We start from the raw sequence: 56,587 nt of genomic DNA, 5'->3' as shown, positions 1-56,587 counted from the left end.
ACGTTTTCGACGCGCGACACTTTGCAGGCGATTCCGGCTTACGACCACACGGCGCTGGAGCCAGTCTTCGCGGAGCTCGAAGCGTTGATCCGCGCGCTGCTTGATACGGTGATTCCATCGCGGGTGGTGCCGGTGGCGCTGGAGCGCACGCGTGGCACGGTGTGGACCGGCCTGATTCACGACGAGCGTCTGGCGGATGGCGCCGACTGGTATCTGTCGGTGCAGTCGGGCCTGGCTGCGCATGCGCTGCTCGATCAATTACCCAGACTGTGCAAGGCTGGGGCACCGGATGAAGTGGAGCAGATCGTTAATTCCGCGCTGCCTGGCATTCCATTGCGGGCGATGTCGCGGCTGCCTGCGGCGATTCCGGTGCGGCTCGAGAACCAGTATTTCGCGCTGGATGGCGCGCATCCGGCGTTCAAACGGATGATGGCCGCGCGGGCCTGTCAGTTCTATGTGCCAGTGTCGATCCCAGAGATCTCGCTGGAGCTTTATGCGGTGCTGCCGTCATGAGGGTGCATGCGAGGGGAGGGGCCGATGTGGCTGATGTCGCCATGTTGCCGGTGGCGCTGCGCGATACCGCGCTGACCGTGGCGGAACTGGTGGGCGGGATGGGGCCGAAGGGGTTTGCCGGTTTCCGCCAGCAATGTCTGACGCAGCTTGATGATTTGCATAGCCAGTTGGCGCTTGATGGTCATCCACCGGATGTGATTGAGGACGCCGCCTATGCGCAATGTGCTCTGCTCGATGAAGCAGCGCTCCGAGGCTTGCAAGGTGATGACCGTAATGCCTGGGAGCACGAACCGCTACAGGTGACGCGCTTTAGCACGCATGACGCGGGCGAGGCGCTAATTACCCGCATCGAACGACGGCTGGCCCAGCCACAGCCAGTGCTGCCGCTGCTGGCGATTTTTGGCGCGGTGCTTGATCTCGGCTTCCAGGGCCGGTTCGCGCTCGGGGGCGCGATGGAACGCGCGGCGCTGGTGCAGGCGCTCGATGCGCGTCTGGGTGCGGTGGAGGTGCGTATGGAGGCGACTCGTCTGGGGACGCGCGAGAGCGGCCTGGAGGCACGGCGGGCGAGGGATCTTTCGCCGGTGGTGTGGGTGGTGGGAGCGTGTATCACGGCGGCGCTGACATATCTCGCGCTTGATCGCTGGCTGGCCGTGTCGGCCGCGCAACTCGCTGGCGCATGAGGACGCATGTGATGACGGGTTATCCCTCGCGCGCGCTGACCGCCTGGGCCGCGCTCCTCGCTCTGCTCTGGCTGGCGCTCTGGTCACCGTGGTCCCGTGGCTGGACGTGGGCCGGTGCGGCACTCGTGCTGCTCGTTGCCGGTACGGCTATTGCATGGCAAACACGCCGACTGCAGCGACAGCAACACATGGCGAGGCCCGTGCTGCGCGCGGTCGAAAGTGCGCTGGCGGCGCTGCCAGCAGGCCTGCGGCATCACACGCCACTGGTGCTGGCCAGCGGCGATACGCGCACGCTGACAGCACTGTTTGGTACCGCTCCAGTGCGCATCACCGACGCCGCGATCTGGGTGGCCTGCGATGACGCGACACAACTGCCGTCACTAGCTGATGCGTTGATGCGCTGGCGCGAGGGTCAGGGGCCCGATGCGGTGATGGTGTTGAACGCGGCTGACCAGACCGATGCGTTGATGACGTGGCAGGCTGGGTCTGGGCTCTGGCGTCGCGCGCTTAGCGACACGCGCCGGGCGCTGGGTTATCCATTGCCAGTGGGCGTGGCGGTGTATGCCGCCGCCGTGCAGGGCATGGACCCACCCTGCCCATGGTTCGGTGTGTCGGAGAGGCAAGCGCTGCGCTTCGACACGCTGCCCACGCAGATTGCGGCGCAGGCATGGCGCGAAGCACGCACGGCGGCCCCCGAGCAGCGCACGGCACTGGCATGGCGCACCGCCCAGCTCGATGCGCTGGCCCGCTGGGCCTGCGAGGCGTTGCTGCCCGCACTGGCCGGGGCCGCGCACGGCGTGCCAGCGCTGACGGTGCAGGCGCTGGGCGTCACGCTGGTGGCCGGCGCACCAGCTGCCGGATCGCCCTGGCGTCAGGGCGTGGCACGCATCAGCGGCTTGCCAGTTGCAGCGCTGGGTGAGCCGGCCTCATACCCAGCCACCTCTGGCCTGACGCTGCCCGACGCGCTACTCCACGGAATCACCCCCCAGCCGATACGCCGGGTGATGCCGCGCGCTATCGCGCATGCATTCGCCTGCGCCGCGCTGGCCTTCTGCGCCGCGGCGGCTGCCTCGGCCTGGAACAACCTGGCGCTGCTCACCCGCGTGACACAGCGCATCACCCACTATCAAGCCATCACCTCCGCTCACGACGCCGCTCGGTTAGATGCGCTCAACGCGCTCAGACGCGAGCGCGATGAACTCGCGCGTTACGCCCGTGATGGCGTGCCACCCAGGCTGGGGCTCGGCTTTTACCGGGGCGCACCGCTTCTGCCACGGCTTGATGTGCTGATCGCCGCCTACGCCCCACCCGCTCCCCCACCAGCCACGATCGAACTGGACAGCCTGTCGCTGTTTAGCAGCGGCAGCGCCGTGCTCAATCCCGGCTCGAACCGCGTGCTGGTCAATGCACTGGACCTGATCCGCGCCCATCCTGGCAACCGGGTGCTGGTCGCGGGTCACACCGATGCTTCCGGCAGTGCACCCCGCAACCAGGCCCTCTCCGAAGCCCGGGCCAGTGCCGTGCGCAACTGGCTGGCCGAAGCCTCAGGCCTGCCACGCACCCGGTTTGCGCTCCAGGGCTATGGCGACACTCGCCCCAAAGCCACCAACGACACCGCCGCCGGACGCGCGCTGAACCGCCGCGTCGAGATCACGCTGGTACCAGACTGCCGCCAGAACAAGATGCATGGCACTCCATACGATGAACCGGATTCAACCCCGCAGGGCCAGCGCTGCTGACCCTGCTTACTTTGTTGCTCAAGGAGAAACGCAATGGCTATTCCTGCCTACATGTGGATCAAGGATGACGGCGGTGCCGACATCAAAGGCTCGGTCACCGTCCAGGGCCGGGAAGGTAGCGTCGAAGTGGTCGCACTCGATCACGGCGTCAGCATCCCGACCGACGCCAACACTGGCAAGCTCACCGGCACCCGCGTGCATAGGCCGATCATCTTCACTAAGGAAACCGACGCATCGACGCCCTATCTGTACAAGGCGGTAACCAGCGGGCAAACGCTCAAATCCATCGAGATCCGCTGGTATCGGATTGACGATGCTGGCAAGGAGAAGGAGTACTTCAACACCAAGCTCGACAACGTCAAGGTCGTCGCCGTGAAGCCGAAGATGCTCGACATCAAGAACCCCGCTTACGAAAAACACAACCACCTCGAAGACATTGAGCTGCGCTACGAGAAGATCACCTGGTCGTACAAGGACGGCAACATCATCCACGCTGACAGCTGGAACGAACGTGGGTAAGTCGCCAGACATGGCCTGCTGCCCTCACTGGTGGGGCAGGCCTCGGCTGGCGTTGCCGGTTGCCGTGCGAGGCGAGGTCCGCGCATGAGTCATGGCGGACCGGGTTTCTTTGAACAACTGACCGGTCACTTTTCTGACGGAGCCGCAGTCGATGCCTTCGACGCGGCGACGCAAACCTTCCTGTCCGTGCAGGACAACCTGCAACGCATCCTCAACAGCCGCCGTGGCGCGCTCGCGCATTTGCCGGATTACGGTCTCGAAGACCTGTCGGAGATTTACCGGCATCTGCCTGCTTCGGCACACAAGCTGCGGCAAGCGATGGAGGCGACGCTGCTGAAGTACGAGCCGCGCTTGAAAGCCGTGGAAGTGGTGATCGAAGCGCCGGAGCCTGGCGTGCTGCTGAGCTTCACGATGCGCTGCGAGCTGCACCGGACCGGACTGGTGCGCTTCGGCACGCATTTTCTGCCAGATGGACAGGTACGTCTGGCGTTGCAGATGGCGGGACGGGACAGGGATTAGTGCTTCCGGCTGGCGGGTGGGCTGGCGAGATTTTTTTGCTTGTAAAGGGAGACGTTAATGGGGCAACTGGTCAAGCACGGTGATCCGACCACCACGGGTGGCATCGTGATTGCGTTGACGGCGACGATGTTTGAGGAATCACGACGGCTGGCACTGCATGGTGATGAGGCGACCTGCGGCACCTGCAAGGGTAGCTTCAGGATTTTTGGCACCGCTGATCATATGAGTGAGAACGGACGAGCGATGGTGCAGCACGGCGACAAGGTGATGTGCCCGTGCGGCAAGAACCGGGTGCTGACCGATTCGACGATGGTTTATGGGGATGGGGGCGGCGGAAAGTAAAGCTCATACCTCATTACTTGAGATCAATCCGGGATCTACTCTAAAAACGTCTCCGCAATTGACCTCCCCCCGAAAAACCGTAGCGGCGAGAAGTAGAGATTTCTGGCAAATTTGAAGCCCTGACGGGCGGGAGGTTTGCATGAAGAAATCCAGGTACACGGAAGAACAGATCGCGTTCGCGCTGAAGCAGGCCGAACTGGGTACCCCGGTGGCAGAAGTGTGTCGGAAGATGGGTATTTCCGAAGCCACGTTCTACAACTGGAAGAAGAAGTACGGCGGCCTCGGCGTTTCGGAGTTGCGGCGCCTAAAGCAACTCGAAGAGGAGAACGCCCGACTCAAGCGCATGGTGGCCGACCTAAGCCTCGACAAGCAAATGCTTCAGGAGGTGGTGCAAAAAAAGCTGTGAAGCCAGCCCGTAAGCGCGAGCTGGCTGATTTTTTGATTCAAGCGTATCGGGTGAGCATCCGGCGTGCGACAGCACTATTGCAGCTACGCCAGGCCACGTACTTCTATGTGCCGAGCCCACGTGATGACCGTGCCGAGCGCCGGCGCATCCGGGAGATTGCCGAAACTCGGATACGTTACGGCGTAGAGCGCATTCACGTTCTGCTGCGCCGCGAAGGCTGGTTGATCAATCACAAGAAAACCTACCGAATCTACTGTGAAGAGGGGCTGAACCTGAGGCGTAAGCGGCCTCGCCGTCGTGTCGCTGCCGCACACCGTATGGAGCGCCCCGAAATCTCTACGGTGAATGCGTGCTGGAGCATGGATTTCGTGGCCGATCAGTTGTTCAACGGGCAGAAAATCCGGGCCTTAACTGTGGTCGATAACTTTAGCCGGGAGAGCTTGGCGATTACCGTCGATTACGCCTTGAAGGCTGCCGATGTGGTGGCAACGATGGGACATCTAAAAGCGCTGCGAGGTGCCCCGAAACGGATACAGGTCGATAACGGGAGCGAATTTATTTCTCATGCGCTGGATCACTGGGCGTATGAAAATGGCGTAACGTTGGACTTCTCCCGTCCTGGCAAACCCACGGACAATCCGTTCATCGAGTCATTTAACGGCAGTTTTCGGGATGAATGCCTGAACGTGCATTGGTTTCTGTCACTGGACGATGCCCGAGAAAAGATCGAAGGCTGGCGACAGGATTACAACGACTTCAGACCGCATAGTTCGCTAGGCGATTTGACTCCGGGTGAGTTCCGACTTGCCCACCTTGAAGCCGGAACTCTCTAGGCCAAAGTGCTCGGTTATCCGGGGGGAGGTCAATCTGGCGAGCTAGTTGAACCCAGACATCCACGAAGAACCAGGCGAACTGCACGCAGCTCAGCGTGACCACGGTTTTCAGGTCGTAGGTACCCGTCACGAGCATCAGGGGCAGGCGGATCAGCAGCGCCATTTTCAGTAACGACAGCATCATGGGCAATGTCATTCTTCACGGCGGACAGGTAACTGTCTGTCATCCGGCGGGGTGTCAAACCGAACGATGACGAAAGCGCCACTAAATAAAAAACCGGCCTTAAATGACCGGTTTTAAAGAGAAATCTTGGTGGAGCGGAGGAGGATCGAACTCCCGACCTTCGCATTGCGAACGCGACGCTCTCCCAGCTGAGCTACCGCCCCAAACCCAAAAACACAACCATCCCACCTCACAAATTGTCACCCCTCCCCACAAAAATACCGCACCGCACGAGCATTACTTCGCAGGTGAGCCAGCCATAACCCAGTCAACCAGCACACGTATATTGGCGTCGCTCATCGACGGATGCGCGGGCATTGGGATCGAGCCCCAAACGCCTGCGCCGCCGCGTTTGATCTTCTGCGACAGCTTCGCCGTTGCCTGGGGATCGTCTTTGTACTTGCTGGCAATCTGCTGAAACGAAGGGCCCACCAGCTTGCGGTTAACTGCGTGGCAACCCATGCAGGCATTCGCATTTGCCAGCGTCTGGCCGGGTGGCGTGGCAGCCATAGCCGCATTGCCCGCCATGACCTGAGTAACCATCGCGGCAACAGCTACTGTTGCCGTTATCAAAAGTACGTTGTGTTTCATGTAAATCACTCTCTTGCTACCTGGGCGCAGCCGCATTTCCTGGTTGTACCGGGTTTGAGTTCGTCACGGGTGCGGGTGGCTGTTGTTCGATTGATCGTGTGCTAACCGACGCTTCTGGCACGGCGTTTACGGTTACTTCGTCCGATGGGGCTGAACTGGCGTCGGTAGCGCTCGCTGATGTGGCGGTAGCTGCCGAGATGGCCGCTGCTTCTTGTGGCTTGATGTACTGGAATACCTTGACCACCTGAACCACCCCCGGCACGCGGCTCACGACATCTGCGCCGCGATTGCCTTCATCGACTGTCACGAGCCCCATCATGTATGCCGAGCCGCGCTCGCAAACAATCTTGTAGTTATTGGTCGTGATGTTTTTCTCGGCGATTAGCGCTGTTTTGATCCGTCCTTCAAGGTAGGTATCGTTCGTGCGCGACGAGAATGTGCTGGCTGGACCAGTGGTCAACTCATTAATAATCGCGTTCACGTTGTTAATCACGCGTACCAATGCCTCTGCCTTTTGCTTCGCGGCGTCATCGGGGACTTCGCCGGTCAGTAGCACGCGCCGGTTAAATACCGATACGTTGATGTGGGCGGCATCGGGCAGGTTGGTGCTTAGTGTCGACATCGCCTTGACCTGAATTTCACGGTCTTCGGTTTGTGCGCCGAGTGTGCGCCGGTCAGTGGCGACCAGTGCACTGCCGCCTGCGGCAGCGCCTGCTACCGCGAGTACGCAGCCTTGCAGGGTCATGGCTAGCCCGCTGGCAAGGCCCACCATCAAGGTGGTTCTGACAATCGTTGTCTTGAAGCGGTAGGGGCTCATCAAATGTGCTCTCCTTAAAATCAGTCGTCGCCTAGCAACATGGCATCAATCCCGTCGCACAGGCAGTGGATGGTGAGCAACTGCACTTCCTGAATTCGTGCGGTGCGCCCGGCGGGTATGCAGATCTGGATATCGGTTTCGGCCAGCAGGTGATTCACCTGCCCGCCATCTTTGCTGGTTAGTGCAATCACGGTCATTTCGCGTTCGTGTGCGGCTTCAATCGCGGCGAGTACGTTGGCTGAATTTCCTGAGGTGCTGATAGCGAGCAATACGTCTCCGGCTTGCCCTAGCGCACGAACTTGTTTCGAGAAAATCTGTTCGAACGCGTCAGCGTTTGCCGTTGCGGTAAGCATGGACGAACTGGTGGTGAGCGCTATCGCTGGTAGGCCAGGCCGTTCGCGTTCGTGGTGGCTCACCAGTTTGGCGGCAAATTGCTGCGCGCTAGTTGCTGCGCCGCCGTTGCCGCAGGTGAGTATGCGGTTGCCGTTGGCGAGTGCGGTAAACAGCGTGTCGATCGCGGCTGCGATGGGAATCGACAGGGTTTCAAGGGCTTCGAGGGTGGTGGCCGCGCTGTCGCGGAACTGTTGCTGAATGCGTTCGACTGACATCGAGTCTCTATCTGTGACGCGTGTGAACCGCTTTAAAAGCGGCATGCTGGGGTGGTGGGGGCGTTGCGTCGTCTTTCTGGCTAACGCGTGCCCGCAAGTTTAGCTTACTCATGTAGCGTTGCCGCGCGGCTTCAGGTGTCGCCGGTGTCATCCGCGCGAAACGCGTCGCGCAGCCAGTTCAGTTGCCCTGCCTCAAAGACGATCACGTCGAAGCGGCAAGCGGGGGCTTGTCCAGAAATGGATGCCAGGTAATACAGTGCCGCGCGTACCAGCCTGCGCTGTTTGTGCCGTTCGATGCTGGCTGCGGCACCGCCAAACTGGCGTCTCGTTCGTGCGCGTACTTCAACAAAAACCAGCATTCCACTGGGGTCGCGCAGGATCAGGTCGATTTCGCCACTTCGGTACACCACGTTGCGTGCCACTAGCGTCAGATGGTGGCGTTGCAAATATACGAGTGCGTGCTGCTCAAAAATACTTCCAACGCGTTTCGACCCGGGTTTTCTCAAAAAGTTGTCGGGTGGGGTGGGGGTTGTCTGACGTGGTTTGCTGGCGTTTTTCCTGGGGCCAGAGCGGGGGGCTGCTGCGTGGCACAATGGCGGCCCTGCCTTGTCTGTCTTCGTCTTCTGCTTCATGACTCCTCTTCTCGAACTTGCGTCGGGACAGCACTATCCTGCCGCGGCGCTTTATGTTGTGGCGACGCCGATTGGTAATAGCGCTGACATTACGTTGCGGGCGCTGCATGTGCTGGGTCTGGTTGACCGCGTCGCGGCCGAAGACACGCGCAACACTGGGCAACTGCTTGCCCGCTATGGCATTGCCCGGCCGCTGATGGCGCTGCATCAGCACAATGAGCAGGTGGCCGCCGCGCGCATCATCGAGCACCTGCAGGCGGGGGAGCGCATCGCTTATGTCTCTGATGCGGGTACGCCAGGCATTTCAGACCCCGGTGCGAAGCTGGTCGATGCGGTGCGTGCAGCGGGCTTGCCAGTGATTCCACTGCCAGGTGCAAGCGCGCTGGCGACGGCATTGAGCGTGGCGGGCGACTGGGTGGCGACGTTTTCGTTTCTCGGCTTTTTGCCGCCGAAAGCGAAGCAGCGTGCGACGGCGTTGCAGGCGTTAGTGACGGACCCGCGCGCGCTGGTGTTTTATGAAGCGCCGCACCGGATCGTCGAGACCGTGACCGCATTGGCTGAAGTGCTGGGTGGGGCGCGGCGTTTGTTGATCGGGCGTGAACTGACGAAATTACACGAGGCAGTACAGGTTGGCACCCTGGCCGATGGGCCAGCGTGGCTGGCTGCTGATGCTAACCGGCAACGGGGTGAGTTCGTGCTGGTAGTGGAGGGAGCGCCGCCGCCGGATGTGGTGGCGGAAAACCAGCACGATGCGTTGCTGGAGATTTTGCTCAAGGAGCTGACGGTGAGTAGCGCGGCGAAGGTGGCGGCTGCGATCACCGGGGGCTCGCGCAATGCGCTCTATACACGCGCACTGGCCCTGCAGAAAGACTAAAAAAGTGCAACGGCCTTGCTGAATGCAAACGCCCCTCTCAAAAGCGGCACATAAAGCCAGCTTTTGAGAGGGGCGTTCTTCAATTGCGCAGAACCCTATATGCGCTGCAATCCAATCAGCTAGCACCAGGCGGGCGATTCGCTATTCGCTGCCTGAGTGATGGTGATGGCTTGCCGGTCAGGCCTGGTTTATCTGCTCACCTGACGTTGACCGCGAGCGTATCGTTGCGAGCGGCTTTGGCTTCCTGGGGTGTCAAACCTTCGATCTCGACTTTGGCTGTGCCAGCCTGGCGCAGGCCTAGCACGTTGGCAGCCGCATATGAGAGATCGAGCACCCGGCCATGCGCATACGGACCACGGTCGTTGATACGCACAATCACGGTGCGCTGGGTGGCGGGATTGGTTACCCGGGCATAAGAGCCGAGCGGCAGTGTGCGATGGGCGGCGGTGAGCGCATGCATGTTGTAGCGTTCGCCACTCGCGGTGCGGCGTCCATGAAACGGCTTGCCGTACCAGGAGGCGCGGCCGGTCTGACGGAATTCGGCGGCACCAGTGCCGTCCAGTGGTTCGGCGTTAGCGAGTGATTTGTCGAGTGAGCTGGCGCTAGTTACATCGTTGTCCAGGGCACCGTTCAGACCGTTGAAGGTCGGTAACTCGTCAAACATCGAACGCATGCTAGGGCGCGCAACGTTGTTCGCGGTCATGGCGCTTGTCGTTCGGACGCTATCCAGTGTGGTCAGTGCGGTGCTGGCCGTGCTTGCTAAAGGGGGCTGGGTACAGCCAGCGAGTAAAACGAGTGCTAACAAACTCCCGAGTTGTCGGGAAAGACTGATTTTCATAAAACGTAATTGTCGTAACGAGCTGTATCACGCGAACACTGCGCGTGTCTTGCATACAGCTCGGGCGGCAATGGGCGGGCGAGTCACGCTATTGCGTAACACTGGCCACCCGGAACGGCGTTATGGCCGAAACCGCACGGTTGGTTTTCACGTCTGGTGCAACCTGTCCCAGGTAGCTGGACCAGACCCCACACGCCGCCATCGAACGAGGCAAATACGTTCTACGCTTGGCTGTTGCGAACAGCGGGCGGGAACGGCGGCGTAGGCCTCTCCAGCGGCACAGCAATCAAGCTGTTGCAGGCGCGAGGCACCTGGCTGGATGAGACGTGCGCATCGAACTGATTCGATGCTGGATTTGTTGCGAGTACTGCTGGCAACCTTACTTTTGACGGCGATGAACACCTTGTTTGAACGAAGGTGCTTCGCCCGGTGACAACGCATGGCTTCCATGCGAAGTGGACGCATTATACGCAAAACATATTTTTGACGTGGAAGGCGTTGAAAACCTTGACTAATTCTTGCTGTTGAGAGCGATCTGAGCCGCTTCAGTTCGGCGCGCGGCGACGTAGATCGATTCCATGTCCTGACACGCCCGCAAGCTGTCCGGCCAGAGGAGCAAAACCCTTATGATGAGCGCCTATGTTTATTCAGGCTCGCCCGTCATGAAAGTCACGTTGATTCCCGTCACTCCATTCCAGCAAAACAGCTCGCTGCTGGTTTGCGCCACCACTGGGCAAGGCGCAGCCGTCGATCCCGGTGGAGATCTTGATTTGATTCACGCGGAAATCGCCCGTCAGCAGGTCACACTCGAAAAAGTCCTGCTGACGCACGGCCACGTCGACCATTGCGCCGGGGCCAAAGCGCTGGCGCTGCATTACGGCGTGCCGATCGAGGGGCCGCATCCTGATGAGCGTTTCTGGCTCGACATGCTGCCGGAACAGAGCCGCCGCTTTGGCTTTCCCGCCGCACAGGCATTTGAGCCGGATCGCTGGCTGCAGGACGGCGATACGGTGCAGTTCGGCAATGAGACGCTGGAGGTTTTCCACTGCCCGGGCCATACGCCAGGGCATGTGGTGTTTTTTAGCCGGACGCACCGGCTGGCTCTGGTGGGGGATGTGCTGTTTGCGGGCTCGATTGGCCGCACGGATTTTCCGCGTGGCAATCATGCCGACTTGATCCGCTCAATCCGCGAAAAACTCTGGCCGTTAGGCGATGACGTTACGTTCGTTCCAGGTCATGGCCCGACTTCCACGTTTGGCGCTGAACGCCGCTCTAATCCGTATGTGGCCGATGGGGTGGGCGTATGAGCCAGGAAATTTACGTCAGCACGGACGTCGAAGCGGATGGCCCGATTCCCGGGCCGCATTCGATGCTGAGCTTTGCTTCCGCGGCTTATACCGGAGACAAGCAGCTAGTCAGCACCTTCTCAGCCAATCTTGAACTGCTAGAGGGGGCCGCTCCGCATCCTGTGCAGGCGGCGTGGTGGAAAACCCAGCCGGATGCCTGGGAGGCATGCCGGCGCGATCTGCAAGCCCCCGAGGCCGCATTGCTGGCTTATGTCGCATGGGTGGAAGCGTTGCCAGGCAAGCCGGTTTTCGTTGCGATGCCAGCGGGTTTCGATTTCACCTTCATGTTCTGGTACATGATGCGTTTCACCGGACGCTGTCCGTTTTCGTGGTCAGCGCTCGATATCAAAACGCTGGCGTTCGCCATGACGGGGTTGCCGTATCGCAAATGCATCAAGCCGCGGTTTCCTAAACACTGGTTCGACGATCATCCTCATACCCATGTGGCGCTCGACGATGCGATTGAGCAAGGTGCGCTCTTTTGCAACATGCTGGCGGAGCTGCGGGCCACACAAAACGCGTCGCGCCCAGAGTCAGACGCTAGCGACGCGGCAAAACCCAACGGCTAGCGCACACCGGCTGCGTCCAGGCCACCCGGGGCAGTGGTTGTGCCGCGATTCAGGTTTGATTCACTGCACTGTGATGCTGGCTATGTGCCGCTGTCGTTGCTGTTGCCCTTGCTCTCGTCCTCGTCCTCGCCCTTGCCGTCCGTTATGGCGGGTGTGGGGTTGAGCGCCCACAGCAGGCTGAGCTTGTGCGCGCCTAGCCGTTGCTTGAGCCCGGCCACATCGAGCGTGGCAAGCAGTTGTGACGGCTCGCCGGACGGTTGCCCGTCTGCCGCTTTGAGCGTGATGTCGACATCGAGGCCGGTTGTTAGATAGTGCAGCGTCACGCCAGCCAACTGTAGCTTGTGCCTTGCCAGCGTCGTGTTGATTTCCCGCACGACGCGTTCGCGCGAGGGCAAATTGACCGGCGGGCGGCTGGTCAGGTCATTTTCCGGATCAACGTGAATCAGCGCATCCAGCACGCGGTGGTGCGCCAGCACCCGTGCTCGGGCTGATTCCGCGATGTAGTGCCCTTCCGACACGGAAATCAGCGGGTCAACCAGGATATGGGCGTCGACAAGCGCGAAATCGCCCATCTTGCGTGTGCGTAGCCCATGCACGTCGCGCACGCCCGGGGTGGCGCTTAGCTGGGCGAGGACATCGGCGGTGGCGCGTTCGTCCAGTGCGCGATCTGACAGGTCCTGCAGCGCATCCCAGCCGAAGGTCCAGCCCATACGAGCCACCATAAAACCAACGATGGCCGCGGCAATGGGATCAAGCAGCCGTATCCCCGCCAGGCTGCCAATAATCCCCAGCGCGACCACTAGCGACGAGGCTGCATCTGAGCGTGCGTGCCACGCGTTGGCTATCAGCATGGCGGAACGGACGCGTTGTGCTTCGCGCAGCATGTAGCGGAAGAGCGCTTCTTTCGAGCACAAAACAAGTATTGCTACCGCCAGCGCACTCAGATGTACTGTCGGAATATTCTGTATGTCTGTCAGTCTTTCGCCTGCGCGCCATAGCATGCCAATACCGACGGTAATCAGAAGTGCGCCAAGAAATAGTGATGCCACTGTTTCATAGCGGCTATGTCCGTAATTGTGATCAGCATCAGGTTCTACATCGCTGTGACGATTTGCCGCTAGAACCACAAAATCAGAAACAAGATCAGCGAGTGAATGGACGCCATCAGCGACCAGTGCTTGAGAGTGGGCAATCAGGCCAATTGAGATTTGCAGTGTGACCAATATCGTATTCAGCACGATACTGACAAATGTGCTTTTGCGCGCCACCTGATGTTTTACCGCGAGTTGATCTGCTAGAGCGGAGGACATGAGATGTGGGCGGAGGGGTTTCAATGGATGAATTCTACCCGTGACACTACAAAATAATGGGCGAATCACTTGACTTTTTTTGTGATTCAGGTGCTCATCTAAGTGTGAAGCATTCGCATTCAGAGATCTGAAAACGGTGGTTAAAAGCACAGACGAATATATGCGGTATGGTTTTGCGGGTTATCTGCTGCTGAATATAAAAAAACCGTAGACCCTTTCGGGATCTACGGTTTTACTGCTTGCTGTCGGAAAATCGGCAGCTTATACCGGATGCAGTATTACGGCTGAATCAGATATTTGGCACGATCTTGACCTGCGATCCAGCGCGGTGGCTTGCCACGGCCTGACCATGTGCTGCCGCTAATTGGGTCACGATACTTCGGTGCCACGCCAGCACGCGGCCGGCCGACTTTGAGGCCCTTGGCACGGCCACCACCCAGTTCTGCCAGGGTAATGCCATAGTCAGCCATTTTCTGACGGATTTCGTTCAGCACATGCGCATATTCGAGCGACTTGGCTTCTTCGATCTGTTGTTCCAGTTTTTCGCGCTGGGCGAGAAGTTCTCTATAGGAGGACATAAGTTTCCCTTGGTGGTTTAGATAAATGACTGCCAGTCTGAAGCCAGCTTGCCCTTTGAAAGTGTTCATGCCTCGGAATTTGATTGCGAGATTAACACAGAATAGAAACCAGAGAAAAGACGCTAGAAGAGAATTAATCAAAAAATTTTCAGTATTTTCGCTAAATGGGACATTTCGTCACTTTCGCCGTCAGCCAGATTTTGAATTTCCATGAAAAAACGACATCGCCCAGGCTCTCTTCGCATATTTAATTATCAGATAGTGAAAATTAATTCTGATATCGGCGTGCAACATTTCATCCGATGAAAGCTTGGGCTTTGCAACATAAAGAAATGGATATTGAAGCGCTCAGGTGCTGGTGTTTTCCCTAAAGCGCTCTCGATACGACTTAATTTGCCTGTGCTTCAAGATGGCTGACGAGCGCGTTATGCAAAGCGGCGCTGTCGAGTTTCGGGCTGTCGAATATCACTCGCGTGCGTGAATTGCCGCTCACCAGATCAGCGCCATAACGATCAACGCCTAGTAAATGAAGGGTGTCTTTGCGGGCGGGATGGGCAGCAAAGAACGCAAGCAATGCGGTTTCTTCGTCAAATCCAAGGGGTTCTAGAGGATCGAGCTCTTCGCCTTTGAGCCAGCCCATCGTGCCGAAGCCGCCGATATAGCGCATTCGTTCAATGGCCAGTGACCAAAACGTGAAATCGCCTAGATCAAGGAAGCGCTGGGCCTTCGGGTGGTAGCGCAGATAGCGTTGCGCTAGTTCTGGTGAGGTTTCCTGGGCTTCAAAGGTGCCCAGTAGCGTCACGCGTTCGGCGTCGAGTACGTCACCGTCGGGCGCATGCGCGACCAGAAACCCCGCTCGCGGGTCGGCCAGCAGATTGCGCGTGTGTTCGGCCAGCTTGCTGACCAGAATCGTTGGGCGATGGTGCTGGTCCAGGGCGAAAGGCATGACCGAGGGATAGGGAAAGCCTGCCGGCTGGCGCGAATGTGTGGCCAGCGTGCCGGTAACAGTTTGATGCAGCAGATGAAGCGGTGAGTGGGCGGGAATATGCAAAGTCAGCACCTTGAGTTAAGGGTTTGAGAGTTGGAGAGCTTGGGAGCAGAAAGAAACCGCAGCATTGCATGGGTTTCACGTGAATACGTCAGCGGAGATATTAGTTGAGGTCCACCAGCTGTGCAGCGATAGCGCTGGTTAAAATCGGCGCATTTTTGCCGGTCCGGGTCTGTCCGCGTTTGTTCGCTTTCGCGCTGTGTCACGTTGTGGCCTTGCGGTGTTTCAGCGCACCACGTTTGTTGCTTGTTGCGCGCGGCCTGTCCGTGGCTTATTGCAACAGCGTGTTTTCAATTGCTTCTTCTTTTGAGGTTTCTGTGTCCGATCAGCCATCCGGTTTTGCCGTAGTGCCTGCCAGTCATCGGGATTTGTCTGCTGCGCAGCGTAATCGCGCTCACTGGGCAACGATGGCTTTGTTTTTTATCGCAGGGATGATGTATGCGTCCTGGGGGGTGCATGTGCCAACGGTGCGAGACCGTTTTCAATTGAATCCGGGGCTGCTTTCTGTGGCGTTGCTTGCGGTGGCAGTGGGGTCGATTGGCGCGATGTTTTCCAGTGGTGCATGGATCGCGCGCATGGGCACGCGCCGCGCTTGCCTTGGCGGTGGCTTGACGATGGCGTTGTGTGCTGCGTTGATCCTCGTGGTTCCGGCGTACTGGATGTTGCTGGTGGTGCTGGCGCTGTTTGGCGCGGGTATGGCGACGCTCGATGTGGCGATGAATGCCGAAGCCAGTGCCGTCGAAAACCTGTTGGGGCGGCCCGTTATGTCGGCGTTGCACGGCATGTTTAGCGTGGGTGGGATGAGCGGTGCTGCGTTGGGGGGTGTATTGCTATCGCACGGCATGGCACCTGTGCTGCATCTGGCGCTGGCGGCGGCGCTCAGTGCGCTGGTGCTGCTGCTGGCGTGTCCTGCGGTGCTGCCGCATGTGGCACCCGTGCCGCATCCTGCCGAGCGTGGCGCGCCAGCCAGCCGCTGGCGTTCATCGGCGTTATGGGCCCTGGGTGGCATTGCGTTGATTGCGCTGATCGCAGAGGGGGCGATGTATGACTGGGCGACTGTTTATATGCGTGACGTCGTGGGTGCTAGTGCTGCTGCGGCGAGTGCGGCGTATGCGGCGTTTTCGGGCGGTATGGCGGCGGCGCGTTTCGCCGGCGATGCGGTGCGGGCGCGGTTTGGCGCGCCGCAGCTGGTGCTGGTGAGCGCGTCGCTTGCCTGCGCGGGGATGATCGGCGCATTGCTGCTGCCTTATCCGGTTGCCGCGCTCACTGGTTTCACGCTGATGGGATTGGGGCTGGCGAACATGATGCCGGTGTTATTCGCCGCAGCCGCGCGGGTCGAAGGCATTCACGCGGCAGTCGGTTTGGCTCATGTGGCCGGGCTCGCGTATTTCGGTTTGTTGCTGGGGCCGGTAGTTATCGGCGCGGTGACGCAGATGACGAGTTTGCCGCTCGGGCTTTCGGTGGTCGCGTTGTGTGCTGCGCTGGTGGCCTGTGCTGGGCCGAAGGTGCTGCGGCGTTTGCGGATCTGACGATGCGGTTGGGTGCTGCTTTTATGGTGTGTTTTTCTTCAGCACGTTTTTCAGCATCGTTTTAGCTCGTTCGCCGCGCGTTACGTTACGTGGCGTTGGCATTTGGGTGATGTTCCTCGACACATCGGGGTGCGCGGGCGCTGCGGGTGCGAGTGTGGTTGGGTTGAGTCTCTTGATTCTGCTGGCTGGGGATCGTGGCTGAGGTGGTGGCTGGCGCATGGCACGGTGCTTGCAGTGAAGTTCCTGCTGAGCTAATTACGGGGAGCCGAGCCATGAATCGCCATTTCAAACAGACAACGATTGCGATGTGCATCTCGTCACTGGTCGTGTTGACCGGATGTGGCGGCACGACTGTCACCAAGCCGAAATTAACCTCGTTGCCTGCGGGCGGGGTGGTTGGCACGGGTGGCTCTGGAGCGGGTTCGGGCTCTGGGGGAGCTGGGTCGGGTGGTTCGGGTGGTTCGGGATCAGGTGGGGAGACGCCAACGCCAACGCCAACGCCAACGCCAACGCCAACGCCAACGCCAACGCCAACGCCAACGCCAACGCCAACGCCAACGCCAACGCCAACGCCAACGCCGACACCAACACCAACACCAACACCAACACCAACACCAACACCAACACCAACACCAACACCAACACCAACACCAACACCAACACCAACACCAACACCCCTATCCGCGAACCCTATCGGTGAAGTGATTCAGCGCACGGGGAATGTAGTCTCGGCCGCAGGGCAAACGCTTTCGGCCCTCGGTGGGGAAGCTGGTCTGACGCCGGTTCCCGGCATTTCCCCAATAACCACGCGCTCGCTAGGCAATGTGGTCTCGAATCTCGGGAATGGCGTCACGGCGCTGGGTGATGGGACGGCGAATGGTCTCGGTCAGCTTGGCCGCTCAAGTGATCCGCTCGGTACGACGCTTGCCAGCAGCGGGAATGTGGTCGTTAGCGCAGGGCAGGCGGTCAATAGTGCCGGGCAGCTTGTGACGAGCCTGGGCTCGGGCCCGACGGCCGTGTTGAGTCCATTGACTGCGCCACTCGGGGGAGTGGTTTCGGGGGTGGGCAATGCGGTTAGCGGGATCGGCATGCAGCTTGGTACAACGCTCTCCACTGGGCCGATCCAGCAAGTCACGCAGTCAGTGAGCGGTGTCATCACACCAATCACCACGCTGGCGGGGCAGGTGACGCAGGCGGTTGGCGATGCGACTGGGCTCGGGCGGCCAGTCGATGGCCTGCTAACGGTGGTTGGTCATGATGTGAGCGGTGTCGGTGCAAAACTGGGTGGCAGCACCAGCAACCCAGTTGGTGAGGATCTAGGCAGCGTCGTGAGCAAACTGGGCGATGCGGTGACTTCGACGGGTGGCCTGTTTTCCGCAGGCGGTGCCGTAGGTGGAAACCCGCTCGCTCCCATTACCGGAATCCTGAATCCCGGGGGCGGCGCTCCGCTGGGTGGGGCAGGAAGCGTGCTCGCTCCCGTCACAGGCACGCTGACTTCGCTGACGTCATCCCTAACCGGGACTTTGAACAATTCACCGGGGAGCGGTAGTGGCAATGGCGTGGCTGGCTTGCTGGCTCCTGTCACGGGCTTGCTGACTTCGCTGACAGGCGGGTTAGCGGGCGCAACCGGAAGTTCGGGCACGGTGCTAGCACCGGTCGCTTCAACGGTGTCGGCGGTTGGCGCTGTGGCGGGCAAGGCCGTGGGCGGTGGTAGCGGCAGCGGTGGTGGCAGTGCGGCGGGCGGGAGCGCTGGCGGTAACACGTCTAGCCCTGTAACCGGCGTGCCGGGTGTCGCGGGCGGCGCTAGCCTGCTGGCCCCTGTTACAGGCTTGCTGGGCTCTTTGACCGGCGGCTTGTTGAGCGTGCCGGGTGCGTTGCCCGGTAACCCGGGAGGTAAAAAATAAGCGGCTTAAAGCACGCTTATATATAGAGGGGCCAATTTGCATCCATCCTGGCTGCATCCTGGCCCCAACGACACAGCGGACCGTTTAGGCGGTCCGCTGTGTTTTAACGAGAGCCTGGCTTAGACATCCTGATAGCTGGTGTATTGGCTGTGAATTACGTTGGGGATGAGAAAGTTGGTGTAGGTGATGGTCACAGAGGTGTCCAGCGCCTCGACGTAATGCCACCAGCCGATTGGCACGAACAGCAACTCGCCTGGCTGAAGCGTGCACTCGATGAGCTGCGCATGGCGCATGTCTGGAAACAGGTTGTAGTCGATCGCCTTGCCGTCTACCTGCGAATAACAATGAGTCAGGTTGTACATAAACGGGGTATCGCATAACGGCACGAGCGTGACGCGCTTGCGGCCCACGATCTGCGTCATGAAGTTATTGGTCAGATCGTGATGAAACGGGGTTCGGGTGCCTGCCGGGCCAAGCCAGAAAAAACCAGTATCGGGTGATTTCGTATCGAGGTATTCGTGGATCGGTAGCGTGTCTTGCCATAGCGGTGCCAAGGCCAGCCGATTGTGCAGGGTGTTATTGGCGGTCAGATAGAAGTTGTTGGTTGGGCCGCTTTGCTCAATCAGATCGATGAACTCGTTGAGACGCATGTTCCGCTTTAGCGCCATCTGGTTTATCTCGTAGCTGGCATCGGTGTCGCGGCCAAACTGCACTTCGACATCGCTTGTGCCACATTGCGCGCGGAAATAGTCCAGGCTCCATTTTTTGCGGGCGGGCCAATCGTCGAACATCCCCGTGATGATGACGGGACGGTTCTGGTGGTAGTACTCCTCGAAGAAAACCTCGCGCGGCAATTTTTCGTGACGCATCACTGTGCCGGCGTTGGTGCGAGCGCGCTGCTGCTCCCGGTAGACAGACAGGATCCAGTCACGCTTGCGCAGCCGGTTGCGCAAACGCGTGCCGCCTTGAAAATACGGGCTAGCCAAAGCCGCTTCAATTTCACGCTGGGCTTCCTGTGCATCAAAGCCGTGCGCGACAAGCATTGCCTGAATGTTTTCAGCAGTCGCGTCAAGCAGCAGGTTTTCTGCGATCCAGCGTTGCCAGTTGTGGTCGATCGAGTGCATCACGATGATTTTCCAAAGAGGTTGTATGTAGCTGGGTTCTCACCTTGTGTCGTGATGTTGCATAAAAAATCACGCGAAGCCTTGAAGCCCGCGTGATCCGGTTTATTGCTGAATACCGTGCAGCAGCTGGCCCGGCTGGCCCTGCTTTGACCTGTAGGCCAGCCACTGCAAGGTGCTCCGGGGGCTTACATCTTGACGATGTCGAGAACCGATTTTTTGCCGCTCTTATAGTTGTAGAGCGAAATTACGCCGTGCTTCAGGTCACCCTTGGCATCGAACGTGGTGTTGCCAATCACTCCGTTGTAATCGGTGCTGGGGATCATAGCAAGGATCTTTGCTGGATCAGTCGAGTTGGCGCGTTTCATCGCATCGACGATGATGTACACCGCGTCATACGTGAACGGCGCATAGATCTGGATTGGCTGGCCAAAACGTTTCGAGTATTTCGCTTCGAAGGCTTTGCCGTCCTTCATTTTTTCCAGTGCCATGCCCGCTTGTGAGCAAACGATATTGTCGGTTGCATCACCAGCTAGATCGACTAGCTTGTCAGTACACACGCCATCGCCTGCCAGCATGCGGGCACGCAAGCCAAGCTGTTTGGCTTGCTTGGCGAACGGGCCACCGGTTGCATCCATGCCGCCGTACATGATGGCATCAGGATTTTCACCCTTGATCTTTGTCAGAATCGCGCGGAAATCGACCGCCTTGTCGTTGGTTGCGTCATGCGAGAGCACTTTCATGCCAAGCGATTTCGCGGTTTTTTCGAATTCGTTAGCCAGGCCCTGACCATAGGCTGTGGAGTCGTCGACGATGGCGACGCTCTTGAGCTTCATGGTTTTGAACGCGTAGTTCGCCAGTGCCGGGCCTTGCTGCGCATCGGTTGCGACTACGCGATACGTCGTTTTGAAACCCTGCTGCGTATACGCCGGATTGGTGGATGACGGCGAAATCTGGACGATGCCTGCATCGCTATAAATCTTGGATGCCGGGATGGAGGTGCCTGAATTCAGGTGGCCGACGACAGCGACGACTTTGTCATCAACCAGCTTTTGCGCGACCTGGGTGGCCGTGCGGGGGTCAGCGGCATCGTCTTGTGCGTCGATTTGCAGCGTGACTTTCTGACCGTCGATGACCAAGCCTTTCGCGTTAATTTCTTCAATGGCCATGCGTGCGCCATTCTCGTTATCTTTGCCCAGGTGGGCAATGCCTCCGGTGAGCGGAGCAACGTGGCCGATTTTGACAATGGTGTCGGCGAATACCGTGGTGGTCAGTGTGGCGCTCATCATTACCGCAGCGCTAATAGGCAACAGCTTTTGAATCTTGATGTTCATGTGAGTCTCCCGTTTCGGTCCCAGAAACGACGTCGCCGCCCTGTGCTATCCACATCCCGTGGACGACTACGCCGGATATATCGCTGTTGCACCTTTTCAGTACGCTAGTCAGCCTGTTTTAAACCAGTCCTAAACCGTACTTGCGGGCAAGTGTAGGGCATCAAATTAATTCGTGGGACTTTTTTGAGAAAAAGGTGAAATAGCGATAGGGGCTTATTCAGCATGGGTCTGCGGCGGGGGTTGGCAGCTTTAATAGTGTTGTTTTACGTGGCTGATATGTAATTTCCGGATTGACGGAAAGAAACTGTAATGCCAGGCGTAGCGGTTTTTATTTAATTTGTACGCCTGGAAATTAATGCGGTATTCAGCGTCTAGTGCATAAAACGGCGGGATTGAGTTTCATGGTGCCGGGTTATGCCTTGGGGTTATCGCTTGGGTTGATGCGCTAGCGCGCCTATTTCGGCGGCCACGGCGCGCCATTCTTCATCGAGCTGATGGACCAGATCTGCGGCAGACAGATTGACTGGACGTTTTTGGCCAAGGGGTGCGCCCTGGCCCGACCAGAGCGAAAGATAGTCACCGTTTCCGGCGCGGCCTGCGGCCTGGCGCAGCTCTTGGGTCAGCGCGTTTTGCACGGGATAGGGGGCGATCTGCTCAGGTTGTGCCGCGAGCTGCTGCATCAATGGGTTGCGGATGCCTCGGGCGTGACGGCCTGTGATGGCTGAGGTCACTGTTGTGTCGGTATCGGTTGCGGCGCGCACGCGGGTTTTCCATACAGGTGGAATGGCGCTTTCGGCGCAAGTGAGAAACGCCGTGCCCATTTGTGCCGCTTGGGCTCCAAGTGCCAGGGCGGCGGCGATGCCACGGCCATCCATGATGCCGCCCGCTGCCAGCACCGGCAGCCCAGTGGCATCGACCAGTTGTGGCACCAGAGCCAGCGTGCCAACCAGTGCGTGTTCGAAGGCACCGATGAAGGTGCCGCGATGGGCTCCAGCTTCGGCACCTTGCGCTGCGATGGCATCCGCTCCGGCGGCGTGCCATGCGAGCGCTTCGGCGACATGCGTGGCAGTGCCAATCACATAGCTTCCTGCTGCTTGCAGACGTGAGACATCGTTTGCCGACAGCACGCCGAAGGTAAAGCTGACGACTGGCACGCGCAGTTCAACCAGCATGTCGAGCTGAGTGCGGAAATCAGGCGCGTAGTGTTCTAGCGGATGGCCTGGCGGTAATCCGAGAGCGGCGCGTATAGGGTCGATAGCTGTCAGCGCGAGGCGCACGGTGGCGTCATCGGGTGTGTTGGGTTCGAGAATGAACAGGTTCACGCCGAACGGCCGGGTGGTGAGCGAGCGAATGGCCGTGACCTCGGCGGCGAGTTTTTCCGGAGAAAAAGGGGCGGCGGCGAGAAAGCCCAGCGCGCCCGCATTCGACACTGCCGCGACCATGGCCGGTGAGGTCGGCCCACCCGCCATCGGTGCCTGGATGACCGGTACGTTGAGCTTGAAGCGCTCGGCAAATGGCGTGGCATAACGCGGTTCGGACATGAATGACTCCTCGTTGGCATTAAAACGGGCGGGTCGCCGCGCACGCTGTGGAATAGCCGCCGAGCGTATGTTGCTGGACGCTTGCGGGATCGGCGATGCATGAGCGTCGGTGAATGCCGTCAGCGTGTCAATCGGCTCGCGCCAGGTGCATGGCCGGGGCCACGGGGTTGCTGCTATCACTGGTTAGCACGGGTTTGCTCTTAGTTCCTTGGAAGCTGTTGCGAAATTGGTTAACCCAAGGTTTGAGGCGGGTCCAGCAAATCAAGGCGCAGGCTAACGAGAGGAAAGCCTCGTGGATATGAGCGTAGCGTTCATGGTGAATCTTCAGGAGGGGAAACGAGTGAAGCTAGGTAATTGAGCGCTCGCTTGGTCAACGGGTTTTGCCGAGTCCGCTGCCATGGGGCGAGCCAATTTTTGCGAGCAAGGGTGTAATGCCACGTTTGTGCAAGCGCTGCCGATGTGGCTCGGAACTGTAGCCCCGGTCGCCCTGAGCGATTTGCGGCTTGTGCAGGGGACGGTCCCGTTTGCCCCGGATGTGCGGGATCGCATTGACGAACGCATCAAGCTGAGTGATGCCGTGGCGGTTTGCGCCGGTCAGGATAACCGCGAGCGGGATGCCTTGGACGTCGACGATGAGGTGGTGCTTGCTGCCGAGCTTGCGCCGGTCCGTGGGATTCGGGCCGGTTTTGTTCCCGCCAGCATGGCGCGAATTGATGAGCTGCCGACGATGGCACACGTCAAGTCGAGCTCGCCACGGCGGCGTAGTTCGGCCAGCAGCGTTTCGTGGATACATTGCCAGACATCAGCCTTCTGCCATGCGACGAGCCGTCGTTAGCAGGCGGTGCCTGAGCCGCAACCCATTTCCTGCGGCAGCAGGTTCCACGCAATGCCTGGGCGCAGCACGAACACGATGCCAGTCAGCACGGCTCGGTCGGGTGTCGGTTTGCAGCCTGTGTACTGGCGATTGCGTGGTTAACCAGGCCGCAGTTCAGCACTTACTACTCACCACTCACTAACGCGTGCTGGGCACTTTGAAGTACTGGTGTGGTATGGACGAGCAGGAGCATTGCGAAGACGGCGTAGTGAAGTCTGGTGAGGGGTTCGGGGAGCTGCTTATAGCCATAGTCGCGCGAGAGACGCCGGGAGCGGTTGAGCGCAGCAGTCAAAGCTGCGCTCGTTTTCCTGCTTGTGTCTGGTTCAGGGTATTTCCCTTCTTCGTACCTCGCTCTTTTCCTGCTCTAGCGCAGGATGACCCTACACCCGAATTAGTACCGATCAGAAGTAGAAATTTCCGGCTTCGGGGTTTCGTCCGTCAGGGCGCGCTGCCGCGCCCGACGGGCGAATTCGGCGGGGGTCTCCCACTGTAATGCGGAGTGGGGACGGCTCTCGTTATAGTGCTGTCGCCAAGCGGTGATTTTGCCTCGGGCGTCGTCCAGCGACAAGAACCAATGCTCGTTCAGGCATTCCTGCCGGAAGCGCCCGTTGAAGCTCTCGACCTTGGCGTTGTCGGCCGGTGTTCCCGGTCGACTGAAATCGAGTTCGACGCCGTGTTCGTAAGCCCACCGGTCCATCGCCTTCGAGATAAATTCGCTGCCGTAGTACATGCAGAATGTTAGCCATCAGGGGAAGCAGGCATTCTTCGGATTGCCCGATACCGATCACGCAACTCGTCGATCAGTGCCCGTTTGCGAGAAGGCTTCAGAGCTTTTTTGACAGGACATCCTGCAACATCGCCTTGTCCAGACTCAGATCGGCAACCAAGCGCTTGAGCTTCATGTTCTCCTCTTCCAACTGGCGCATTCTGCGAAGCTCGGATGGCCCTACACCACCGTACTTCTTCTTCCAGTTGTAGAAGGTCGCCTCGCTGATCCCCAGCTTACGGCACACCTCTTCGACCTTCGTACCCAGCTCCGCTTGCTTCAAAGCAAACGCGATCTGTGCTTCCGTGAACTTGCTCGTCTTCATGGCATGTCTTCCGTTTCAAACTGTCAAAATCATGCCGGATTTTCTATTTTTCAGCGGTACTGTTTTCTGGGGTAGGGTCACTGCTGCCGTTATCTGTTCGCGCTTCGTTGATGACTTGTGTTAGCGGCTCTTAAGCCCGCTTGTTATACGCGTTGCACCAGCCCTTGCTGGCCACCTGCTTGCTGCCAAACATCGGGCAATGGGCCCATGGATCAGAGGCTTTGCCCTGATAGAAGCTGCAATTGCCGCAGTCCTGACCAGCGGCATATTTCGCGTATTTTTTCTTGTCTACTTTGGCGGCGTCAGCCACGTAGCCGAGCGCAACAGCGGTGGGATCGGTTTCCGCGGCTTTAGCTGGGGCAGCAGGTGCCGCGAGTGCCTGGCGGGTAACGGCGAGCGTTGAGACGGCACTTAGGCTGGCGAACAAAAAGGTCCGGCGGGAAGTTTTCATGGGGGGATTCCATCGTAATTAGATGTGTTGCCGTTCTATCGACGGCGGCCCCAAATATAGCAACGCGTCTGGCTCGAAATGCGTTGTGCTTCGTATAGTGAAAATAAGGTATCCGGCACGCCGCGCGCCGGGTTTTCGCGGCTTAGCGCCCGGCTAGCGCGCATGCTCGCTGGGCGATGGCCAGCGCAGCGGTGAGCCCGGGGGATTCGATGCCGAATAAATTGACGAGCCCGCGTACCCCGTGCGCGGCGGGCCCCTGGATCACGAAATCGGCGGCTGCTTCGCCGGGGCCTGACAGTTTCGGCCGAATTCCAGCGTAGGCCGGTTGCAATGCATCGTCGGGCAAGTCGGGCCAGTAAGCACGGATCGCGCTATAGAACGACGCGGCTCGCTGTGGATCGACGTCATAGCTGATCGCATCCACCCATTCGACATCCGGGCCAAAGCGTGCCTGTCCGTTCAGATCAAGCGTCAGATGCACGCCCAGGCCAGCTTCGTTGGGCATCGGATAAATCAGGCGGCTAAATGGTGCGCGGGCTGACATGCTGAAGTAATTGCCGCGGGCCAGATACAACGGTGGCACGTGGCGTTTATCCAGCCCGCGAATCCGGCGCGCTAGTGCATTGGCCTGCAAGCCCGCGCTGTTTATGACGCAAGACGCGCCAATAGTGGCCGGGGTTTGACCGCCAAGGTGCACACGGAAGCGGCCATGATCGACTTCGATGGTATCGACTGGGGCGCGAAATACACAGGCCGCGCCGTCGCGTTCGGCATCGGCCTGAAGCGCCAGCATCAATTGATGACTATCGACAATGCCCGTCTGCGGCGAAAACACCGCATCGACGCAGGCTAGCTCGGGTTCGAGTGTCTGGGCTTCGGCGGCGCTCATGCGGATCAGGTCGAGCACGCCGTTCTCTTTGCCGCGAGCGATGATCCGTTCGAGCTGGGGCACCTGGTTGCGTGACGTGGCGACCAGCAGCTTGCCGCAACGCTGATGGGGCACGCCACGGGCTTCGCAGTAGTCGTACAGCAGTTCGCGGCCGTGAACGCATAACGCGGCTTTGAGCGAGCCGCGTGGGTAATAAAGCCCGGCGTGAATGACTTCACTGTTGCGCGAACTGGCACCTGAGCCGATGGCTTCAGCGGCTTCGAGCACGATGACTTCGCGGCCTCGCGCGGCTAGCGTGCGGGCTATGGCGAGGCCAATGACGCCTGCGCCGATCACAATGCAGTCGATCTGGTCCATGTTGTGTGACGCAGCGTCTGGTGTGGCGCTGGGTTTATCCGTGTGAGGTGAGAGGGCGCTGACGCTGACGCGGCGATTGCGGCGATTGCCGGTGGCGGAGTGGTGCAGTGTACGCCGCCTGGCGTCGTGAAGCGGCAGGCGGCGTGGCGAACAGAGGCTGGGAAGAACGCCTGATTGGGGGCACAGTTAGCCGGTCAGTCTCAGGGGCTAAATCAACCGCTCAGTTAACCGCTCAATCAACCGCTCAATCAGGGGGCGATGAGCCACCATCCATCATTCAACCTTATTCACTGCCCGTGCAGTCAACGCAGGCGGTGAGCCACTCCGCCATTTTCCTCGCCATGTGCAAAACATCCTCAAAAGCCAATAGGTTTGCGCCGTGCGCCTGAATCGAGGCGGATATCGTCAGCGCTGATGGCATCGCGGCTGGCGATGCGCGCTGCGCCAAAGCCATTGAGCAGCGCACGGCGCATCGTGCGGGGCGATGCCTGAATTAGCACGTCAAGCGCACTGTCGCCTAGCTGCTCTGGAAAGCGTGCGCCCCAGCCGTGGGCCAGACGGATTTCAGCGTAGATCGTCTGGGCGATACGGCGAGCGCCATCGCGGTCTGGTGGCGGAATTTCATACACGTTCATCCGGTTCAGAATCGGCTCGGGGATGGCCCGTGCATCGTTGGCGGTGGCAATCCAGATCACATGGCCCGCGTTGAGCGGAATTTCGGCGAACTCGTCGATAAAACTCTGTGCGGTGTCGTGTTCAAACAATGCGTACAGCGCCCCGAGCGGATCGTACTGGGCATCGCCGCCGGCCTTGTCGATTTCATCGACGGTGATGACCGGGTTGGCATAGCTGCCATGCACCAGCGCTTCGAACACTTTGCCGGGCTTGGCGTTCTTCCATTGCGAAGAGGCCCCCGACAAAACCCAGCCAGCGGTGAGCGAACTCATCGCCACGTAGTGATACGACGTGGCCAGCAGGCGCGCCAGATGCTTGGCGAAATGGGTTTTGCCGATACCTGGGTCGCCCAGCAGAAGGATCGGCATGAGTTCGAGCCGGTCTTCGGTTTCAAGGCACAGCGCGAGTTGCCGGCGCACGTCGTTGAGCGGCTCAGCAAAATTTGGCAGCGCGTCAATGAGCTCGTCAATCGACGGCATGCGGTTGGGCTTGACGCAAAAGCGCAGGTTGCCGACCTTCAGCATTTTTTCGTAGGTGGCGCGCAGTGCCTCGCTGGCACCTTCGGGCAGATCGTTGAGGGCGGTCTCGACATCTTCGAGGTTGTAAATCTGGCTGAACGATGCCACTGCGAGTTCTGGTTTGATGATGGCTGTGCTCATGGTTCACCCCGGTCATGCTGCGGCTGCTGTGGTGACGCCCGCTGGGCGTCACGCCGGTTTCAGTGTATCGGGGCCGTATGCGCATGCAAGCCAGCAGCGGCGCAGGGATGCTGCTAACACTGGTGCGGTGCGGTGCGACATGGCGTGCGGCGCAAAGCGGCTGGCGCGGGTCTCAGACGCGGCGGCTGAACCTTGGAGGGCTGGTTTGGGTCGGAAAGGCAGGGGCTTGATCGGGCGTAAGATGGGCACCATTTTCATCCGCAGGATGTTTTTTTCTTCTGGAGCTTGCTTGATGTTGATGTTGACGACGCGGTTGATGACGCAATGGACGGCGCGTATGGCCGCGGTGCTGTTGGTGTTTCCCCTGCTGGCTCAGGCGCAGGCTCGCCAGGAGCCGGTGGTGGTCGACTGGCAATTACAAGTGATGCGCGATGGCCAGCAAATTGATGCGTTTGCTGGCACCACGACGGTGGGCCAGGCGCGCACCGATACGCACCACCATGTGGTGCAGCACGCAGTGGGCTGCAAGGAGCAGCCCGGTGGTGAGATTGATCTTGTCCGCACGCTGACGGTGTCACCGGTGCAGGCGGATGCCAGCGTGGTCACGCTGGCGCTTGATACCCAGGAAACCATCGAAGAACCCGGCGCACGTCAGAGCGTCAGCGGCTGCTCGTTGCCGCCGCAGCCGCGCCGGATTGCCGCGAGCCATCCGGGGCTGAACGTCCCCGCTGGGCAGTGGGCGACATGGACCTTGATCGAACGTGATCCGGCGCTGGTGTACCGGGTGCGGGCAGGACTGGCGCAGCAACCGTGAACTCAACCCAGGACATGGACGACGCCGCATGCGAAACCCCGACGAACTGATCTTGCCCGAGCAGCATGAGCACCCGCTGCTCGTTCCCAAAGACTTCCTGGCGGTGAGCTGGAACCTGCATAAAGGCCGTACCCCATTGGGTTTTCAGGCGTGGCAGGCGATGCAGCGCTGGGTCCAGTCCACTCGCGCGGATGCGTATTTCCTGCAGGAAGCGATGGCGCGCAAGATGCCTCAGCCGCTGCTTTCAACGGGTTTTGGCGCGCCGCTGGCGGAGCCGCTGGATGATGTCTGGCATTGCCAGGCAACCGAAATCGCACGCGCGCTCGAGCTGCAAATTGCGCTGGGCCCGAATGTGTTTAAGCCGTCCTGGCGGCATGGCAACGCGATTCTGTCGCCTCATCCACTCGACCTCGGCGGCCGCTGGGACATCTCGGCACACCGTTTCGAGCGGCGCGGCCTGCTGGTGGCACATGCCACCTTTGCCGGGCATTCGGTCACGCTGCTGTGCGCGCATCTGGCGCTGACGCGCTCGGCGCGCCTGCGGCAGATGCGCTGGATCGCGCACTGGATCGAAAAAGAAGCGCCATCCGGCCCGCTTGTGCTGGCAGGAGACTTCAACGATTGGCGCAACGATTCGGTGCCCTTGTTTGCAGAACACGGTTTGCACGAAGTCGCCACGCTGCTGGGCGAGCCCGCGCGCACCTATCCGGCGTTTTCTCCCGCGCTGGCGCTCGACAAAATGTTCGTCCGCGAGATGAAGCCGATCGAGTGGATCAGGCCAGCGCAGGAAACCGCGTGGCTCTCGGATCACTTGCCGTATATGGCGCGTTTGCAGGTCGGATAACGCGGCCGGGGTTTGGCTGCTTTGGCAGCAGGGTCAATCCCATGTGGCGCGGAACCTTTCGGTATGATCGCGCCAGCGCATGGCTGGCGAGGTCCAGCCAGCGTGGCTCGGATGCTTCCGGTCACAGCGGCGAACGGGCCGACGCAGTAAAATGCGCGACTTTCCGCATGAGTTCCACTAGTTAATCCACGGTGCCTGCTGATGTTGCTGCAGCGCCTTTGCCGTGCGGCTGAGCCGTCTGGCCGCCTTTGATTCGCACTCTCCAGGAAGCCATGAGCAATCTGAATCCACAAACCGTTTTAAGCGTCCATCACTGGACTGACACGCTTTTCAGCTTCACCTGCACACGCGACACCGGGTTTCGTTTCGAAAACGGCCAGTTCACGATGGTGGGCCTCGAAGTCGAAGGCAAACCGCTGATCCGCGCATACAGCATGGCCAGCGCCAATTACGAAGAAAATCTCGAATTCCTCAGCATCAAGGTGCAAGACGGCCCGCTGACTTCGCGGCTGCAGCATCTGAAGGTGGGCGACCAGGTGTTGATCGGCAAGAAGCCGACCGGCACGCTGATGGCCGATAACCTGCTGCCAGGCAAGACGCTCTGGCTGCTATCTACCGGCACCGGGCTCGCGCCTTTCATGTCGATCATCAAAGATCCTGACGTGTACGACCGCTACGAGCGCGTGGTGCTGACCCACACATGCCGCTTCGTCGATGAGCTGGCCTACAAGGAATACATCACCGACCACCTGCCCGCGCACGAGCATCTCGGTGAGCTAATCCAGGAGAAGCTGGTGTATTACCCGACCGTCACGCGCGAAGCTTTCCAGAACCGGGGGCGGATCACCGAGCTGATTGAAACCGAAAAACTGTTCGCCGATCTTGGCGTGCCGGGCTTCTCACTCGAAAACGACCGGGTGATGCTGTGCGGCAGCCCGCATATGCTGCGCGATACGCGTGAGCTGCTGGATAACCTGGGTTTCAAGGAAGGCAGCAATCATTCGCCGGGGCATTACGTGATCGAAAAGGCGTTCGTGGGGTAAGCGGCTGAATGGCGGCGCGGCCCGGATGGTTGAGCTGGGCGCGCCACCAGCCAGAGGTGCCGTGCTGGGTTAAGCGCCGTTAACACAACCCGCACATTGAGCGATGCCCGCCGTATCCTGGCGGCGTGACAAGCCGAAAAATCAGTAACAAGTTATGGGTAGCCCTGGAAGCGTTGATTCCGGCGTTCACCCCATCGCCGGAAGGCGGTCGCAGACGCACGGTTGACGAGCGGGCTGCATTGAACAGCATCGTGTATGTCCTGCAAACCGGTATTGCCTGGGAAGAGCTGCCGCAAAAACTGGGTTTCGGTAGCGGCATGACTTGCTGGCGGCGCTTGCGGGACTGGCAGACGGCGGGCGTGTGGGCGTGTGGGGCAAGGAGGCTTCGCCGCTTGCGCGAGCATGGCCAGATTGGCTGGGAACGGGCCAGCGTGGATATGCGTGGATGCGGCCAGCGTTGCCAGCCCCCGAGGGCCCGGAAAGCGGCCCAATCCAACGGACACGGGCAAGCTCGGGACGAAACGACACCTCGTCGTAGATGCCAGAGACGCTCCCCTGGCGCTCCCGGTGACGGGTGCGAACCGGCACGATTCGATGGCGTTCGAGCGCACGGTTGATGCGATATCCGCAGTGCCGGGCCCGAGCGGCCAGCTCCGCAAACGTCCGGACAAGCTGCATGCGGACAAGGGCTACGAGACTTCGCCCGCTGCAGGCAGTACCTGAAACAGCGTGGGATCACGGTGCGCATTGCCCGGCGGGGCGTCGAGAACACAGAACGGCCGGGCCGGCAGCACTGGGTGGTTGAGCGCACGCATCCCTGGTTTGCCGGTTGCCGCAAACTGCGCATTCGCTTCGAGTGGCGTTTCGACATTCATGCTGCGTTGCTCCGCCTTGCTGAGGCCGTTATCTGTTCGCACTTCGTTGATGACTTGTGTTAGCGGCTTTAAGTGGGTTCGGTGGCTTCGATTGCTTCGGTTCGCTCCAGTATTTTTCCCCGCAAAGAATCGCTGGTCATTAACTCGTCAAAGATGTTTTCTATTTTTTCTGCGATAAAAAATCTGCTGTAAGAATCTATGTCACTGATTTGAGAAACTGCCGTTCGCATTACATCTTTTAATTCCAGAATGAGGTCGTTATTTTCGATCTGGTCTTGCGGTATGTCTTTTAATATCTGAACAGCGCAATTATTAATTAATCCCGGATCGCCATTAATAAGGCATAAAATCATCGTGAAGTAAATATCGCCGCGCGCGTCTTGTTTGAGGCGTTCGGTGCACACCTTGTCAATAAAATAAGTTATTTTTGATTTTTTCTCGGGAGTAGTGTATCGCGTAATTTTTCCGCTATTTTCTCTGGCTTCGGAAAAAATAGTTGGATCATCGTGATGGCTAAAATGCTCCGCGACCAGATCGGCCATTTGAGCTATTTTTTTGTCTTCCCAATGCTGGTCAAATTCTGTGTTATTTACCAGGCGGTTAGTTGCTTCGAGCAAAGTGAAAATCGGGCTTTGTATTTGCTTGAAATCAAGCTTGGGAGATTCCTGTTTGGTTTTTTCTGGATCAATGTTTTCAATGTCTTTCGTTAGATTTTCATAAGCAAAAGCCGTGATTTTTTTGTTTAGGTCGTAATATTTTTGATGATTAATAACGTTGGTTTTTAAATGGGAAATATCTTTTTGGATCAGTGTTTTTTTGACCAGTGGATGGGAGGCGTCAAAATTGATGTTGTCAAGCAGCGTCTCGGGCCACATGCTTTTCACTGCAACGGGAATGGCCGGTGGCGTTGTACTTGCCACCGGTGCTTCTACGGTGCTTAACGTGCTGGTGGAGGCTTCGCCAGTTTTGCCTGGGTTTTTCCCGATTGGGAGTTCGGCTGGATTTTTCTCGCTTGTGCGAATTTCTATAGCTGGATTATCTAGTTGATTGTTTTGCGTTGCAGCTGGAGCGGTTGCGGCTGGCGGTACCGTGTTTTCTTCAGGCGGTCGTTCGGTAATTGAAGTGGCTGGAACAAGGTTGATGGTGGGTTCAGTATTTTTCTCAACCAGGGCGTCAAGCGAACTTTCCTGATTTTCAGCGATGTTTTGTGGAATATCCTGGATTTTTATATTTTGATAATCATTGTCATCGAGCTGAAAAAAGAAATCGGTGTTAAGGCCATCTATAGGCACCTCAGGCACCTCAGGCACCTCAGGCACCTCAGACGGAACATCGACTTTGCAAGCTTCAGCAGAATCATTTTCAACCGGCTTTTCTTCGGCGGGCAGATTTGTGTCTGGCGAAATAATTTCTGAAATTTCAGATGAATTGTCGACAGAAGATTTTATTTCTTCAACCGCCGCAACATTGGCGCGAGGACTGAGATTTGCATATGTCACTCCCGAGGCATTCACGAAAATAACAGGAGGAAGCACATGCTTCGTGGCCTGTGCTTCTTTAGGCTGATTGATTTGTTCTGCGGATTTTAAATTTACTTGCGCAGGTGCAGTTGTGGGTCTTTGCGCTGCTGATTTGGAAGTTGATTGCGCTGAAGGTTTCGCAGCAGGAGTTTTGTTTTGTGATTTTCTATAAGGTTTCTTGATTGCCATGATCCGATTCGATTTTTTATAAATAAAAATAAAAAAAGAGCGCCTTGTTTGCCGCCCATAGTTTTCTTGAGTAACGATTCATGCTTCACGCGTTCCATGTCCGCTTGAAACCCGCGTATGAACTTCCGCACAAACCCCCACCGGAAAAAATATGAGCGTGAAATGGAACTCAAACGCGTCAAATGTCACTCATCCTTTACGCATCACCCGCGACGCGCGCGCAGGGACCGGCGCGGCGCTGTTTGTTCCGGCAAACGTCTGCGAGCGCCCCTTTAGCGGTTCGCGCGTTGCATGCCGCAAGATATTTCGCCGCGCTGGCCAGTGCCCGGTCGCACCAGCCAGCGCGCCATCCATTTGACCGCTGGATGAAAATCCAGTCACGCTGCACCGTCGCTGAGCCGCAGTTGCGTCACCGGCGAAACGGACGCGTTTCAACGCTAGAGCTACGCATGTTTCTGGTTGTATCTGCGCGTCCGGCGCGCTCTCTTTTGGCCCACCCGTCATGAGTTCAATGATGGCGATCCGTGGCAATCCAGATTCCGCTTCCCCCATCTCGTTCGTCACCCGGCGTAATCGCATGCTGTCGGCAGATGGCTTTCCCCAAAGCGTCTCCGCGGCACCTGCCGCAGCCACGGTGCCAGGCTCGCCACCGCGGCTGTCCAGCGCAAACGCAAACGCGGCGGTGCGGGAAGACGATACCCAACAGGAGCTGGCCCGCCTGAGCGCGCGCGTGCAGGAGCTGGAAGCGCAGTTGGTGCGCTCGAACGAAGCGTTGCGCAGTCATCTCGCGCGCGAGCTGCATGATGGCGTGGGTGCCGAGCTAACGGCGGCGCGTTTCGCGCTAGCGGGCATCGAAACCTGGCTGCCCGCCACGGCACCGCCGCAATGTGTCGCGGCGCTGGCGGAGGCCAACCGGGCGTTCGATTCGGTTTGTGCGGCCACCCGCGACGCGCTCACCGAACTCAACGCGCCGTTGCTGGACGATGGCATCGTGCAAGCGTTGACGCACTGGGCTCATGGCTTTGCCCGCCGCACTGGCTTGCGGGCGCATTTCACCTGCCCGCCCGATGAGCGTTTGCTGCGGCTCTCCGACGAAGCCGCGCTGGCGATTTTCCGCGTGGCGCAAGAGGCGCTGAATAACGCGGCGAAGCACGCCCGGGCGTTCAACGTCGATATCCGCATCGAAACCAGCCCGCGTCATCTGACGCTGATGATCCGCGACGATGGCATTGGCCTGCCGCCGCATGCGCTGCGTGCGCGGCGTCATGGCAGTTTTGGTCTGGCAGGCATGCGCTTGCGTTGCGAGGCGCTGGGCGGCTCGTTGCGCACGCGGCTGAGCCGTCCTGATGTCGAAATTGATGAAGCGGTGGGCGCGCAGATCCATGCGCGCTTCGCCTGGCAGGCGTTGCTGACAACCGCACCAGAGCTACGCGCGAGGGTGGCGTCATGAGCTTGACGATCTTGCTGGCTGATGACCACGCGGTGGTGCGCCAGGGCGTGCGGCAGTTGCTGCTGGACCGGGGCGTCGCCAGCGCTGTGACCGAGGCGCAAACCGGAGCGGCTGTGCTGGAGCGTGTGGCGCAGCAAAGCTTCGATGTGATCCTGCTGGATATTTCGCTGCCCGACATGAATGGCGTGGAGGTGCTCAAGCAGATTAAGCGGCTGACACCACGCGCGGCGGTGCTGATGTTTTCGATGTACCGCGAAGATCAGTACGCGGTGCGCGCGCTCAAGGCGGGTGCCGCTGGTTATCTGTCGAAAACCGCCGATGCCAGCGAAATGATCGGCGCGATTCATCAAGTGGCGGCGGGGCGTAAATACGTTAGCCCCGCGATGGCTGAAGTGCTGGCCAACTACGTATCGTTCGACGGCGAGCCATTGCCGCACGAAAAACTCTCCGACCGCGAATACCAGACGCTCTGCATGCTGGCCTCGGGCAAGCGTCTGACGGACGTCGCGCTGGCGCTTTCGTTATCGGTGAAGACGGTCAGCGTGTACCGCACCCGTCTTCTCGAAAAAATGAATCTGCGCAATAACGCTGAACTGACGTTCTACGTCATCAGCAACCGTCTCGTCGATTTGAATCCGGCGATGGCAGGCTAGTTTTTATCTTCTTTGGCCGTGCTGCCCGCGTGTTGAGTGCGCGGACGGGCGCGTTATGTTTGCGCCAGGCCAGCCTTTCCACATCCGCTAGAATCCGGAACCTTCCGCCATCTGGCGCGCCTGGCGCGTGCCTTCAGGAGCCTTGTCCCATGTCCCTCTTTCGCAAGAAAAATGTCGAGCACATGATCGCCGGAGCGAACCGCACCGGCCTCAGAAAAACGCTCGGTGCGCTGGATCTGACGCTCCTTGGCGTTGGCGCCATTATTGGCACGGGGATTTTCGTGCTGACCGGCACCGGTGCAGTCCAGGCGGGCCCTGCCTTGACCATTTCGTTTCTGATTGCGGCCATTGCCTGCGGTTTCGCCGCGCTTGCCTACGCTGAATTTGCCTCGACCATCCCGGTCGCGGGCTCGATCTACACCTATTCATACGCGACGCTTGGCGAACTGGCGGCGTGGGTCATCGGCTGGGATTTGATGCTCGAATACGGGCTGGCGACGTCGGCGGTCTCGGTGGGCTGGTCCGGCTATCTGCAATCGCTGCTAGCGGGCTTTGGCGTCTCGCTGCCGACCATGCTGACCGCCGCGCCTGGTGCGCTGCCGGGCCACCAGACGTTGTTTAATCTGCCTGCTTTCCTGGTGATGATGGCGGTCACCGCGTTGTTGTCCGTGGGGGTGCGTGAATCGACCCGGATCAACAATTTCATGGTGGCGGTCAAGGTCAGTGTGGTGCTGCTGGTGATTGCTGTCGGGGTGTTTCATGTGAAGCCGGGGAACTGGCAGCCGTTTATGCCCAACGGTTGGCATGGGGTGTTTGGCGCGGCAGCGGTGATGTTCTTTGCGTTTATCGGTTTTGATTCGGTCTCCGCTGCAGCTGAGGAAGTGAAGAATCCAAAACGTGATTTGCCGATTGGGCTGATCGCCTCGCTCGCCGTGTGCGCGGTGCTGTATGTGACGGTCGCGGCGGTGGTGACGGGGATCGTGCCATCAGCGCAGTTCGCCCATATTTCGCACCCGGTGTCTTACGCGTTGCAGGTGGCAGGGCAGCCATGGGTTGCCGGGTTTATCGACCTTGGCGCGGTGCTGGGGATGCTGACCGTGATTCTGGTGATGGGCTATGGCCAGACCCGCATCATCTTCGCCATGTCACGCGATGGCTTGCTGCCAGCGGCGCTGTCGCGGGTGCATCCGCGTTTTGCCACGCCGTTTCTGACCACCTGGATCGTTGGCATCTTTTTTGGCCTGATCGGCGCGCTGGTGCCGCTTAATGTGCTGGCTGAGCTGATTAACATCGGCACGCTGGCGGCGTTCTCGATGGTGTCGGTGGCGGTGCTGATCTTGCGCCGGACACATCCTGACCTGCCGCGCGCTTTCCGCTGCCCGGGGGTGCCTGTGGTGCCGGTGCTGGCAGTGGCGTCGTGCCTGTTTCTGATGCTCAACCTGCAACGGGTGACCTGGATCGCGTTTGTTGCCTGGCTGCTGCTCGGTATGGCGATTTACTTTGGTTATTCGCGTCATCGCTCGAAACTGGGGCAAGGCATCCAGGTGCATTAAGCCTTTGCATGACTGACGACTGAAACGGCCTGCCCGGTTTTTTGCCTGGGCAGGCCGTTTTTTTAAAGCCTTGGGACATGCGCGTCCCAAGGCTTTTTTTGATGCCCGTCGACGTAACCAGGAGACCATGCGGCACGGCCAAACCCCGCCAGACAGGCGGGTCGTGCCAAATCGACGAGGAGCAAAGGATGGACAGCGTGGACCTTGAAGTCCTGAAAGCCAGCGCTGGCTGGGTGGAACAGGGGCATCGCGGGTTACTCGTGACGGTGGTGAAGACATGGGGTTCGTCGCCTCGCCCGGAAGGCGCGATGCTCGCGCTGCGCGACGACGGCCTGGTCGTGGGATCGGTGTCCGGCGGCTGTATCGAAGATGACCTGATTGAGCGGGTGCGGTGCCATGGCATTGAGCAAGCCTATCCGTCCACGCTGACCTACGGCATGACGGCCGAGGAAGCGCATCATTTCGGGCTGCCCTGTGGCGGCACGATGCAACTGGTGCTGGAGCCGTTGAGCCAGGCGAGCGGGATCGCGCAGCTCTGCCGTGTGGTGGAATCCGGCCAGTTGGTGACCCGCACGCTGGACCTGGCGAGCGGTGTGGCGCGTCTGGCGCTGGCATCGAGCGCGACGCCCGCCGAAGTCATATTCGATGGCACGCAACTCGTGACCTGCCACGGCCCGCGTTACCGGATGCTGGTGATCGGCGCGGGGCAGCTTTCGCGTTATCTGTGCCAGATCGCGCTGGGGCTGGATTATCAGGTGACCGTGTGTGATCCACGCGACGACTACACCGCTGCATGGGCTATTCCAGGCGTGCGCATGGTGCGGACGATGCCTGACGATGCGGTGCTGGAGATGAAACTTGACCCGCGCTGCGCGGTGCTCGCGCTGACACATGACCCGAAGCTTGATGATCTGGCGCTGCTGGAGGCGCTCAAGACGCCTGCGTTTTATGTCGGCGCGCTGGGCTCACGGCGTAACAACGCGGCGCGGCGTGAGCGGCTGAAGCTGTTCGATCTGGCAGAGGCTGAACTGGCGCGGCTGCATGGGCCGGTCGGGATTTATATCGGCAGCCGCACGCCAGCGGAAATCGCGGTGTCGATTCTGGCGGAAGTCACCGCGGCAAAAAACGGCGTGCTGTTACCGGAGCGGCTGGCGATTACGGAGGCAAAGACGGCGCGGGAGCGTGTGAGTGCGGCCAGCCATATCCGCGACTCGGGTTATGTGGCCGAGTGTGGTGTGTAAAAAATGCCCTTTGAGCGCTTGAAGAGCAAAGCGCCACAAAAGGGACAGTGAATACCAGGGATGATTCGCCCTGAGATTGATTTTGATTAAAGAGGGATAGTCGTTAAATATGACTGTCTTTTTTTAATTTAATGTGCATGGACTGAGTAGAGGTTAAACGTAAGATTATTGGGGCTGCAAAAGTTGTGCATTTTCTTCGTCTGGCATTTCGGCCTTCATCGAGTGGCAAAGCAAAAGGCAGAAGATGAGGCACGTTGACGCGAAGGAGACGCCGGTGATAACGACGCTAGCGATTAGAATTTTAAAGGCTGCCTTTGTACTGGCACTGTCGCTGTCGGCTTTGGCTCTGACTCCGTACGAAATGCCAGCGGCTATCACAAAAAGGCTGAGGCATCCGCAGGTTAGGCAACTCTTTGCGAGGCGGGAGGTTAATGCCGCCGAATTGTCATAAGTGACGGATTTGCCATTTATTTGCGCAGATTTTTCTGATTGGCTTGAGCCAGTGTTTGAGTTGCTTGCAATGGTTTTGCCTGGTGTCGTCGACGAAATAGCATAATTAGTCATGGCTTTAATTTCCGTTAAATATTATTTAGATTGCAATTAAAAATGTATCGAATATTTCATTAAATCAACTATTTAAAACTACGGTGCCAGCGACAAAGCTTTCAGTTAGCCAGTCGGCTCGATATCTGCCAGAGGCAAGAAATAAGCCCCAGCTCTGTAACGAAGCGTAATCAAAGCGTTCCGTTTTTTTTGAAAAATTTCTTGCGGAGCGCGCATATTTTCGCGCTGAGCCCCGCCCAGCGCGGATCAGCGCGAAAAATAAAGTTCCATCTAAATTATGTGTAACGCATACGGTTTATGGTGCCGTGCTGTACCGCAGCGTTTCTGCAAGAGCGGCTCGCTAGTTTTAAACCGGCCACAAGGGGCCTTCCTGCATGGCGCCCACCTGCTCACGTAATTCCAGAATGCGGTCTTCCCAATAGCGCTGGGTGTTAAACCACGGGAATGCCGCCGGAAACGCTGGATCATCCCAGCGGCGCGCGAGCCACGCCGAATAATGAATCAGCCGCAACGTGCGCAGCGCCTCGACTAAATACAGCTCGCGCGGCTCGAAATCGCAGAAATCTTCATAACCGGCGAGCAGGTCGGTGAGCGCCCGTGAGGCTTCTGCCCGGCCAGCGGGCAGCAACAGCCAGAGATCCTGAATCGCCGGGCCCATGCGGCTGTCATCGAAATCGACGAAATGCGGCCCGGCCTCGGTCCACAACACATTGCTCGGGTGGCAATCGCCATGCAGGCGGATCGCGCGAATTGTGCCGGCCCGCTCGAAAGCCTGTTCGACACCCTCAAGCGCCAGCCGCACCACGGCTTCCCACGCCGGACGCACGTCATCCGGCACAAACCGGTGCGTTAGGAGGAATTCACGAGGTTCTGTGCCAAACGTTTGCAGGTTGAGGGTGGGACGCGCGCTGTAATCCCGGATCTGGCCTGTCGCATGAATGCGCCCGATAAACCGGCCGAGCCATTCAAGCGTGTCGCGCCGGTCCAGATCCGGCGCGCGGCCGCCACGGCGCTCGAAAAGCGCGAAGCGAAAGCCTTCAAATTCGTGCAGCGTGTGGCCGTTGATGGTCTGGGCGGGCACGGCTGGGATTTCACGTTCGACCAGTTCCGCGACAAAAGCGTGCTCTTCGAGAATCGCGGCGTCGCTCCAGCGCTCGGGGCGGTAGAACTTGGCCACCATCGGCGGGCCGTCTTCGACGCCCACCTGGTAGACGCGGTTTTCGTAACTATTGAGCGGCAGCATGCGCCCGTCGGTGCGCACGCCGGTTGAGGCCAGCGCGTTGTCGATGGCATCTAGCATGCGTTCCGGTGTGAGGCGGGCGAATGGCACTGCGCTGTTGTGGCTCTGGCCAGGCTCAGCGCCGGGGTGAGCATCGTCGTCGTGCGGGGGGAGGAGGTTGTCGGTCATGCTGCGCATTGTGCGCCGCGTCGAGCACAAACACGAGTGCCACGCGGCGCACGCCCAAGCCGCTGGGTGGGGCGAAGCTCAGTGCATCTGGGTGCTGGCGGGGCGCACCAGCTCACCTGTGTCGATCAGATCCGCGATGAAAAACGGTTCGGTATTGAGCGCTGGCGAGACGCCGGGCTCACCGGCGTACCACGTCACCATTGCCATGTCGCCCAGAAGACGCATGACGATGCCACGCGCGCCCTCAGGCACGGCGATATGCACGGAACGGACGATAGAACCGACTTGCATGATTTTTCCCTGTGTTGCCGTTAGCCGTACTGCAGTAGAAGGTACGGCCCCGGACGTTGATAAAAGCGTCGCTTGGGCACTCGCGGCCAGCTTGTGGTTCCGCCTGCGCCTGGTTTGTCTGACGCATCGGCCCGTTTGCCGTGCGGCGTGTAGCGTGCAGCAGTGCCGTGCGGGCTGTGTTGTGGGGCGCTTTGGCGCAGACGGGGCCATCATAAACCGCAGCCCACGGCGTGCAAGCGCCGCAACGTGCGGGTCGCTCTGGCGAAAGGTTTTCGCAAGTAAACGAGGCTGTTTTAAATACTTCCTGAGGTGTCTGGAAACTCGTTGTGAGCCTTTGCTGGGCTGGCATTACATGATTCATGACAGGGTGGCTCCAGGGGTATTGGGCCCGTGCGGAGATCCAGCGCTCTCCTATACTCGAAAGCAGGCCTTATGGTGGCGTTGAAACCGGTGATTCGATCATTCGCATGCCAATACCGGCCCAGTCGCCGCCGCCATAAAAAGCTGTACTGAGAACCATAACGAACGAGACGCTGAGAGACCCATCATGACCACCTACTTCACCCTCGCCGATTTCATCCTGGTGATTCCAATGGCATTAGCCGGTGCGCTTTTTGTTGGCGCGCTGCCGTGCCGGACCGAGTTTAGGCACAACGTATTGCGCGTGCTGGGCGCGTTACTGGGCGTGGTGTGCGCGATTGCGCTGGTTGAGGGCTTGCCCGTGCTGGTGTAGCGGGTAAGCCGTAGCCGTAGTCGTAGCCATTAGAAACAGATTGGAGGCAGCGGCACGCGAGGCTCGCTTAACAGGCCCCACGGGTTTTTAAGCAGGCCTGATTCGCGCGGCAGAGCGTGTTGCTGTTGATGCATCACGCTTACGCTTACGCTGAAACCGGCTGGCCTGCTCATGGGCGGTGGCCAGCGCGCTGGCATGGACGGTATGCGTTGCCTCACCTAAACTGCGCCGACTTTATTCATCGTTGGGGCGAATCATGGTTAAGGCGCTTTCTTTTGCGTTGATTGTTGGCGGCGTAGTGTTGCTGTACTTTGGCGGGCAGTCGTTTCAGTCGTTTAGCAGCGATGTGTCGCGGGTGGTCAATGGCACGCCCACTGATCGCACCATGCTGTTGCTGGGCGCAGGCGTCGTGGCGACGCTATTGGGGCTGACGGGCCTGGTCTGGCGCGGCAAGCGGTAAGTGTATGGCCAGGCTGGCAGAGCGGGCCCGGGTTCAGGCTTGGGCCGGGGTTCGAGCCCGAGCCCGAATCCGAGTCGTCAGGCCCGCACGCCGGTCTGCCCCGGGCCGCACAACTTGCTACAGCGCGACGTCCGCCAGCGACGCTGAACGCGAGCCTGGCAACGGCGCATTACTTGCGCCGTGATACGTGAAAGCCAGCGAAAACTTCACCTGATCCGACAGATTCTTGCCTGCCGAATGCAGCGTCTTGCAATGGAAGAACACGACGTCGCCCGCATTGAGCGTGGGTGAAACCGCTTGCTGGATCAACGTTTGGTTCTCTGGCAGATCGGAGCGGAAGAAGCGGGCCGCGTCAAAGCAACTGGACGCGAGTGTTGCGTTATGCGATTGCGGCACGAACCACAAGCCACCGTTCTCGACGGTTTCAGGCCCCAGCGCGAGCCATACCGACACCAGATCATCCCGCTCGAACGACCAGTAGCGCATATCCCGATGCCAGCCGGTGAGGCTGCCATAGGCCGGGTGCTTGGTCATCATGCAGTTGTGATGGGCGCGCGATAAACATGCTGATTCGCCAAAGTAGCGCTCCATCCAGCGTTTAATCTCCGGCGCGCAGGCCCATTCCTGAAACAGCGGATCGCGCGCATAAGCGTCGAGCAGCCGCCGCACGGTGTGCCCGCCTGGTGCGTGTTTTGAATCGGGCGCGCCGGGGTAGCGCAAATCTGCTTCGAATTCGAGCGGGGCGGCGGCTTGCTGGAGCTGCAACTGCGCAATCTGTTTGAGTTGCTTGCAGCGCTCCGGCGCAACCATTCCCGGAACAACGACAAAACCCTGGTCGCGCAAGGTTTGGATGGACTCTTGGTTCGACTGGACTGACATGGGGTGTTCCGTGGCTTGTGGCTCTCTACTGGCGGATGCGCGATTGTAAGACGAGTGCCTTGGCAGCGTGAGGCGCGGCCGTTTTTGCGAGAGGGAGCTGAGGAGCGATGGGCGATACAGCAGAAAAACAGAAAATCGAAGGTAAGAAAAAGAAGATAGCGGGTAAAAACTGGCTTTCGGGTGTCAGATTTCGCGTGTAGCCTGTGTTGAATGCGGTGTGCCAACGGCATCAACTACATCAGCTACACGGTGCAGATGCCTTTTCTGACAGGCTTTCCCGGCTATCTGGCGGATGTCTGACGGCTATCAGGCACAGTTTTTGCATACTTTTTTGACCGGTTATCGCCTGATAACTGTCACGCTGTATCTTATTGAAGCTATGAATACCTTTTTTACTTCCAGACTGACCCGCGCCGCTTTTCAGGCGACGCGCCCATCCCGTGGCCGTGTGGTGCGAGCGCTGCGGCACCATGTCGCGCGAGCTCGGGCTCTGGCGGCGCAATGGCGTGAGATGCATGCGGCGAATAGCGGGGTTCGTGCCTGGTTCCGGCGTTTTTTCTCTGCGTTGCGTTTGCCGGGCAACTCGCGCCAGTTTTTACCGCGTGCTTTGTTTCGTCGGCCCGCGATGTTGCGCCGGCCCGTTGCGCTGCCCGCCCGCCTGCCAGGAATGGGGCGTCGGCCGCGCCGGATGTCACCAGCCAGCGCCGACTGGTTCGCTTTCTCCGGGCGCTGAGCGCTCCCGCTTCCCCTTCCCTTGGCTGGCAGTGGCAGGTGCTGAACGCCTGCCACTGCCACACGTTCACTCCTACTCCCGCGCCGCAGAAAGCTGGTTCAAGCCGTTAAACGCTGCTCTCGCTGCACGCTTTTGCGCGCCGCGTCGATGCGCTGTTGCAGCGTGTCGCGTGTGACGCGTGTTTGCATGTGCCACGCCGCCTCGCGCAGCAATGCATGGCAGAACGAGTAGCTATCTGCGGCGCGCGGCGTAATCACCCGATGCGCGGCGAGCACATCCAGCAGGTGTGTTAGTGCTGCAGGTGTGCTGTCCAGCACCTCAGCCAGAAGCGTCACAGAAAACTCATTACCGATGAGCGCTGCGCAGAGCGCGACGGCTTTGGCCTCTCCGGTGGCATCAAGGCGCGCCACTAGCATGTCGTGCAAGCGGGGAGGAATCGTGCCGGATTCCGCATGAGCGGCAGTAAAGGGCGTGGCGAGTATGTCGCGGGCACATTCTTCGAGAAAGAGCGGCACGCCATCGGCCATGCGGAGGATTTGCTCACGGCGGGCCGGATCCAGCTCCGCGCCGTTAGACCAGTAATTGAACAGATGCTCCTGCGCTGGCTGTTCCAGCGGGCCAAGCCGTTGCCGCGTGAGGCGTGCCAGCGCACTGGCGGGCAAACGAAAGGACGGACGCGCGCTCAGGATCAGGAAGCGTTGAGGTAATGGCGTATCGAGCAGGCTGACGATAAAGGCGAACGTCAGCGGGTCAGCCCATTGCAGATCGTCAATCCATAGCAGTCCGCCTGGCGGGACCAGACGTGCGAGGTTTTCGCGCAGATGTCCTAGCGTCATTTCGCGCCTGAGCGACAGATTGGCCGCTGAGGCTGGCTGGCGCAGAGCCTGGACGGGCGGTTCAGATGGTGTTTCCAGCGCGGCCAGCGCGGCGCTGGCGCGCAATGCCGCTAGTGCCGCACGGCCGCCGTGCCAGTCCGCACCGTGCTGCCATACGCGCATATGGCGAGCGAATGGATGCAGCGCTGTATCCATCCCATCAGGCTCGCAGGCGAGATCCAGGCCAGGTAAGCCCAGTGCGGCGCGATAGCCCGACACCAGCGAGGTTTTGCCGATCCCTGCTTCACCGGTGACAAGCACCGCATGCTGACGCGCGCGGGCGTGCGCGAGTGCTTCTAACGCATGCGTGCGGCCAGAGAGTGGCTGACGCGGCACCTGCGTGCGACGCCAGCCACGCACCTCATAAGCCTGCACCTCGGCGAGGTTCATCGTGCCGCAGCGTGTGTAGACAAACGCTGCGTCAAGCAGATGCCGGGTGGCGTCACTGATTACCAGCGATCCGGCACCGGCCTGCGCGGCAAGCTGTTCTGCGATGCGCGTTGCCATGCCCGCGCAGTCTGGCGTGCAGTCGGCCTCTGAGGCCACGACTGGCGCGGAATGCAGCCCGATCCGGAGCGCGACGCCGCTTGATGAACCGGTTGCCTGAAGCACCGCGAGTGCAGCGTGGACAGCTTGCTGGGCCGCACGCTCAAGCGCTGTGGGAAAGCCAAAGTACGCCAGCAGATTGCCGCGCGCTTCTAGGCTGACGTAACCGGCCGCTTCTCGCAGCCATTGCGCGCAGCGTTGCCGCAATGGCTCCAGCAAGGCGAGCTGATCTTCCGGATCGGTGCAGGCGCTGGCACGCAGATCGCAGCACAGCACGGTGACCTGACGGCGCAGATAACGCGGCTCAGCAATCAAGGGTGATGGATGAGCTGAGGCGCTGCCAGCGGCGAGCGCATAGGTTTCAGCCGACGGTTGCGTATCTAGTTCGCTGGCTAGCGTTTTAATGCAATGCGCCAGCGTGATCTGGGCTTCTGCCTGCTGGCCGCTCTTTACCAGAATGTTGAGCAGTAGCTGCCAGGCGCTTTCGTCCGCAGGTGCCAGGGCGACGAGATGCCGCGCGTGGGTGCTCGCTTCATGCCACGCGGTATGCCGCGCATGGCCCTGCGCCAGATCGCGCAAGACCGCCTCGGCACGGCCAGCAAAGGATTGGCGCTGGGTCTGAAGCCACTGTTCCAGCGAGGGGGCATCTGTGACCTCAAGCCCTTGAAGGAACGGGCCGCGATACAGTTCAGCCGCTCGCGCTAGCGTGCTCAGTTGCATGCGTGAATGGAGCTTGCCTGCGCCATCCACGACATGCAGGCCACGCGCGGTGTGCTGCAAAAATTCTCGGGTGTCACACTGGAAATGCAGGTTGGGATTGAGGCGAAGGGTGTGCCGGTTGGCTTCGACCAGTTGCTCGTCAAGCGTCGTGCGCAAATGAAACAGCATGCGCTTGAGCCGGTCCCGGCCGTCTTGCGTAGTGCGCCCGGGCCATAGCAGTTCAGCGAGGTGGTCGCGGGTATGAAAGCTAGGTTCGAGAATCAGCCATGCCAGCAACGCCCGCGCCTTGTTGTATTTCAGCGTGAGCGGCATGCCAGCGCGCTGAAGCTGCAAAGGGCCAAGCAGAGAAAACGATAGTGATGCGCGCATGATTGCCTGAATGGCGCGGCCATACGTCAGGAAGACGCGGCCTGGCCCAAATAATCATTGAGACTTCACCCTTGCGCGTGTGGCTGCCGGTACGAAGCGGCGGCCAGGTTGGGTGAATGAAAGGCGCGATCATAAAGGAGCCGCTTGACGGCCGGAAACCTGCAGAAGCTATTTTTACCAGCCGCCCGCACAAAAATTCATCGCGCATGACGCGTCGCTGGCCCAGAAACAAAAAACCCGTCTGATGACGAAAGCGCGTCAGACGGGTTTTTGCTTTATCGCAATGTGCTTACCTGGCGGCTCGCCAGGCAACCTGCGTTACAGCATGGTCAGGCAAGGACTGCGACAGGTTCCGTGCCAGCGGCTTCGGCCAGAAGCAGCGCTTTATCGGTGGTTTCCCACGAAAACTCAGGCTCTTCACGGCCGAAGTGGCCATAAGCCGCTGTTTTTTCGTAGATCGGGCGCAGCAAGTCGAGCATCTGGATGATGCCCTTTGGACGCAGGTCGAAGTGCTCTTGCACCAGACGCGTGATGGTGGCATCAGAAACGCGGCCAGTGCCAAACGTGTTGACCATCACCGAAGTAGGCTCCGCCACGCCAATCGCATACGAAACCTGGATCAGGCAGCGCGATGCGAGGCCCGCTGCGACGATGTTCTTCGCTACATAACGGCCTGCATAAGCGGCTGAACGGTCCACCTTCGATGGATCTTTGCCCGAAAACGCACCGCCGCCATGAGGTGCTGCGCCGCCGTAGGTGTCGACGATGATCTTGCGGCCGGTCAGACCGCAATCGCCTTGCGGGCCACCAATCACAAAACGGCCAGTGGGGTTCACGAGAAACTTGATATCGCCTTTGATGAGCTCTGCGGGCAGGATCGGCTTGATGATTTCTTCGATCACGGCTTCGCGCAATGTGGACAGCTCGATATCGGGCGAATGCTGGGTCGACAGCACGACCGTATCAATGGCGTGCGGCTTGCCATCGACATAACGCACGGTGACCTGGGATTTGGCATCCGGGCGCAGCCATGGCAGGCGGCCATCCCGGCGCAGATTGGCTTGACGCTCGACCAGACGGTGCGACAGGTGAATCGGCAACGGCATCAGTTCGGTGGTTTCGTCGCAGGCATAGCCGAACATCAGGCCCTGGTCGCCCGCACCTTGATCGAGGTTGTTGTCATGCGCGCGGTCTACCCCTTGGGCGATATCCGGGGATTGTTTGTCGTAGGCGACGAGCACGGCGCAACCACGGTAATCAATCCCGTAGTCGGTGTTGTCATAGCCAATGCGCTTGATGGTTTCACGGGCGATCTGGATGTAATCGACATTCGCCGTGGTGGTGATTTCGCCTGCCAGAACGACAAGACCCGTGTTGCACAGGGTTTCTGCTGCGACACGGGAGTATTTGTCTTGCGCGAGGATGGCGTCGAGGATGGCGTCGGAGATTTGATCCGCGACTTTATCTGGATGGCCTTCTGAAACGGATTCAGAAGTAAAGAGAAAATTATTGGCCACTTTGTGCTCCCTTGTGGTTACGGTTGAATTTCACGTAGCCAGCTTCGGAAGATTGAAGCGGCGACGCTTTAGCGGAAAACCTGGCCGGATACGATGTGTGCTGCTTTACATGGCATCCGGCTCGCTTCGCCCCGCAAGTTGTCTATTAACTCGGCGAAGCCACTATTATAGCGAACTCTTAATGTGTCGTCGGGTGCCTGCCCGCGCGAACTACTAATCTATTTTTATTCTGGCCAGATACGGCAATATCTGGCGCTTTGCATGGAGGCGCTGCATGCTGAGCCATTTAGGCGCAAAACTGGCTATCGGGCTGTTAAAACTACTGGCGCTGCTGCCATATGGCTGCATTGCCCGGATGGGGGATGGACTAGGCTGGCTGCTGTATCAGATACCCAGCCAGCGTAAACGGATTGTCCATATCAACTTGTCGCTGTGCTTTCCGGAGTGGAGCGCGGAACACCGCGAAGTGATCGCACAGAAGCATTTTCGTCATGCGATCCGCAGTTATCTGGAGCGCAGCGTGCAATGGTTCGGTTCAGCGAAAAAACTCGAAAAGCTGATTCAGCTCGATAGCGAAATTGATCTGAGAGATCCTGATTTGCCGCCCACGTTGTTTTTGGGTTTTCACTTTGTGGGTATCGAGGCGGGTTCGATTTTTCTGAACTATTCGCTTAAACGCACTTGCGGCTCGCTGTATCAGCCGATGTCGAATGCCGAGCTGGATGCCGCCGCCAAAGCCGCCCGCGGCCGTTTCGATGCCGAAATGGCCAGCCGTGCCGACAGCGCCCGTGTGGTGCTGCGCTGGCTGCGTGAACGCAAGCCCGTGATGCTGGGTGCGGATATGGATTACGGCATGCGCAACTCCACGTTCGTGCCGTTCTTTGGCGTGCCGGCCTGCACGCTGACGGCGGTCGGACGGCTGGCGCAAGTCGGGCGCGCCCAAGTGGTGCCGTTTATTGGCGAAGTGCTGCCTGATTACAAAGGCTATCGGCTGAAAGTGTTCAAGCCATGGGACAACTATCCCAGCGGCGACGACGAAGCCGACGCGCGCCGGATGAATGCCTTTCTGGAACAACAGATTCCGCGTATACCGGAGCAGTACTACTGGGTGCACAAGCGCTTCAAAACGCGCCCGCCCGGCGAGCCTGGCGTGTATTGAGGCACTTTTGCGGCACTTGTGCCGCCAGCCTGCTTGCTGAGTCCCATTACAATGGCGCGATGAAACTCAAATTCACCAAAATGCATGGCGCAGGCAACGATTTCATCGTGCTTGACGGTTATACCCATCCTGTTGTTCTCACCCCAGAGCAAATCCGCCAGCTAGCCGAACGCCATCGCGGCATCGGCGCGGATCAACTCCTGCTGGTTGAGCCTCCCACCATCGAAGGTGTCGATTTCCGCTATCGCATCTTCAATGCCGATGGCGGCGAGGTCGAGCACTGCGGCAATGGCGCGCGGTGCTTCGTCAAATTTGTTCACGACAGCGGACTGACCACCCAGCGCCAGATTCGCGTTCAGGTGCAAAACGGTCTTCTCACCCTCACCCTGCAAGACGATGGCGAAGTCCTCGTCGATATGGGCCGTCCGGTCTTCGAGCCAGAACGCGTGCCGTTCGAGACGCGTGGCCTTGAAGCTCGCCGCGAAGGCGATGACACGCTCTGGCCGCTTGAAATCAATGGCGTGACGCGCTGGGTTTCGGTGGTTTCGATGGGTAATCCCCATGCGGTGCAGCTCGTTGACGACGTAGAGGCGTTCCCAGTTGCGCTTGAGGGGCCGTTGATCGAGCAGCATCCGCGCTTTCCCCGGCGCGTGAATGCGGGTTTTATGCAGATCGTCGGACGGCATGCCGTCAAGCTGCGGGTCTACGAGCGCGGCGCGGGTGAAACCCTCGCTTGCGGCACGGGCGCATGCGCGGCAGTGGCGGCGGGAATGCGCCGGGGCTGGCTGGATTCGCCCGTCACGGTGCAGACCCATGGCGGCGTGCTGACGATTGCCTGGGATGCGGCCAGTGAGCACGCGCCCCTCATGATGGCGGGCCCCGCCATCACAGTTTTTTCAGGCGAAATCGACCTGGCCGGTTAGCCTCCCGGCCTGCTTGCAGTGCCAGAGCGACGGCACCCATTCCTTATTCCTGTTAGCGGACATCATGAACGACCGAGAAATCGCTGAATACCTGCTGGCTACGCCCGAGTTTTTTGTCGAGCACGCTGAGATGCTGGCCACGATCCGGCTGGCGAACCCGCATGGCAAAGCTGCTGTGTCATTGCAAGAGCGGCAGATGGAAATGCTGCGGGAAAAGAACAAGTTGCTTGAGCGCCGGCTCGCTGAGCTGCTGCGTTACGGCCATGAAAATGACGGCATCGCCGCCCGTTTCACGCGCTGGACTGCGCGCGTGATGGCCGAGCGCGATCCGCACGCACTGCCCCGCACGATCACGGTGGGCCTGCGCGAAGTATTCGACGTGCCACAAGCCGCGTTGCGCGTCTGGGATCTGGCCGAGCCTTATACGCAAGCCGCTTTCACACGCCAGGCAGGCGAAGAAATGCGTTTGTTCGCCAATAGCCTGGCAACACCGTACTGCGGCGTGAACACCGGTTTCGAAGCCGCGCAATGGCTGGTGGTGCCCGGTGCTGTCGCGCCCACGGTCGTGCCGGATGAGGCGCTTGCCACTGAGGCCGGGGCGGGCAATGCAACGGAGTCCATCGCGCTGCTGGCGCTGCGTGATCCGGAAGCCGCCGCCGATGCTCCGGCCTTTGGCTTGCTGGTGCTGGGCTCGCCTGACGCGCGGCGTTTCCATGACGGCATGGCCACGGATTTTCTGACTCAGATCAGCGCGCTCGCCAGTGCTGCGCTGAGCCGTCTGTTGCCGCGTTAAAGGATGCCCGCCGTGTCAGCCGCCATGACAGCCGCCGATCCAGTCGCCACCTATTTGTCGATGCTTGAACATGAGCGCCGGCTGTCGGCGCATACCTTGCGCGGCTATACCCACGAACTCGAACAATTGAAGCAACTGGCCGCTGGCCGCCCGCTCGCCAGCCTGAACACGGCAGATATTCGTGGCGCTATGGTGCGTGCCCATGGCGGCGGGTTATCGCCGCGCTCACTGGCGCACCGGCTGTCAGCATGGCGCGTGTTTTATCACTGGCTGGCGGGGCAGATCGAATTGCCGTCGAATCCGGTAACCGGCGTGCGCGCCCCCAAGCAAGCCAAACCGTTGCCCAAGGCGCTGTCAGTCGACGATGCCCAGACGCTAATGAATGCCCGGATGGATAACGATGCAGTAGGGCTGCGTGATCGCGCGATTCTCGAACTGTTTTATTCGTCGGGCTTGCGTCTGGCGGAACTGGTTGGGCTGGATGTGCAGTTTGTTGAGCAGGAGGGCTATCGTTCTTCCGGCTGGCTGAATCTGACGGAAGCGGAGGTGATGGTACTGGGCAAGGGCAACCGGCGGCGCACCGTGCCAGTCGGGCAGAAGGCACTTGAGGCACTGCGGGCGTGGCTCGCGGTTCGTCCGCAATGGCTGCGCGAGGAGCCTCATGCGCTTTTTCTGTCCACCCGTGGCAAGCGCATGCCGATGAATAGCGTGCGCGACCGGGTCAAGCATGCCGCCATCGTCGCGGGCATTCCGGCGAATGTGCATCCGCACGTGCTGCGTCATTCGTTTGCCACGCATCTGCTGCAATCGTGCGGTGACCTGCGCGCGGTGCAGGAGTTGCTGGGGCACGCCAGCATTGCCTCTACCCAGGTGTACACCTCGCTGGATTTTCAGCATTTGGCGAGTGTCTATGACGCCGCCCATCCCCGCGCCAAAAAGCGCAGCTAATGGGTTGTGCCCGGCTGCACCCGGCTACCCCCGGGCGCGCCTGGTTTCATTGGTCTTTAACCGTTTTCACAAGACGTCATGTCCGCGTCTTCAGAGGCCTGACTGAACCCGCTTCGTGCTGGCTCGGTCAGGCCTTCTGCCGTATTTCGCGGCCCATTGCTTTACTCCCTGGCTGGAACCTTCACGAAGTCATGAATATCGTCACGCTGAAATCATCGAAAGAAAAATCGCTGCTACGCCGTCATCCGTGGGTGTACGCCAACGCTATCGAGCGTGTGGCGGGCAAGCCAGCGTCTGGCGCGACAGTGCTGGTGCAGGCCCACGATGGCCGCTTTCTGGCCCGCGCCGCATGGAGCGGGCATTCGCAGATCCGTGCGCGCGTGTGGAGCTTTGATGAGGCGGAACCTATCGACCACGCATTTTTCAAGCGGCGGATTCAGCGTGCGTTGCTGCACCGCCAGGCGATGGTGCACAACACCGGCGCAGTCCGGTTGATTTTCGGCGAGGCAGATGGCTTGCCGGGGCTGGTGGTCGATCACTACACCGGCGCTGATGCGCCGCAGCGCGGCCAGTTGGTCTGCCAGTTCATGGCCGCGGGCGTCGAGGCCTGGAAAGAAGCGATTGTCGCGGCGCTGATCGCGGTGACTGGCTGCCCGAATGTCTATGAGCGCTCGGACGTGTCGATCCGCGCGAAGGAAGGGCTGGAGCAGATCACCGGTGTGCTGGCAGGCGAGGCCCCTCCCGAGACCCTGGTGGTCAGCGAAAACGGCGTGCGTTATCACGTCGATGTGCTGCATGGCCACAAGACGGGCTTTTATGTAGACCAGCGCGATAACCGCGCGCTGGTGCAGCAGATGGCTGCCGGGCGCGATGTGCTGAACTGCTTTTGCTATACCGGCGGGTTTTCGCTAGCGGCGCTGGCGGGTGGGGCGCAGCGGGTGGTGTCGATTGATTCATCAGGCGAAGCGCTGGCGCTGGCGCAGCGCAATGTCACCGTGAATGGCTTTGACGCCGCGCGCGCCACCTGGCTGGATGCCGATGCGTTCAAGACGCTGCGCCGCCTGCACGATGATGGCGAGCGCTTTGATCTGATCGTGCTCGACCCACCCAAGTTCGCCCCTTCGCGTGAGCACGTTGATCGCGCCGCGCGCGCGTACAAGGACATCAACCTGACGGGCTTCAAGCTGCTGCGGCCGGGTGGCTTGCTGTTTACCTACTCGTGCTCGGGGGCGATTGACGCGGAGCTGTTTCAGAAAATCGTGGCTGGCGCGGCCGCTGATGCGCGGGTGGATGCGCGGATTCTGCGGCGCCTCGGTGCCGGGATGGATCATCCGCTGCTGAGCGCTTTCCCTGAAGGGGAATACCTGAAAGGCCTATTGCTGCAAGTTGGCTGAGCCCGCATAGTTTCGTCTGGCGGCGCGGGCAATAACCCGCAGCGGCATGCGGGCTTGACAGGTATGTTCCAATAGCCAGTCCGATTAACGCGGCGTTGATCACGCTGTAACGCCGCGGCATTTTCTGCTTCATCCACTTAAAACAGGCCAAACATGATTCCAGTCACCATCCTGACCGGCTTTCTCGGTAGTGGTAAAACCACGCTGCTCAAACGCATCCTGAATGAAAAGCACGGCATGAAAATCGCCGTGATCGAAAACGAATTCGGTGAAGAAAACATAGATAACGAAATTCTCGTGCAGGACAGCAACGAGCAAATCATCCAGATGAGCAATGGCTGTATTTGCTGCACGATTCGCGGCGATTTAGCGCGTGTGCTGGGCGACCTCGCGGCGAAAAAGCGCGCGGGCGAACTGGATTTCGAGCGTGTGGTGATCGAAACCACTGGCCTTGCCAACCCGGGCCCTGTGGCGCAGACATTCTTCATGGACGATGAAATTGCGGAAGCATTTTTGCTGGACGCGATCATCACGCTGGTCGATGCCAAACACGCTGGCCAGCAGCTCAATGAGCATGAGGTGGTGCAGCGTCAGGTGGGGTTTGCTGACCGGCTGTTCATTACGAAGGCCGATCTGGTAGATGAAAAAACGCTGGCTGAACTGCGCCACCGTCTGGTGCATATGAATCCGAAGGCGGCGCTCAAGGTCGTTAATTTCGGCGAGGCCGACATCAAGGAAATTTTCGATTTGCGCGGTTTCAACCTGAACGCGAAGCTGGAAATCGACCCTTCGTTTCTCACCGAAGACGATCATGACCACGCGCATCACGAGCACGGCCACGCGGACCATGATCATGCAAGTTGCGACCACGATCATGGGCATTGCGCTCACGAGGGCCATGAAGGCCACGCTCATGATCACGCGGGCCACCACCATCACCACCACGCGCACCACGACGACAAAATCAAGTCGTTTGTGTTTCGCAGCGACCGCCCATTCGACCCTAACAAGCTGGAAGATTTTCTGGGCGGCATTTTGCAGATTTACGGCGAGCGCTTGCTGCGCTACAAAGGCGTGCTTTCGATGAAAGGCGTTGACCGGAAGGTGGTGTTCCAGGGCGTGCACCAGATGATGGGCAGCGACCTGGCAGCCAAATGGCAGCCCATCGAGAAAAAAACCAGCAAGATGGTTTTTATCGGCATCGACTTACCCCAAGATCTGATCGTCGATGGGCTTAACGCCTGCCTTGTCTGAGATCTGCATTGCGTACCCAGAATGCCGCCTGCCAGGCACCGCCTGGCGGCGGTTTAAGCCCCACTGAAACACTGTGGTTTCAGGAATACCCGTAGATTCATCGCTTTTTAAGAATCGACCGGCTATATTTTCGAGATACCGGGGCGAGCCGTAATTTCCCCTGATTGCGATACTACACAGTGATTCAGTTACAATACGGCCCGCTGGAAAAGGACAACGATTTGCCTGCTTTGGCTGCCCGGTTAAATGCAATAAGTTTTCGCAACAAGTTCATGCCGGGCGGGCGATAGCGCTGGGCCGCTATCCAGAGCGCGCACCAGCATGCTGAACAGACCGGCAATACTCACGGCCGGCAATGGGGTAACGCCCTATGGCATCTGAATATCGGTTTCCAGAGGGTTCGCGGCCCCGCATCGACGCTACCGCGCCACGACAATGCACCGTCGGTGTGTGCGGCGCGATTTAGCGCTACCAAGCGTACTGTTGCGGGCAATATGTAAGAGTTTTGCCCCACATTAAGAAGCAAGCCAGATGACGACGAAACGACTCTTGACCGAAGACGACATCCTGAAGATGGGCGACAAGGATTATATGAACGCGGATCAGCTCGCTTTCTTCAAGAGCAAGCTGGAGCAGTTGCAAGCAGAGATTGTCCGCAACGCGGGCCAGACCACTGAGAATCTGCGTGAAACAGTCATCGTGCCGGACCCGGCTGACCGGGCGACAATCGAAGAGGAACACGCTCTCGAATTGCGCACCCGTGACCGTGAACGCAAGCTATTGAAGAAAGTGCAGCAATCGCTGGCACGGATCGACTCCGGCGATTACGGCTGGTGTGAAGAAACCGGCGAGCCGATTGGCATTCCACGGCTGCTGGCGCGCCCTACGGCCACGTTGTCGCTCGAAGCACAGGAGCGGCGCGAGCTGCGGCAAAAGCTGTTTGGTGATTGATTCAGATTCAGGCGAACGCGGGTTCGCATTCTCTTTCGCAGGTTTCGCTAAAAAAGCGCACGGTAAAAGGTGCGCTTTTTTTATGCCTGTATTTTCCGCTTATCCGTTGTGGCTGGAGTGGGGGCGTTTGAATACGCCCTGGTTGTTCCGCGCCGCGTGACGGTGTTTTTCAGCACAGCGTTCAACTCAGCCCTTGATATGACCACACGCGCCCTAAACTGACGCAGCTCATGCCCGGCGCGAGCTGGTCTGCGCGTCGAGTCATTGAGTAAGTAGCCCGTTCATACAGGCTGCGGGTGCGGTTAGCATCCCTGATTCCAGCGATGGGCGAGTTTGCCGTCGCGTTTTACCTGCTTTGCAAAAGGAACGCATATGGAGCAATTTCACGGCACGACGATCGTCTCCGTGCGATGTGGTGGCACGGTCGCGCTAGGTGGCGACGGTCAGGTCACCTTGGGCAACATCGTGATGAAGGGCGGGGCGAAAAAGGTTCGGCGCATCTATAACGACCAGGTGCTGGTGGGTTTTGCGGGCGGTACAGCCGATGCGTTTGCGCTGCTCGACCGGTTTGAGGCGAAGCTCGAAAAGCATCAGGGCAACCTTACCCGTGCCGCTGTCGAACTGGCTAAAGACTGGCGCACCGACCGCATGTTGCGACGGCTTGAAGCCATGCTGATTGCGGCTGATGCGCAAACCACGCTGGTGCTGACTGGCAATGGCGATGTGCTCGATCCCGAAGGGGGCATTTGCGCGATTGGTTCAGGCGGCGCGTATGCGCAGGCCGCAGCAAAAGCGCTGGCTGCCAATACCTCGCTGTCAGCACGCGAGATCGTCGAAAAATCGCTCGAAATTGCCGGTGAAATGTGTATTTACACCAACCATAACCGCGTCATCGAGACCATCGAGTAAGGAGCCAGGATGAGCACCATGACCCCAGCCGAGATCGTCTCCGAACTCGACAAGCACATCATTGGCCAGGACCGCGCCAAGAAAGCCGTCGCCGTGGCCTTGCGCAATCGCTGGCGGCGTCAGCAAGTGGGCGAGCCGCTACGCCAGGAAATCACGCCGAAGAACATTCTGATGATTGGCCCGACCGGCGTTGGCAAAACAGAAATCGCCCGGCGTCTGGCCAAACTGGCTGACGCACCCTTCATCAAGATCGAAGCAACCAAATTTACCGAAGTGGGTTATGTCGGACGCGATGTCGACAGCATCGTGCGCGATCTGATCGAAATTTCGCTCAAGCAGACCCGCGAGACCGAAATGCGCAAGGTCCGCACCAAAGCCGAAGACCAGGCGGAAGACCGGGTGCTGGATATCTTGCTGCCCACGGCACGCCCGGCGGGTTTCACGGCTGGTGCGCTCGCTACGCCGTCACAGGCTCCTGAAGAAAACAACACGACGCGCCAAACGTTGCGCAAGCGTCTGCGCGAAGGCTTGCTGGACGATCGTGAGATCGAACTGGATATCGAGCTGCCGCAGGCGGGCATGGACATCATGGGGCCGCCAGGAATGGAGGACATGACCGAGCAGATTCGTTCGATGTTCGCCAACATCGGCGGCGGCAAAAAGGCGCATCGCAAGATGAAGGTCAAGGAAGCGCTGAAGCTGCTGACTGACGAAGAGGCCGCCAAGATGCTCAATGATGAAGAGGTCAAGAGCAAAGCCGTGCAGAACGTCGAGCAAAACGGCATCGTGTTTCTGGACGAAATCGACAAGATCGCAGCGCGCAACGAAGGTGGCGGGGGTGGTGAGGTGTCGCGCCAGGGCGTGCAGCGTGATTTGCTGCCGCTGGTCGAAGGCACGACGATCAACACCCGGTACGGCATGGTCAAAACCGATCACATTCTGTTTATCGCCAGCGGGGCGTTTCATCTGGCCAAGCCAAGCGATCTGATTCCTGAGCTGCAAGGGCGCTTTCCGATTCGGGTCGAACTGGATTCGCTTTCAGTGAAAGACTTCGAGGCGATCCTCGTGGCCACCGACGCCAGCCTCGTCAAGCAATACCAGGCACTGCTGGCGACCGAAGATGTGCACCTCGATTTTGCCGCTGACGGTATCCGGCGTTTGGCCGAGATTGCGTTTTCAGTGAACGAGAAAACCGAAAACATCGGTGCCCGGCGGCTTTACACCGTGATCGAAAAGCTGCTGGAAGAAGTGTCGTTTGCGGCGGGCAAGCATGCTGGCCAGACCGTTTGCATTGATGCCGCGTATGTTGATCGCGCGCTCAATGAAGTTGCCGATAACGAAGACCTGTCGCGCTACGTGCTGTAACAGCGCTCAGGGTAGCGAGTAACCGTCGTGCCGCAGGGCAGGCGCAGCGTAGCTGCTCCTGCCCTGTCTGCTTTCTGGCCTGATGGCGCGTGTTTGATTCGTCCAGTTGATTTGGCTATACAGCGGCCTTAACTACATCCCGCCTTACTGCTTGACCGGCCGCTTGGCCAGCTTGCGTTGCAGCGTGCGCCGGTGCATGTTCAG

The 56,587-nt window shown here is 59.4% G+C and carries 53 protein-coding genes, 1 tRNA gene and 5 pseudogenes (2 of these 59 only partly in view); 33 read left to right on the top strand and 26 right to left on the bottom strand.

The window, feature by feature from the left end:
* From tssK to GH656_RS00505, 7 genes are all read left to right on the top strand, one after another.
* Positions 1-513, top strand: partial view of a type VI secretion system baseplate subunit TssK gene (gene tssK / locus GH656_RS00535; RefSeq protein WP_153074098.1) — the 3' portion only. It extends 834 nt beyond the left edge of the window; the window shows 513 of its 1,347 coding nt (coding positions 835-1,347); its start codon lies beyond the left edge, outside the window; the stop codon is at positions 511-513.
* Between the two features lie 26 nt (positions 514-539).
* Positions 540-1,193, top strand: a complete 654-nt coding sequence (locus GH656_RS00530; protein WP_246184167.1) for a DotU family type IV/VI secretion system protein — start codon at positions 540-542, stop codon at positions 1,191-1,193.
* Positions 1,194-1,204: 11 nt separating this feature from the next.
* Positions 1,205-2,932, top strand: coding sequence for an OmpA family protein (locus GH656_RS00525; protein WP_153074096.1), 1,728 nt, complete (start codon positions 1,205-1,207; stop codon positions 2,930-2,932).
* A 33-nt stretch (positions 2,933-2,965) separates the two neighbouring features.
* Positions 2,966-3,451, top strand: a complete 486-nt coding sequence (locus tag GH656_RS00520) for an Hcp family type VI secretion system effector (RefSeq protein ID WP_153074095.1) — start codon at positions 2,966-2,968, stop codon at positions 3,449-3,451.
* Between the two features lie 84 nt (positions 3,452-3,535).
* Positions 3,536-3,970 (top strand): type VI secretion system baseplate subunit TssE, encoded by a 435-nt coding sequence (gene tssE / locus GH656_RS00515; RefSeq protein ID WP_153074094.1) that lies wholly within the window; start codon positions 3,536-3,538, stop codon positions 3,968-3,970.
* A 57-nt stretch (positions 3,971-4,027) separates the two neighbouring features.
* Positions 4,028-4,312: a PAAR domain-containing protein gene (locus GH656_RS00510; protein ID WP_153074093.1), complete on the top strand. Its 285-nt coding sequence runs from the start codon at positions 4,028-4,030 to the stop codon at positions 4,310-4,312.
* A 139-nt stretch (positions 4,313-4,451) separates the two neighbouring features.
* A protein-coding gene (locus tag GH656_RS00505; protein WP_425495843.1) for an IS3 family transposase occupies positions 4,452-5,551 on the top strand; the annotation gives its coding sequence in 2 pieces (ribosomal slippage) (positions 4,452-4,713 and positions 4,713-5,551; 1,101 coding nt in all).
* 28 nt (positions 5,552-5,579) lie between these two features.
* Here GH656_RS00505 and GH656_RS17965 read toward each other — a convergent pair.
* The 6 genes and pseudogenes from GH656_RS17965 to GH656_RS00475 all read right to left on the bottom strand — a co-directional run.
* A pseudogene (locus GH656_RS17965) lies at positions 5,580-5,750 on the bottom strand (conjugal transfer protein TraG N-terminal domain-containing protein); the annotation flags it as partial.
* A 112-nt stretch (positions 5,751-5,862) separates the two neighbouring features.
* Positions 5,863-5,938: transfer RNA gene (locus GH656_RS00495), tRNA-Ala, on the bottom strand.
* Positions 5,939-6,011: 73 nt separating this feature from the next.
* A complete protein-coding gene (locus tag GH656_RS00490; protein ID WP_425495868.1) occupies positions 6,012-6,302 on the bottom strand; it encodes a c-type cytochrome in 291 nt (96 codons plus the stop codon).
* Positions 6,303-6,381: 79 nt separating this feature from the next.
* Positions 6,382-7,182 carry a BON domain-containing protein gene (locus tag GH656_RS00485; RefSeq protein WP_153074089.1) on the bottom strand — a complete coding sequence of 267 codons (801 nt, stop codon included), beginning with the start codon at positions 7,180-7,182 and terminating at the stop codon, positions 6,382-6,384.
* A gap of 20 nt (positions 7,183-7,202) precedes the next feature.
* Entirely contained in the window at positions 7,203-7,790 is a 588-nt protein-coding gene (locus GH656_RS00480; protein ID WP_153074088.1) for a phosphoheptose isomerase, read from the bottom strand.
* A 131-nt stretch (positions 7,791-7,921) separates the two neighbouring features.
* The gene (locus tag GH656_RS00475; RefSeq protein WP_425495867.1) at positions 7,922-8,383 is read right to left on the bottom strand and encodes a YraN family protein; all 462 of its coding nucleotides are present in this window, start codon (positions 8,381-8,383) and stop codon (positions 7,922-7,924) included.
* 37 nt (positions 8,384-8,420) lie between these two features.
* Here GH656_RS00475 and rsmI point away from each other — a divergent pair, with 37 nt between their 5' ends.
* Positions 8,421-9,296 (top strand): 16S rRNA (cytidine(1402)-2'-O)-methyltransferase, encoded by an 876-nt coding sequence (gene rsmI, locus GH656_RS00470; protein WP_153074086.1) that lies wholly within the window; start codon positions 8,421-8,423, stop codon positions 9,294-9,296.
* Positions 9,297-9,492: 196 nt separating this feature from the next.
* Here the strand turns inward: rsmI and GH656_RS00465 are convergent, their stop codons facing one another.
* A complete protein-coding gene (locus tag GH656_RS00465) occupies positions 9,493-10,134 on the bottom strand; it encodes a septal ring lytic transglycosylase RlpA family protein (RefSeq protein ID WP_153074085.1) in 642 nt (213 codons plus the stop codon).
* Between the two features lie 662 nt (positions 10,135-10,796).
* Between GH656_RS00465 and GH656_RS00460 the strand changes: the two genes are divergently transcribed.
* Entirely contained in the window at positions 10,797-11,441 is a 645-nt protein-coding gene (locus GH656_RS00460; RefSeq protein WP_153074084.1) for an MBL fold metallo-hydrolase, read from the top strand.
* Positions 11,438-12,049 carry a 3'-5' exonuclease family protein gene (locus GH656_RS00455; protein ID WP_153074083.1) on the top strand — a complete coding sequence of 204 codons (612 nt, stop codon included), beginning with the start codon at positions 11,438-11,440 and terminating at the stop codon, positions 12,047-12,049. The genes GH656_RS00460 and GH656_RS00455 overlap by 4 nt, the downstream gene beginning before the upstream one ends.
* An 80-nt stretch (positions 12,050-12,129) precedes the next feature.
* Here GH656_RS00455 and GH656_RS00450 read toward each other — a convergent pair whose 3' ends face one another.
* The 3 genes from GH656_RS00450 to GH656_RS00440 form a co-directional block, all read right to left on the bottom strand.
* Positions 12,130-13,359: a cation diffusion facilitator family transporter gene (locus GH656_RS00450; RefSeq protein WP_153074082.1), complete on the bottom strand. Its 1,230-nt coding sequence runs from the start codon at positions 13,357-13,359 to the stop codon at positions 12,130-12,132.
* Between the two features lie 278 nt (positions 13,360-13,637).
* Complete coding sequence (locus GH656_RS00445; protein ID WP_153074081.1) at positions 13,638-13,937, bottom strand: H-NS histone family protein; 300 nt, start codon at positions 13,935-13,937, stop codon at positions 13,638-13,640.
* 388 nt (positions 13,938-14,325) lie between these two features.
* Positions 14,326-14,988 carry a HugZ family pyridoxamine 5'-phosphate oxidase gene (locus tag GH656_RS00440; protein ID WP_153074080.1) on the bottom strand — a complete coding sequence of 221 codons (663 nt, stop codon included), beginning with the start codon at positions 14,986-14,988 and terminating at the stop codon, positions 14,326-14,328.
* Positions 14,989-15,302: 314 nt separating this feature from the next.
* Here GH656_RS00440 and GH656_RS00435 point away from each other — a divergent pair, with 314 nt between their 5' ends.
* The 3 genes and pseudogenes from GH656_RS00435 to GH656_RS00425 all read left to right on the top strand — a co-directional run.
* On the top strand, positions 15,303-16,514 hold the full coding sequence (locus tag GH656_RS00435) for an MFS transporter (RefSeq protein ID WP_153074079.1): 1,212 nt from the start codon (positions 15,303-15,305) through the stop codon (positions 16,512-16,514).
* Positions 16,515-16,821: 307 nt separating this feature from the next.
* Complete coding sequence (locus tag GH656_RS17960) at positions 16,822-17,214, top strand: hypothetical protein (protein WP_153074078.1); 393 nt, start codon at positions 16,822-16,824, stop codon at positions 17,212-17,214.
* Positions 17,108-18,418: pseudogene (locus tag GH656_RS00425) on the top strand (collagen-like triple helix repeat-containing protein); the annotation flags it as partial. The gene GH656_RS17960 and the pseudogene GH656_RS00425, both read left to right, overlap by 107 nt.
* A 119-nt stretch (positions 18,419-18,537) precedes the next feature.
* Here the strand turns inward: GH656_RS00425 and GH656_RS00420 are convergent.
* The 8 genes and pseudogenes from GH656_RS00420 to GH656_RS00380 all read right to left on the bottom strand — a co-directional run bounded on the left by GH656_RS00420 (position 18,538) and on the right by GH656_RS00380 (position 27,410).
* Entirely contained in the window at positions 18,538-19,542 is a 1,005-nt protein-coding gene (locus GH656_RS00420; RefSeq protein WP_153074077.1) for a cupin-like domain-containing protein, read from the bottom strand.
* 185 nt (positions 19,543-19,727) lie between these two features.
* A complete protein-coding gene (locus GH656_RS00415) occupies positions 19,728-20,873 on the bottom strand; it encodes a branched-chain amino acid ABC transporter substrate-binding protein (protein WP_153074076.1) in 1,146 nt (381 codons plus the stop codon).
* A 425-nt stretch (positions 20,874-21,298) separates the two neighbouring features.
* A complete protein-coding gene (locus tag GH656_RS00410) occupies positions 21,299-22,414 on the bottom strand; it encodes an NAD(P)H-dependent flavin oxidoreductase (protein WP_153074075.1) in 1,116 nt (371 codons plus the stop codon).
* A 265-nt stretch (positions 22,415-22,679) separates the two neighbouring features.
* Positions 22,680-23,386 (bottom strand): annotated as a pseudogene (locus GH656_RS00405) (IS5 family transposase); the annotation flags it as partial.
* Between the two features lie 293 nt (positions 23,387-23,679).
* Positions 23,680-24,379, bottom strand: a pseudogene (locus tag GH656_RS18255) (integrase core domain-containing protein).
* Between the two features lie 130 nt (positions 24,380-24,509).
* Complete coding sequence (locus GH656_RS00390; protein ID WP_153074074.1) at positions 24,510-24,830, bottom strand: high-potential iron-sulfur protein; 321 nt, start codon at positions 24,828-24,830, stop codon at positions 24,510-24,512.
* Positions 24,831-24,972: 142 nt separating this feature from the next.
* Positions 24,973-26,184 carry an NAD(P)/FAD-dependent oxidoreductase gene (locus GH656_RS00385; protein WP_343039015.1) on the bottom strand — a complete coding sequence of 404 codons (1,212 nt, stop codon included), beginning with the start codon at positions 26,182-26,184 and terminating at the stop codon, positions 24,973-24,975.
* Positions 26,185-26,432: 248 nt separating this feature from the next.
* The gene (locus GH656_RS00380) at positions 26,433-27,410 is read right to left on the bottom strand and encodes an AAA family ATPase (RefSeq protein ID WP_153074072.1); all 978 of its coding nucleotides are present in this window, start codon (positions 27,408-27,410) and stop codon (positions 26,433-26,435) included.
* A gap of 292 nt (positions 27,411-27,702) precedes the next feature.
* Here GH656_RS00380 and GH656_RS00375 point away from each other — a divergent pair, with 292 nt between their 5' ends.
* From GH656_RS00375 to GH656_RS00360, 4 genes and pseudogenes are all read left to right on the top strand, one after another.
* Positions 27,703-28,224: a hypothetical protein gene (locus tag GH656_RS00375; protein ID WP_246184165.1), complete on the top strand. Its 522-nt coding sequence runs from the start codon at positions 27,703-27,705 to the stop codon at positions 28,222-28,224.
* Positions 28,225-28,252: 28 nt separating this feature from the next.
* Complete coding sequence (locus GH656_RS00370; RefSeq protein WP_153074071.1) at positions 28,253-29,068, top strand: endonuclease/exonuclease/phosphatase family protein; 816 nt, start codon at positions 28,253-28,255, stop codon at positions 29,066-29,068.
* Between the two features lie 272 nt (positions 29,069-29,340).
* Positions 29,341-30,111, top strand: a complete 771-nt coding sequence (locus tag GH656_RS00365) for a ferredoxin--NADP reductase (RefSeq protein ID WP_153074070.1) — start codon at positions 29,341-29,343, stop codon at positions 30,109-30,111.
* A 125-nt stretch (positions 30,112-30,236) separates the two neighbouring features.
* Positions 30,237-31,049, top strand: a pseudogene (locus GH656_RS00360) (IS5 family transposase).
* A 5-nt stretch (positions 31,050-31,054) separates the two neighbouring features.
* Here GH656_RS00360 and GH656_RS00355 read toward each other — a convergent pair.
* Positions 31,055-32,695: a hypothetical protein gene (locus GH656_RS00355; RefSeq protein ID WP_153074069.1), complete on the bottom strand. Its 1,641-nt coding sequence runs from the start codon at positions 32,693-32,695 to the stop codon at positions 31,055-31,057.
* A 502-nt stretch (positions 32,696-33,197) separates the two neighbouring features.
* On the opposite strand from GH656_RS00355, the gene GH656_RS00350 reads away from it, so the two are divergent.
* The 4 genes from GH656_RS00350 (at position 33,198) to GH656_RS00335 (ending at position 37,592) form a co-directional block, all read left to right on the top strand.
* The gene (locus tag GH656_RS00350) at positions 33,198-34,145 is read left to right on the top strand and encodes a sensor histidine kinase (protein ID WP_246184164.1); all 948 of its coding nucleotides are present in this window, start codon (positions 33,198-33,200) and stop codon (positions 34,143-34,145) included.
* Positions 34,142-34,798: a response regulator transcription factor RqpR gene (rqpR, locus tag GH656_RS00345; RefSeq protein ID WP_153074068.1), complete on the top strand. Its 657-nt coding sequence runs from the start codon at positions 34,142-34,144 to the stop codon at positions 34,796-34,798. Before GH656_RS00350 ends, rqpR begins: the two co-directional genes overlap by 4 nt.
* Before the next feature lie 149 nt (positions 34,799-34,947).
* Entirely contained in the window at positions 34,948-36,351 is a 1,404-nt protein-coding gene (gene bcaP, locus GH656_RS00340) for a branched-chain amino acid transporter BcaP (protein WP_153074067.1), read from the top strand.
* Between the two features lie 188 nt (positions 36,352-36,539).
* The gene (locus GH656_RS00335) at positions 36,540-37,592 is read left to right on the top strand and encodes an XdhC family protein (protein ID WP_153074066.1); all 1,053 of its coding nucleotides are present in this window, start codon (positions 36,540-36,542) and stop codon (positions 37,590-37,592) included.
* A gap of 165 nt (positions 37,593-37,757) precedes the next feature.
* On the opposite strand, the gene GH656_RS00330 is transcribed toward GH656_RS00335, so the two are convergent.
* From GH656_RS00330 to GH656_RS00320, 3 genes are all read right to left on the bottom strand, one after another.
* Entirely contained in the window at positions 37,758-38,156 is a 399-nt protein-coding gene (locus tag GH656_RS00330) for a hypothetical protein (RefSeq protein ID WP_153074065.1), read from the bottom strand.
* 346 nt (positions 38,157-38,502) lie between these two features.
* A complete protein-coding gene (locus GH656_RS00325; protein ID WP_425495842.1) occupies positions 38,503-39,573 on the bottom strand; it encodes a serine/threonine protein kinase in 1,071 nt (356 codons plus the stop codon).
* Positions 39,574-39,642: 69 nt separating this feature from the next.
* On the bottom strand, positions 39,643-39,855 hold the full coding sequence (locus GH656_RS00320; RefSeq protein ID WP_153074063.1) for a hypothetical protein: 213 nt from the start codon (positions 39,853-39,855) through the stop codon (positions 39,643-39,645).
* Positions 39,856-40,402: 547 nt separating this feature from the next.
* Between GH656_RS00320 and GH656_RS00315 the strand changes: the two genes are divergently transcribed.
* On the top strand, positions 40,403-40,588 hold the full coding sequence (locus tag GH656_RS00315) for a hypothetical protein (RefSeq protein WP_153074062.1): 186 nt from the start codon (positions 40,403-40,405) through the stop codon (positions 40,586-40,588).
* 256 nt (positions 40,589-40,844) lie between these two features.
* Positions 40,845-41,048: a DUF3185 family protein gene (locus tag GH656_RS00310; protein WP_153074061.1), complete on the top strand. Its 204-nt coding sequence runs from the start codon at positions 40,845-40,847 to the stop codon at positions 41,046-41,048.
* A gap of 117 nt (positions 41,049-41,165) precedes the next feature.
* Here GH656_RS00310 and GH656_RS00305 read toward each other — a convergent pair whose 3' ends face one another.
* The gene (locus GH656_RS00305) at positions 41,166-41,927 is read right to left on the bottom strand and encodes a phytanoyl-CoA dioxygenase family protein (protein WP_153074060.1); all 762 of its coding nucleotides are present in this window, start codon (positions 41,925-41,927) and stop codon (positions 41,166-41,168) included.
* Positions 41,928-42,306: 379 nt separating this feature from the next.
* On the opposite strand from GH656_RS00305, the gene GH656_RS00300 reads away from it, so the two are divergent.
* Positions 42,307-42,660, top strand: a complete 354-nt coding sequence (locus GH656_RS00300) for a hypothetical protein (protein ID WP_153074059.1) — start codon at positions 42,307-42,309, stop codon at positions 42,658-42,660.
* Positions 42,661-42,758: 98 nt separating this feature from the next.
* Here the strand turns inward: GH656_RS00300 and GH656_RS00295 are convergent, their stop codons facing one another.
* Together GH656_RS00295 and metK are read right to left on the bottom strand one after the other, a co-directional pair.
* Complete coding sequence (locus GH656_RS00295; protein WP_153074058.1) at positions 42,759-45,170, bottom strand: ATP-binding protein; 2,412 nt, start codon at positions 45,168-45,170, stop codon at positions 42,759-42,761.
* A 329-nt stretch (positions 45,171-45,499) separates the two neighbouring features.
* Positions 45,500-46,687 (bottom strand): methionine adenosyltransferase, encoded by a 1,188-nt coding sequence (gene metK, locus GH656_RS00290; protein WP_153074057.1) that lies wholly within the window; start codon positions 46,685-46,687, stop codon positions 45,500-45,502.
* 274 nt (positions 46,688-46,961) lie between these two features.
* On the opposite strand from metK, the gene GH656_RS00285 reads away from it, so the two are divergent.
* From GH656_RS00285 to hslU, 9 genes are all read left to right on the top strand, one after another.
* Positions 46,962-47,846 (top strand): lipid A biosynthesis lauroyl acyltransferase, encoded by an 885-nt coding sequence (locus GH656_RS00285; RefSeq protein WP_153074056.1) that lies wholly within the window; start codon positions 46,962-46,964, stop codon positions 47,844-47,846.
* A gap of 59 nt (positions 47,847-47,905) precedes the next feature.
* On the top strand, positions 47,906-48,769 hold the full coding sequence (gene dapF, locus GH656_RS00280; RefSeq protein ID WP_153074055.1) for a diaminopimelate epimerase: 864 nt from the start codon (positions 47,906-47,908) through the stop codon (positions 48,767-48,769).
* A 64-nt stretch (positions 48,770-48,833) separates the two neighbouring features.
* Positions 48,834-49,562, top strand: a complete 729-nt coding sequence (locus tag GH656_RS00275) for a DUF484 family protein (RefSeq protein WP_153074054.1) — start codon at positions 48,834-48,836, stop codon at positions 49,560-49,562.
* Positions 49,563-49,586: 24 nt separating this feature from the next.
* Entirely contained in the window at positions 49,587-50,510 is a 924-nt protein-coding gene (xerC, locus tag GH656_RS00270; RefSeq protein WP_153076495.1) for a tyrosine recombinase XerC, read from the top strand.
* 191 nt (positions 50,511-50,701) lie between these two features.
* A complete protein-coding gene (locus GH656_RS00265; RefSeq protein ID WP_153074053.1) occupies positions 50,702-51,904 on the top strand; it encodes a class I SAM-dependent rRNA methyltransferase in 1,203 nt (400 codons plus the stop codon).
* A 153-nt stretch (positions 51,905-52,057) separates the two neighbouring features.
* Positions 52,058-53,158: a CobW family GTP-binding protein gene (locus tag GH656_RS00260; RefSeq protein WP_153074052.1), complete on the top strand. Its 1,101-nt coding sequence runs from the start codon at positions 52,058-52,060 to the stop codon at positions 53,156-53,158.
* Between the two features lie 531 nt (positions 53,159-53,689).
* Positions 53,690-54,109 carry an RNA polymerase-binding protein DksA gene (dksA, locus tag GH656_RS00255; protein ID WP_153074051.1) on the top strand — a complete coding sequence of 140 codons (420 nt, stop codon included), beginning with the start codon at positions 53,690-53,692 and terminating at the stop codon, positions 54,107-54,109.
* 372 nt (positions 54,110-54,481) lie between these two features.
* Positions 54,482-55,018 (top strand): ATP-dependent protease subunit HslV, encoded by a 537-nt coding sequence (gene hslV, locus GH656_RS00250; protein WP_153074050.1) that lies wholly within the window; start codon positions 54,482-54,484, stop codon positions 55,016-55,018.
* 9 nt (positions 55,019-55,027) lie between these two features.
* A complete protein-coding gene (gene hslU / locus GH656_RS00245) occupies positions 55,028-56,383 on the top strand; it encodes an ATP-dependent protease ATPase subunit HslU (RefSeq protein WP_153074049.1) in 1,356 nt (451 codons plus the stop codon).
* Between the two features lie 144 nt (positions 56,384-56,527).
* Here the strand turns inward: hslU and GH656_RS00240 are convergent, their stop codons facing one another.
* Positions 56,528-56,587: the final stretch of a response regulator transcription factor gene (locus GH656_RS00240; protein WP_153074048.1), read on the bottom strand. Its footprint extends 483 nt past the window's final position; the window shows 60 of its 543 coding nt (coding positions 484-543); the start codon falls outside the window, past its right edge; the stop codon is at positions 56,528-56,530.

Origin of the sequence: Paraburkholderia bonniea, from assembly GCF_009455625.1 — a bacterium.
GTDB lineage: Bacteria > Pseudomonadota > Gammaproteobacteria > Burkholderiales > Burkholderiaceae > Paraburkholderia > Paraburkholderia bonniea.
The sequence above is the reverse complement of the archived record's forward strand: the minus strand, read 5'-3'. Positions and strand labels throughout refer to the sequence as shown.

Excerpts from the sequence above, each read along its gene's own strand:
- GH656_RS00525 (WP_153074096.1), top strand. The coding sequence starts at position 1,205 with ATGACGGGTTATCCCTCGCGCGCGCTGACCGCCTGGGCCGCGCTCCTC.
- GH656_RS00520 (WP_153074095.1), top strand. The coding sequence starts at position 2,966 with ATGGCTATTCCTGCCTACATGTGGATCAAGGATGACGGCGGTGCCGAC.
- tssE (WP_153074094.1), top strand. The coding sequence starts at position 3,536 with ATGAGTCATGGCGGACCGGGTTTCTTTGAACAACTGACCGGTCACTTT.
- GH656_RS00510 (WP_153074093.1), top strand. The coding sequence starts at position 4,028 with ATGGGGCAACTGGTCAAGCACGGTGATCCGACCACCACGGGTGGCATC.
- GH656_RS00490 (WP_425495868.1), bottom strand. The coding sequence starts at position 6,302 with ATGGCGGGCAATGCGGCTATGGCTGCCACGCCACCCGGCCAGACGCTG.
- GH656_RS00485 (WP_153074089.1), bottom strand. The coding sequence starts at position 7,182 with ATGAGCCCCTACCGCTTCAAGACAACGATTGTCAGAACCACCTTGATG.
- GH656_RS00480 (WP_153074088.1), bottom strand. The coding sequence starts at position 7,790 with ATGTCAGTCGAACGCATTCAGCAACAGTTCCGCGACAGCGCGGCCACC.
- rsmI (WP_153074086.1), top strand. The coding sequence starts at position 8,421 with ATGACTCCTCTTCTCGAACTTGCGTCGGGACAGCACTATCCTGCCGCG.
- GH656_RS00465 (WP_153074085.1), bottom strand. The coding sequence starts at position 10,134 with ATGAAAATCAGTCTTTCCCGACAACTCGGGAGTTTGTTAGCACTCGTT.
- GH656_RS00460 (WP_153074084.1), top strand. The coding sequence starts at position 10,797 with ATGAAAGTCACGTTGATTCCCGTCACTCCATTCCAGCAAAACAGCTCG.
- GH656_RS00455 (WP_153074083.1), top strand. The coding sequence starts at position 11,438 with ATGAGCCAGGAAATTTACGTCAGCACGGACGTCGAAGCGGATGGCCCG.
- GH656_RS00450 (WP_153074082.1), bottom strand. The coding sequence starts at position 13,359 with ATGTCCTCCGCTCTAGCAGATCAACTCGCGGTAAAACATCAGGTGGCG.
- GH656_RS00445 (WP_153074081.1), bottom strand. The coding sequence starts at position 13,937 with ATGTCCTCCTATAGAGAACTTCTCGCCCAGCGCGAAAAACTGGAACAA.
- GH656_RS00420 (WP_153074077.1), bottom strand. The coding sequence starts at position 19,542 with ATGCACTCGATCGACCACAACTGGCAACGCTGGATCGCAGAAAACCTG.
- GH656_RS00415 (WP_153074076.1), bottom strand. The coding sequence starts at position 20,873 with ATGAACATCAAGATTCAAAAGCTGTTGCCTATTAGCGCTGCGGTAATG.
- GH656_RS00410 (WP_153074075.1), bottom strand. The coding sequence starts at position 22,414 with ATGTCCGAACCGCGTTATGCCACGCCATTTGCCGAGCGCTTCAAGCTC.
- GH656_RS00390 (WP_153074074.1), bottom strand. The coding sequence starts at position 24,830 with ATGAAAACTTCCCGCCGGACCTTTTTGTTCGCCAGCCTAAGTGCCGTC.
- GH656_RS00380 (WP_153074072.1), bottom strand. The coding sequence starts at position 27,410 with ATGAGCACAGCCATCATCAAACCAGAACTCGCAGTGGCATCGTTCAGC.
- GH656_RS00375 (WP_246184165.1), top strand. The coding sequence starts at position 27,703 with ATGTTGATGTTGACGACGCGGTTGATGACGCAATGGACGGCGCGTATG.
- GH656_RS00370 (WP_153074071.1), top strand. The coding sequence starts at position 28,253 with ATGCGAAACCCCGACGAACTGATCTTGCCCGAGCAGCATGAGCACCCG.
- GH656_RS00365 (WP_153074070.1), top strand. The coding sequence starts at position 29,341 with ATGAGCAATCTGAATCCACAAACCGTTTTAAGCGTCCATCACTGGACT.
- GH656_RS00355 (WP_153074069.1), bottom strand. The coding sequence starts at position 32,695 with ATGGCAATCAAGAAACCTTATAGAAAATCACAAAACAAAACTCCTGCT.
- GH656_RS00350 (WP_246184164.1), top strand. The coding sequence starts at position 33,198 with ATGAGTTCAATGATGGCGATCCGTGGCAATCCAGATTCCGCTTCCCCC.
- rqpR (WP_153074068.1), top strand. The coding sequence starts at position 34,142 with ATGAGCTTGACGATCTTGCTGGCTGATGACCACGCGGTGGTGCGCCAG.
- bcaP (WP_153074067.1), top strand. The coding sequence starts at position 34,948 with ATGTCCCTCTTTCGCAAGAAAAATGTCGAGCACATGATCGCCGGAGCG.
- GH656_RS00335 (WP_153074066.1), top strand. The coding sequence starts at position 36,540 with ATGGACAGCGTGGACCTTGAAGTCCTGAAAGCCAGCGCTGGCTGGGTG.
- GH656_RS00330 (WP_153074065.1), bottom strand. The coding sequence starts at position 38,156 with ATGACTAATTATGCTATTTCGTCGACGACACCAGGCAAAACCATTGCA.
- GH656_RS00325 (WP_425495842.1), bottom strand. The coding sequence starts at position 39,573 with ATGCGCAGCATGACCGACAACCTCCTCCCCCCGCACGACGACGATGCT.
- GH656_RS00320 (WP_153074063.1), bottom strand. The coding sequence starts at position 39,855 with ATGCAAGTCGGTTCTATCGTCCGTTCCGTGCATATCGCCGTGCCTGAG.
- GH656_RS00315 (WP_153074062.1), top strand. The coding sequence starts at position 40,403 with ATGACCACCTACTTCACCCTCGCCGATTTCATCCTGGTGATTCCAATG.
- GH656_RS00310 (WP_153074061.1), top strand. The coding sequence starts at position 40,845 with ATGGTTAAGGCGCTTTCTTTTGCGTTGATTGTTGGCGGCGTAGTGTTG.
- GH656_RS00305 (WP_153074060.1), bottom strand. The coding sequence starts at position 41,927 with ATGTCAGTCCAGTCGAACCAAGAGTCCATCCAAACCTTGCGCGACCAG.
- GH656_RS00300 (WP_153074059.1), top strand. The coding sequence starts at position 42,307 with ATGAATACCTTTTTTACTTCCAGACTGACCCGCGCCGCTTTTCAGGCG.
- GH656_RS00295 (WP_153074058.1), bottom strand. The coding sequence starts at position 45,170 with ATGCGCGCATCACTATCGTTTTCTCTGCTTGGCCCTTTGCAGCTTCAG.
- GH656_RS00285 (WP_153074056.1), top strand. The coding sequence starts at position 46,962 with ATGCTGAGCCATTTAGGCGCAAAACTGGCTATCGGGCTGTTAAAACTA.
- dapF (WP_153074055.1), top strand. The coding sequence starts at position 47,906 with ATGAAACTCAAATTCACCAAAATGCATGGCGCAGGCAACGATTTCATC.
- GH656_RS00275 (WP_153074054.1), top strand. The coding sequence starts at position 48,834 with ATGAACGACCGAGAAATCGCTGAATACCTGCTGGCTACGCCCGAGTTT.
- xerC (WP_153076495.1), top strand. The coding sequence starts at position 49,587 with ATGACAGCCGCCGATCCAGTCGCCACCTATTTGTCGATGCTTGAACAT.
- GH656_RS00265 (WP_153074053.1), top strand. The coding sequence starts at position 50,702 with ATGAATATCGTCACGCTGAAATCATCGAAAGAAAAATCGCTGCTACGC.
- GH656_RS00260 (WP_153074052.1), top strand. The coding sequence starts at position 52,058 with ATGATTCCAGTCACCATCCTGACCGGCTTTCTCGGTAGTGGTAAAACC.
- dksA (WP_153074051.1), top strand. The coding sequence starts at position 53,690 with ATGACGACGAAACGACTCTTGACCGAAGACGACATCCTGAAGATGGGC.
- hslV (WP_153074050.1), top strand. The coding sequence starts at position 54,482 with ATGGAGCAATTTCACGGCACGACGATCGTCTCCGTGCGATGTGGTGGC.
- hslU (WP_153074049.1), top strand. The coding sequence starts at position 55,028 with ATGAGCACCATGACCCCAGCCGAGATCGTCTCCGAACTCGACAAGCAC.